A 57,671-nucleotide genomic window follows, 5' to 3' on the forward strand; every position below is an offset into this window, starting at 1 on the left:
CCGTGAGCACCCGGTTGAGCAACAGGACGCCGTGCTGCGTCCACGGCGACAGGTCGCCCGTGGACGGCTGCGGCAGATCGAGATCCTCGGTGTACTCGCGGTAGATGTTGGCGAGACTGCGAGGGATCGGACGGACGTCCGGAGCCACCGAGAAGCTCAGTCCCACAGCGTGACCGGGAGTGGGATAGGGATCCTGCCCGACGATCAGGACGCGTACCGCCTCGAAGGGCTGGGCGAAGGCACGCAGCACGTTCGGGCCGGACGGCAGGTAGCTGCGTCCCGCGGCGAGTTCCGCGCGGAGGAACTGCCCCATGGCGGTGATGTCGTCGGCGACGGGTTCGAGTGCTCGGGCCCACCCCGGGTCGACGAGTTCGGAGAGGGGGCGGCCGGATCGGGGTTCACCCTCTCCACCGGACGCGGACTGTGTGTCGACGGTGCCGGCCACCTGTCACTCCTGGTCGATACGGCGGAGGGCGGTCCGGTAGTAGGCCGCGTTCGCTGCGTACATCTCGGCGTTGGCGTCGAAGTTGTTCTCGGGAACCTCGTACCCCTCGCGGACCTTCGCGGGGATACCCATCGCCATGCGGCGGGGCGGGAGTTCGAATCGCGGAGGGATCAGGGCGCCGGCGGCGACCTGGGCACCGGCACCGATGACCGAGCCGTTGAGGACGAGCGAACCCGACCCGATCAGTGCACCGTCACCGATGGTGGAGCCTTCGATGTGCGCGTTGTGACCGACCACGCACCGCGCACCGATGACGGTGGCCTCGATCGCGGTGCAGTGGATGATCGTGCCGTCCTGGATGTTGGTCTTCTCCCCCACGGTGATCGTGCCGTAGTCCCCGCGCAGCACCGCCGAGGGCCACACGGAGGCCCCGGCACCGAGGGTGACGTTGCCGATCACGACCGCGTCGGGGTGAACCCACGCGTCGGGATGGATATCGGGGACACGCTCGCCGAGTGCGTAGACAGCCATGACTGCAGAACCTATCTCGAGTCGGGACCCTGGGATGCAGCGCCCGGCGCGAAGCTCTCCCAGCCTCCGGATCCCTCCCGGCCTTCCCCGTCGACGGTGACACCGGCGCCCTCGAGCGCCACCCCGATCGGCCGCCATCCGTCCGGCAGGGCGACCCCGCGCGGAAAGCATGCCGCGAGGGCGTGGTCCTCGCCGCCGGTGAGGATCCACTCCCACGGATCGGCCGACAGCGCCTCCCCGGCCCTCCGGAGCTGCGTGTCGGGAGTAAGCGCGTCGGAGTCCAGGTCGATCGCGACTTCCGAAGCGGTACAGATGTGCCCGAGATCGGCGACGAGACCGTCGGAGATATCGGTGCAGGCGTGGGCACCCGCCGCCGCTGCGGCAGGACCTGCAGCGTAGGGCGGAGTGGGCACGAGATGCGACGCGACGAGCTCGGGGAAATCCGGGTTGCCGGCAAGCAGCAGAGCGAGGCCGGCTGCCGAGCGGCCGGTGCTGCCGGCGAGTGCGACGACGTCACCGGGGCGGGCGGTCGAGCGGAGCAGCGGGGGTCGGCCCTCGAGGTCGCCGAGCACGGTGACCGACACGATCACCTGGCCGGCCTGCACGAGGTCGCCCCCCACCACTCCGGCACCGATCTCCTCCGCGGCCTCCCCGATTCCCGCGGAGATGCCGTCGAGCACGGCGACGGGAGTGTCGGGCGGGCACCCGAGACCGACGACGAAGGCGGTGGGGCGTGCCCCGACCGCGGCGACGTCCGCCCCGTTCTGGGCGACGGCCTTGCGCCCGACCTGGTGCGGGCCGGACCAGTCGAACCGGAAGTGACGTCCTTCGACGAGCATGTCGGTGGAGATCGCGATACGGCCGTCGGCCGCTGCCACGACCGCCGCGTCGTGGCCCGGACCGACGAGCGTGCTGCGTGGCTGTCGCCGTGCCCTCACCGCCCGTTCGATCACGGGAAACTCCCCGATGTCGGAGACGGTGGGTCCGGTCGGGTTCGTCACGGTGACGGTCGCCTCTTTCTCGGTCGGCGGCGGGAGAGAGCCGGCACGTGTCCTGCTACGTTCGGTTCACGCTACCGCCCCCTGTCCCCGAGCCCGGATTCTGGACACGATGAACGACACCTCTGCTTCCGACCGCGAACCCTCCGACGACGTCCCCGGCGAGACGCCCGAAACGGATGCGACCCGCCGCAGTCCCGCCCTGATCGCCACGGCGATCGCACTGCCCGTCGCTCTGCTGGTCGGCGTGGTCGTGGCGGCCGTGACGGTGTCCCGGTCACCTGTGAACACGCCCGTCGGTCTGGGTCCCGTGCCCGCCCCCGAGGCCGAATCCGAATCGTGCGCGCAGCTGCTCGCGGCCCTGCCCGAGAAGCTCGGCGACTACACGCGCGCCGAACTGGCCGACCCGGCTCCGGTGGGCGCCGCGGCCTGGCAGTCCGACGAGGGCGACGAGGTGGTCCTGCGCTGCGGTCTCGACCGGCCCGACGAGTTCGACCAGGCAGCGGCTCTGCAGGTGATCGACGAGGTGCAGTGGTTCGAGGTGTCGGGGGCCGAGCAGGGCATCCCGGCGAGCACGTGGTTCACGGTCGATCGTCCGGTCTACGTGGCGCTGACCGTGCCCGACGGTTCCGGGCCGACCCCGCTGCAGGACATCACGGCGGCGATCGAAGCGACGCTCCCGCAGCAGCAGATCGATCCGGCGCCGATCCGCTGAGCCGGACCTACCCGGCGGGGGGGTCACCGAGCCGGACATACCCGGCGGCGGGTCACCGAGCCGGACGAAGGTCGGCCCCGGCACCGTGGATATGGTGCCGGGGCCGACCTCGTTCGTCGCCGCGTCGATCAGGACGCGTGCATGGTCCCCGTGCGCTGGTAGCGCTCGTGGAAGGAGAACGCCTCACCGAGCAGGTGCGGGGTGTGTCCTGCTCCGGGAGCCGCTTCGGCGCGCTCGATGTAGTCGAGCAGTTCGGCGCGGTAGTCGGGATGCGCGCAGCGCTCCACGACGACCCGCGACCGACGACGGGGAGACAGGGCGCGAAGATCGGCGAGACCCTGCTCGGTCACGATGACCTGCACGTCGTGCTCGGTGTGGTCGACGTGCGGCACCATCGGAACGATCGAGGAGATCGCGCCGCCACGAGCGGTCGACGGGCTCAGGAACATCGACAGGTAGCCGTTGCGCGCGAAGTCGCCGGAGCCACCGATGCCGTTCATGATGCGGGTGCCCATCACGTGGGTGGAGTTGACGTTGCCGTAGATGTCGGCCTCGAGCATGCCGTTCATGGCGATGATGCCGAGTCGGCGCACGATCTCCGGATGGTTGCTGATCTCCTGCGGTCGCAGCACGATGTGATCGCGGTAGAAGTCGATGTTCTCGACGAAATCCTTCAGACCCGCTTCGGACAGCGCCAACGAGGTCGACGAGGCGAATCGGACGGTGCCGTGCTTGACGAGGTCGAGCATGCCGTCCTGGATGACCTCCGAGTAGCAGGTCAGCCCCCGGTAGGGTCCGCTGTCGAGGCCTGCGAGCACGGCATTGGCGACATTGCCGACGCCCGACTGCAACGGGAGCAGGGTGTCGGCGGGCAGCCGTCCCGCAGCGACCTCGTGTGCGAAGAAGTCGAGGACGTGGTCGGCGATCGCCCGACTGGTGGCGTCCGGCTCCGTGAGCGCCGTGGCACTGTCGGGCCGATCGATCTCGACCACCGCGACGACACGTTCCGGATCGATCCGGAAGTAGGGCTGCCCGATGCGGTCCTCGACGCCGGTGAGGTCGATCGGCCGGCGGTGCGGCGGGAGCGCCGTACCGTAGTAGACGTCGTGCACGCCCTCTATCGCGGAGGGGATCCACGAGTTGACCTCGAGGATGACCTTCTCGGCAACGTCGAGCCAGGTCTTGCTGTTCCCGATCGACGTGGCGGGGATCAACTCGCCCGTTTCGGTGATGCCGGCAATCTCGACGACGGCGACGTCGACGTGTCCGTAGTAGCCCTCCCAGACCTGCTGCGCGACATGCGACAGATGGATGTCGACATAGTCCATCCGGCCCTCGTTGATCCGTCCGCGTGCGGTGGGCTCCGCCTGGTACGGCATACGCAGCGCGATTCCGTCGACGTCGGCGAGCATGCGCTCAACGTCGGAGGCGACCGACGCACCGGTGAGGAGATTGATCCGGAAGTCGCCGCCGGTCGCCCGGGTGCGCCGGATGCGCTCGGTGAGGGCCGGGGGCACGGCCTTCGGGGTGCCTGCGCCGGAGAAACCGCTGATAGCGACGGTGTCGCCGGGACGGATGCACTGCACCGCATCCTGCGCCGACATGATCTTGTTGCGGTAGGTCTCATGACGTACCCGAGCCTCGGCCGGGCTCACGACGACCGACTCCACAGACGGCGCTGCGGGGGATGAAAGGGCTGCGTACATGACGACGACCATAGCGGCGCGGATGATCCGCTCGTCACACTCGGGCCGGACCGGCGAGCGCCGTCACCAATGTGGACACAGAGTGTCACGAGTCGCACTCCAAGATCGATACCATCGGAAATTGTTGTTCCGCAATATTTTACATCATAATTTCCCGCCACCCGGAGTGACACTCGGTGCCACCCTACTTGCGGAAGCACGTGTGGTCATCGCCTCCACGGTATCCCCGTTCGCCGCCGCATCGGTACCGTTCACCGCCCGCGACGAACCGCTCACCGCTGCCGTGACGGAACGACGTCGGGCACGATTGCAGCATGACGAACTCCACCGAGCTGTTGCGCGACGACGCCGAGCATCTCCTCCGCGAACTGGCGGGTCCCGACGCCCGGCTCCGCGGCGACCAGTGGGTCGCGATCGAAGCGCTCGTGGTGCACCGTCGCCGCGCCCTCGTCGTGCAGCGCACGGGCTGGGGGAAGTCGGCCGTCTACTTCATCTCCGCCAAGTTGTTGCGTCGGCAGGGCCGGGGTCCGACCGTGATCGTCTCGCCGCTGCTCGCGCTGATGCGGAACCAGGTCGCGGCCGCCGAGCGGGCCGGCGTCCACGCGGCGACCATCAACTCCGGCAATGTCACGGAGTGGGACTCGATCCACGAGCAGATCGCGGCGGGCGAGGTCGACGTACTCCTCGTGAGCCCCGAGCGCCTCAACAATCCCGACTTCCGCGACCAGGTGCTACCGTCTCTCGCCCGCGATGCCGGACTGGTGGTCGTCGACGAGGCGCACTGCGTGTCGGACTGGGGTCACGACTTCCGGCCCGACTACCGCCGAATCCGCACCCTCGTCTCCGAACTCGGCGACGACATCCCGGTGCTGGCGACGACCGCGACCGCCAACGACCGGGTGGTGGCGGACATCGCCGCACAACTCGGTGTGGGCGGGAACGGCGATGTCGGCGGGAGCAGCGATCCCGGCCCCGGCGAGACACTCGTGCTGCGCGGCGGGCTCGACCGTCCGTCGCTGCACCTGTCGGTGGTGCGGATCGACGAGCCGGCACGGCGTGCGGCGTGGCTCGCGCAGCATCTGAAGGACCTGCCGGGCTCGGGCATCGTCTACGCGTTGACGGTCTCCGCCGCCCGCGACCTCGCAGCGCTCCTGGCCGACCACGGTTACGCGGTGGCCGCGTACACCGGGCAGACCGAACCGACCGAACGCGAACAACTCGAGGCCGACCTGCTCGACAACAAGGTCAAGGCACTCATCGCCACCTCGGCACTCGGCATGGGTTTCGACAAGCCCGACCTCGGCTTCGTGGTCCATCTCGGTGCCCCGTCGTCGCCGATCTCCTACTACCAGCAGGTGGGGCGCGCGGGTCGCTCCACCGACCGTGCCGAGGTGGTCCTGCTCCCCGGCCCGGAAGACCGCCGGATCTGGCAGTGGTTCGCGTCCGTCGCCTTCCCGGACGAGACTCTCGTCCGTCGTGTGATCGCGGCGCTCGATATCGAACGGCCGGTGTCGACCCCCGCCCTCGAACCTCGGGTCGACCTCACCCGCTCACGCCTGGAGATGGTCCTCAAGGTTCTCGATGTCGACGGAGCTGTGAAGAGGGTCAAGGGTGGCTGGATCGCCACCGGGCAGCCGTGGGTGTACGACGACGAGCGGTACGGGCGCCTCGAGGAGGCACGCGCGGCGGAGCAGGAGGCAATGCTCGAATACGAGCACACCACCGAATGCCGCATGGTCTTCCTGCGTCGCCAGCTCGACGACCCCGGACTCGATGCGCAGGGCACCGGCTGCGGTCGCTGCGACAACTGCACCGGCTCCCGATGGGCGACGTCCGTCGGCGACGACGAGGTCGCCCGGACCCGGGCCCGACTCGAACGCCCCGGCGTCGATCTGCCGCCGCGCCGCCAGTGGCCCACCGGGATGTCGACGCTCGGGATTCCCCTGTCGGGACGGATCGCGGACGGACCTCGTCCCGGCCGCGTCCTGGGTCGGCTGTCGGATCTGGGCTGGGGGCCTCGACTCCGGGAACTGCTCGACGGGCCGGATCGCGAGGTACCGAAGGCGGTGGTCGACGCGTCGATCGCGGTGCTCGCCGCGTGGGACTGGGAGGAACGACCGACCGCGGTCATGGCGCTGGAATCCCCCGACCACCCCCTCCTCGTGGAGTCCCTCGCGTCACGATTGGCACAAATCGGACGATTACGAGATCTAGGTGTACTACGACGCCGTAGCGGGAATACGGAGCCCACGGCAGCGAACTCGGCATACCGGGTCGCCGCGTTGATCGATGCGTGGGAACAACCCGACACGGTCGGGTCGAGTGGTCCGATCCTCCTCGTCGACGCGGTGACCGACACCGGCTGGACGTTCACCATGGCGGCGAGAACCCTCGTCGCCGCGGGAGCCGACGCGGTGTTGCCGTACGCACTCGCGAGCCCGAAGTAATCGCCACGAGGAGGACCGACGTAACATGTTTGTGACCGGTATCACAACATGCGCTCCACCTGCACGGACCACAGGGTTCCGATCCCGATTCCGGGCATCGAGGTGATCTCGATACCGGAAGTTGTTAGGTTGAAAGGACATATGAGGCCCGTCAAGGAAAGAAGTACCCCGACCCCCGACTCGGCTGAATCGAATATCGCGACCACCCCTCGGGGCGTGGCCGCATCCGAGTCCGGTAGTGAGCCGGCTGCAATCGAATTCCGGCGTCCGCGTATCGCCGACGGTAGACGACTCTGGCAGATCGCGCGTGATTCGCAGGTTCTCGACGTCAATTCCGGTTACGCATATGTGTTGTGGTGTCGCGATTTCGCCGACACATCGGTTGTCGCAACCGACGATACCGATCGCCCTGTGGGGTTCGTGACCGGCTACCGCCGTCCCGATTCCCCGCACACACTGTTCGTCTGGCAGGTCGCGGTCGACGCCGATCAGCGTGGACGCGGAGTGGCGGGCCGCATGCTCGATGCCCTCCTCGACCGACTCGAGCCGCTCGGCGTGACCCGTCTGGAAACGACGGTGAGCCCCGACAACGAGGCATCGATCGCAATGTTCACCGCTCTCGCACGTCGCCGTGGAACGCATATCACTCGCACAGAGTTGTTTGCACCCGACGATTTCCCCGATTCCCACCTGGCCGAGGATCTGTACACCGTCGGCGAATGATCGCAGCGCATCTGCGCGCGGAAATCCCATAATCTTCGAATAATCACAGGAGGACCACGACATGACCATCCTGGAAAACAAGCCCGAGACCACGCCCAATTCCGACACCGCAATTTTCTCGCACCTCGAATCCGAGGTCCGCAGTTACAGCCGCGGTTGGCCCGTCGTTTTCGACAAGGCATCGGGATCCTGGCTGCGCAGCGAGGACGGGAAGGACTACCTCGACTTCTTCGCCGGCGCCGGAGCCCTGAACTACGGCCACAACAACCCTGTTCTCAAGTCGGCGCTCGTCGACTACATCATGGGCGACGGCATCACCCACGGCCTCGACATGCACACCGTCGCCAAGCGCACGCTCCTAGAGACTTTCGAGTCCCACGTGCTCGCACCCCGCGGCCTGGACTACAAGGTCCAGTTCCCCGGCCCGACCGGCACCAACGCGGTCGAGGCGGCGCTCAAACTCGCCCGCAAGGTCACCGGCCGTGAGTCGATCATCAACTTCACCAACGCTTTCCACGGTATGACCCTGGGCGCCCTGTCGGTGACCGGTAACTCCATGAAGCGCGCCGGCGCAGGCATCCCCCTCGTGCACGCCACGCCGATGCCGTTCGACAACTACTTCAACGGCGTCACCGAGGATTTCCAGTGGTTCTCGCGCGTCCTCGACGACGCGGGCAGCGGACTCAACCGTCCCGCCGCGGTCATCGTCGAGACCGTGCAGGGTGAGGGTGGCGTGAATGTCGCTCGCCCCGAATGGCTTCGCGCTCTCGCCGACCTGTGCCGGGAACGCGACATCCTGCTCATCGTCGACGACGTGCAGATGGGCTGCGGCCGCACCGGTCCGTTCTTCTCGTTCGAGATCGCCGGCATCACGCCCGACATCGTGACCCTGTCCAAGTCGATCGGCGGTTACGGAATGCCGTTGGCGCTCACCCTGTTCAAGCGTGAGCTCGACGTGTGGGGGCCGGGCGAGCACAACGGCACCTTCCGCGGCAACAACCCGGCCTTCGTGACGGCCGCTGCCGCCCTCGAGCACTACTGGTCCGACGACAAGCTCGAGCGCGACACCCTGCGCAAGGGCGAGCGCATCCGTCAGACCTTCATGAACCTGTCCGACATGTTCGACGGCGTCTCGACCCGCGGCCGCGGCCTGGTCCAGGGTCTGGTCTTCGAGAACCCGGACGACGCCGGGAAGGTCTGTGCCCTGGCCTTCGAGGAGGGTCTGCTCGCCGAGACGTCCGGCCCGTCGGACGAGGTGGTCAAGCTGCTGCCGCCGCTGACCATCACCGACGACGAACTCGAGTTCGGGCTCAACATCCTCGCGGAAGCGACCGCCAAGGTCCGCTCCTGAGCGGTCCGCTTCTCCGCCCGTCCCGAACCGATTTGCAGAAGAAGGACTTTCGACACCCATGATCGTTCGCACGACAGAAGAGATCACCGGCACCGAGCGCGATGTCGTCTCCGAGGACGGCCAGTGGCGCAGCAAGCGCATCATCCTCGCCGGCGACAAGGTGGGCTTCTCGTTCCACGAGACGACCATCGAGCCCGGCACCGTCAACGAGTTCCACTACGCCAACCACGTCGAAGCCGTGTGGCTGGTCGAGGGCACCGGCAAGCTGCAGGATCTCGACAACGACGTGGAGTACGAGCTCGCTCCGGGCTCGATGTACCTGCTCGACGGGCACGAACGTCACCGTGTGCTGCCGGAGACGCGGATGCGCATGCTCTGCGTCTTCAACCCCCCGGTGACCGGCCGCGAGGTGCACGACGAGAACGGTGTGTACCCGTTGATCGAGGAACCCGCCTGAGCGCGGTAACCACGTGACCGATGCGGGGCGGACGCTTAGAGTCGAGAACATGACTCCCGAGCGTGCGCCCCGCATCGCTGTCGGTCCCGAGCGCGACCCCCGCTTCGAACGGGCGGTCGCGGCTGGGGGCGGTGTGTGCTGCAGGCTCGAGGACGCCCCCGACGGACTCGTCTGGACTGCCGGGCCACAGAACTTCCCCGAGGCCCTACCCGCCTCCGTCCGCTGGGTGCAGCTCCCCTCCGCCGGAGTCGAGTACTGGTTGTCGCAGGGTGTCGTCAAGGCCCACCCGCGGGTCACCTGGACGTCCGCCGCGGGCGCGTACTCGGCGGCCGTCGCCGAACATGCCCTTCTCCTTCTCCTCGCCGGGGTCCGGGCGTTACCGGCGCACCTGGCCGCCACATCGTGGGCACCCGAGAGCCTCGCTCCGGCCGTCGGCACCCTCCGGGGCGCGACCGTCGGGATCGTCGGCGCAGGTGGTGTCGGCCGGGCGCTGATCCCGATGCTGGCCGCACTGGGCGCCCACACCCTCGCCGTCACCCGGAGCGGCCGTCCCGTACCCGGGGCCGTCGAGACATTCCCCGTCGAACGGATCGACGAGTTATGGCCTCTCGCAGATCATGTCGTCATCTCCGCAACGGCCACCCGAGACGTCGAGACCCTCGTCGGCGCCACTGAACTCACCGCGATGAAATCCACGGCGTGGGTCGTCAACGTGTCCCACGGCGAACTCGTCGACACCGATGCCCTCGTCGCCGCACTCCGGTCCGGCGCGATCGGCGGCGCAGGTCTCGACGTCACCGACCCCGAACCGCTCCCGGACGATCATCCGTTGTGGACCCTGCCCAACGCCGTGATCACACCCCACGATTCCAATCCGCCGCCGCTACGTATCCCGGCCTATCTCGAGCACGTCACCGAGAACGTCACGCGCTTCGCATCCGGACTCGTACCGATCGGGGTCGTCGACCCCAGCGCCGGATATTAGGCTGCGGCTGTCAGGCCACGCCCACGAGGCCACCGGGCTCACTCCGACCCCTTCTCCTGCTTCTCGTCGCGCTCCGCCCATTCGAGCAGCGGATCGAGGGAGAAGACCGCGTCGTCGATACCCGCGTGCAGGTCGCCGAGCTCCTCGACGCGCTGCGGTACGGTCCGGATCGTGAAGTCCCTCGGGTCGAGATCGTCGATCTCGTCCCACCGCACGGGGGTGGAGACCGTCGCCCCGGGCACACCGCGGACCGAATAGGCACTGGCGATCGTGTGGTCGCGCGAGTTCTGGTTGTAGTCGACGAAGACCGCCGCCGGGTCGCGTTCCTTGCGCCACCATGCCGTCGTCACGTCGCCGGATGCGCGCCGTTCCACTTCACGTGCGAAAGCCCATGCGGCCCTTCGGACGTCGTCGAAACCCCATTCGGGTGCTATGCGAACGTAGATGTGCAGACCGTCTCCTCCCGAGGTTTTCGGCCAGCCCACGGCACCGAGCTCGTCGAGCACTTCGTGCGCCACCGCCGCGACGCGCCGGACCCGGCCGAAATCGCAGTCGGGCATCGGGTCGAGGTCGATCCGCCACTCGTCGGGCCGCTCCACGTCGCTGCGCCGCGAGTTCCAGGGATGGAACTCCACGGTCGACATCTGTACGGCCCACACGACGTCGGCGAGATGGGTGACGCACAGCTCGTCGGCATCACGGTCGTAGCGCGGGAAGTGCACCCGGACGGTCTCCACCCAGTCCGGCGCCCCGCGGGGCAGCCGCTTCTGGTGCACCTTCTGCCCTTCGAGCCCGTCGGGGAACCGGTGCAGCATGCAGGGCCGTTCGCGGAGCGCCCGGACGATCCCCTCCCCCACGCTCAGGTAGTAGTTCGCGAGGTCGAGCTTGGTCGCCCCGATCTCGGGGAAGTACACGCGCTCGGGGTGCGAGATACGCACCGTGCGACCGTCCACGTCGAGCTCGACTGCATCGGCGTCCTTGCTCATCGGCGCCTCCCGCCTTTCCCTCTCGTGCACCATCCTCGCCTCTCGATTCCCGCCTCGGTGAGGAAATACACCACCGGCGCACGATTTCCTCCGCCCGGCACAGCGGGACGCTAACGTCGAAGCGATGCTGCTGCACTCGGTTGTCGACACCTCCGTCGCCGTCGCCGCCACACGGTCACGACGCACCAAGATCGACCTGCTACGCGAACTGCTCGACCGTGCCGAACCCCACGAGGTCGAATCGGTGGTCTCATGGCTGTCCGGGGAGACGACACAGGGTCGCCTCGGAGTCGGCTTCCGCACCCTCGCAGCTCTGTCCGCACCGGTCGCCGCAGAGCCGACACTCTCCGTGGACCAGGTCTCGGGCCTGCTCGACCGGCTCGCCGGCATCTCCGGACCCGGATCCGCCGCCGCGCGGCAGCACCTGCTCATGGAACTGTTCGAGCAGGCCACCGAGGCCGAGCAGCGGTTCCTCGTCGCACTCCTGGGAGGTGAGCTGAGACAGGGGGCTCTCGAAGGGGTCATGACCGATGCGGTCGCGGCCGCGGCCGGTCTCGCGGTGGAGCCCGTCCGCCGGGCGGTGATGTTGTCCGGCCGGCTGGCCCAGGCCGCAGCAGCGGCCTTCGAGGGCGGTGTGGACGCCCTCGCCGGGTTCGGCCTCGAACTCGGCCGGCCGGTCCGGCCGATGCTCGCCTCCCCCGCCGAATCCCTCGACGCCGCGCTCACCGAGTTCGACGGTGCCGTGAGCGTGGAGTACAAACTCGACGGTGCCCGCATCCAGGTGCACCGCCGGGACGACGCCGTATGGATCTTCACCCGCACCCTGCGCGACATCACCACTTCGGTCCCCGAACTGGTCGATCTCGTACGGGCACTTCCCTGTCGCAGTGTCGTGCTCGACGGCGAGACGCTCGCGCTCACCGATTCCGGGCGTCCCCGGCCGTTCCAGGAGACCATGAGCCGGTTCGGTGCCCGTTCCGAACGCGAACTGCTGTTGCACCCGTATTTCTTCGACTGCCTGCACCTCGACGGCGACGACCTGCTCGACGAGCCGTTGTCGGTACGACTCGACCATCTCGCCCGCGTCGCGGGTGAACATCGCATCCCGACGCTGGTCGCTCCGGACTCCGACAGCGCCGAGGCCCATCTCGGCGACTCGCTCGGCAACGGCCACGAGGGCGTCATGGTGAAGTCGCTCACGTCGACCTATACCGCCGGCCGCCGGGGCCGGGCGTGGCAGAAGGTCAAGCCGGAGCACACCCTCGATCTCGTGGTGCTCGCCGCGGAATGGGGATACGGGCGCCGCACCGGTTTCCTGTCGAATCTGCACCTGGGCGCCCGCGACCCGGACGGCGGCCCACCGATCATGGTCGGAAAGACCTTCAAGGGCCTCACCGATGCGTTGCTGCAGTGGCAGACAGAGGAATTCCCGCGGTACGAGTCGCATCGCGACGAGCACACCGTCCACCTCCGACCCGCGATCGTCGTCGAGATCGAACTCGACGGGGTGCAGACCAGCAGCCGATATCCGGGTGGGGTCGCGTTGCGGTTCGCGCGGGTGCTGCGCTACCGACCCGACAAGTCGGCCGGCGACGCCGACACGATCGACGCGGTCCGTGCGCTCCTGCCCACAGCGCCGGTTTCCGGAACCGGCCTACCGTAGATGGGGTGATCGACCTTTCACTCCGCTCCGACGACCTGCACACGCTCCTGCACGGACGTCGGATCGCCGTTCTCACCGGCGCCGGCCTGTCGACGGATTCCGGTATCCCCGACTATCGCGGACCGGACTCGCCCCCGCGCAATCCGATGACCTTCCAGCAGTTCGTCGGCGATGCGGAGTTCCGGCAGCGTTACTGGGCCCGCAACCATGTCGGCTGGAGACACATGGACGCCGCCCGGCCCAACGCCGGGCACCGTGCCCTCGCATCCCTCGAACGCGCCGGATCCGTCGTCGGTGTGATCACCCAGAACGTCGACCTGCTGCACACGAAGGCCGGCAGCCGCCGGGTCGTCGACCTGCACGGCACCTATGCGCAGGTCCGGTGCCTGTCGTGTGAATACCGCATCTCCCGGTTCACGCTGCACGAACGCCTGTGCGCGGCCAATCCGGGATTCGACGACCGGGTCCGCGCGACGACCGGCCTCGAGGTCGCTCCCGACGCCGACGCGGTGGTCACCGACACCGAGGACTTCGTCGTGGTCGATTGTGAGCGCTGCGGCGGGATGCTCAAGCCCGACATCGTGTACTTCGGGGAGACGGTGCCGCGCCCGCGCGTCGATCTCGCCTTCTCGGTGGTGGACGGCGCCGACGCCCTGCTGGTCGCCGGGAGTTCGCTGTCGGTGCAGTCGGGATTGCGTTTCGTGCGCCGCGCCGCGCAGCAGGACATCCCAGTGGTGGTGATCAATCGTGGCGCTACGCGCGGTGATGCGCTGGCGACTCTCAAGCTCGACGCCGGCACGTCGGAGACGCTCGCGTTCCTGGCCGATGCGGTGACCGCGCCCGGTCTGTGACGGCGGTCAGACCACCCGCACGAGATCGTCCGCGTGCACGACGGGTCGCTGGAGATCCGGCGGCAGCTGACCCGTGGAGAAGCCGATCATGAAATCGAGTTCGGACGCGTCGTAGGCCACCACACCGCGAGCGACCGTGCGGCCGTCGGGCGCGACGATGCCCACGACGTCGCCGGCGTGGAAACCGCCACTGGTGCCGGTGATCCCGGCAGCGAGCAGCGAGCGGCGCCGTTCCATCACGGCCCGCACGGCACCCTCGTCGAGATACAGCGAACCGTGCACGTCGGCGGCGTGACGCACCCAGAAGCGCCGCGCGGACAGGCGCTGGGGACGAGCGGCGAAGGCCGTGCCGACGTCGGCGGCGGCAAGAGCGCGGTCGGCCTGGGAGGCCGCGGCGAGCAGCACCGGCACCCCGGAATCCGCCGCGAGGCGGGCCGCGGACAGTTTCGACGCCATGCCACCGGTGCCGAGAGCCCCACCCGATCCGGCGACCACGCCGTCCAGATCCTCGGGGGTGCGCACCTCGGGGATGAGGTTCGCGGCGCCCTTACGCGGATCACCGTCGTACAGGCCGTCGACGTCGGAGAGCAGGATCAGCGCGTCGGCGCCGATGAGATGCGCGACCAGCGCGGCGAGGCGGTCGTTGTCGCCGAAGCGCAGTTCGACGGTGGCGACGGTGTCGTTCTCGTTGACCACCGGAACCGCCCCGAGCGAGCGCAGGCGGTCGAGCGTGCGTTGCGCGTTGCGGTGCTGGGTGCGCCGGCCGATGTCGTCGGCGGTGAGCAGCACCTGGCCCACGGCGCGGTCGTAGCGGGCGAAGGAGGTACCCCACGCGTGGGCGAGGGCGAGTTGCCCGACGCTCGCCGCGGCCTGTTTCGTCGCGAGATCCCGCGGCCTGCTGGTCAGGCCGAGGGGTGCGAGACCGGCACCGACGGCGCCGGACGAGACCACGACGACGCTCGCGCCCGTGCCGATCCGGCCTTCGATGGCGTCGACGAGACGGTCGAGCCTGCTGCGATCGAGCCCACCCACCAGGCTCGTGATCGCCGACGACCCGATCTTGACCACTACGCTGCGGGCCTGGGAGATGACCTCCCGAGTGTCGCTCATGTTCTCCTCGGTACGCTTCGGACTTCCTGATCGATGGGAAGGCGGGGCCGGCTACTCGAACTCGTCGTCGGTGGCCAGGCCGCGGCGCACCTTCTTGGCGTGGCGGCGTTCGGCGGCGCCGACGCGGTCGACCTGATCGAGACGGGCATCGGTGCCGCGACCGGTCGGCACGACATCCACGCCGGCCTGCGTCTGCGGTTCCCACTCGAAGCCGACCTCGCCGATGGTGACCCAGCATCCGGGTTCCGCGCCGAGCTTGACGAGCTTGTCCTCGACCCCGAGACGTGCGAGGCGGTCGGCGAGATAACCCACCGCTTCGTCGTTGTCGAAGGCCGTCTGGCGCACCCACCGCTCGGGACGTGTGCCCTGCACGACGAATCCGCCGGGCACCTCGGGATCGCGGACCACGGTGAAGGCCTCCTCGTCGCGGGCGACGGGACGGATCACCGGGCGGGTGGGCGCGGCCGGAGGATGCGCCGCCCGGTACTCGTCGACCATCTTCGCGAGGGCGAACGTCAAGGGGCGCAGCCCGTCGCGGCTCACGGCCGAGATCGTGAAGACCGGCCATCCGCGCGCCTCGAGTTCGGGGGTGACGAACTCGGCGAGTTCCTTCGCGTCGGGCACGTCGGCCTTGTTCAGGATCACGATGCGGGGACGCTCGGCCAGGTCGCCGAGTCCGCTGTCGCCCGACAGGGCAGGCTGGTAGGCAGCGAGTTCGGCCTCGAGCGCGTCGATGTCGGAGATCGGGTCGCGGCCGGGTTCGAGGGTCGCGCAGTCGACGACGTGTGCGAGTACGGCACAGCGCTCGAGATGCCGCAGGAAGTCGAGGCCGAGACCGCGACCCTCGCTCGCACCGGGGATCAGACCCGGCACGTCGGCAACGGTGAAGGTCGTGTCGCCCGACTGCACCACACCGAGATTCGGCACGAGAGTGGTGAACGGATAATCGGCGATCTTCGGCTTGGCCGCCGAGAGCACCGACACGAGAGACGACTTGCCGGCCGACGGGAAGCCCACGAGGCCGACGTCGGCGACGGACTTCAGCTCGAGGACGAGATCCAGTTCCTCGCCTTCTTCACCGAGCAACGCGAAACCGGGTGCCTTGCGCGCCTTCGACGCGAGCGCAGCATTTCCGAGACCACCGCGACCACCGTGCGCGGCCACGAAACGCGTACCGGTTCCCACGAGGTCGGCGAGGATCCGACCTTGGGCGTCGAGCACGACGGTGCCGTCGGGAACCTTCAGGACGAGGTCGCCGCCGTTGGCACCGTTGCGGTGCCCGCCGGCGCCCTGGGCCCCGTTGGTCGCCTTCGCGTGCTGGTGGAAGTGGAAGTCGAGCAGGGTGTGGACATTGCGGTCGACCTCGAGGACGACGTCGCCGCCGTTGCCTCCGTTACCCCCGTCGGGGCCGCCGAGCGGCTTGAACTTCTCGCGGTGGACGGAGGCGCAGCCGTTGCCGCCCTTGCCGGCGCTGACGTGCAGCACCACCCGGTCGATGAAGCGGGACATGGGTGGACCTTCTCTCGTCCTAAGAACAAACGTGGTGATCAACGCAACAAGGGCGGGTCAGGGTGTGCGACCCTGGCCCGCCCCTATTGGGAGTATGTCGCGGGAGATGTCCCCGCGGTGTCCGTACCGGACGGCAGATCAGGCGTCTGCCGTAGCCGGAACGATGTTGACGGTCTTGCGACCGCGCTTGGTACCGAACTCGACGGCACCGGCCGCGAGAGCGAACAGCGTGTCGTCGCCGCCGCGTCCCACGTTCACGCCGGGGTGGAAGTGGGTGCCGCGCTGGCGCACGATGATCTCGCCGGCGTTGACGGCCTGGCCACCGAAGCGCTTGACGCCGAGTCGCTGTGCGTTCGAATCGCGACCGTTACGGGAGCTGGATGCACCCTTCTTGTGTGCCATGACGAACCCTCCTGGGGTTGAAGCTCGAAGCTCGGTTTACTTGATGCCGGTGACCTTGACGACCGTCAGCTTCTGACGGTGGCCCTGGCGCTTGTGGTACCCGGTCTTGTTCTTGAACTTGTGGATGCGGATCTTCGGGCCCTTGGTGTGCTCGACGATCTCGCCGGTGACCGAGACCTTGGCCAGCTTGTCGGCGTCGGTGGTCAGTTCGGATCCGTCGACGACGAGGACCGGGGCAAGCGAGACAGCAGCGCCGGGCTCACCCTCGATCTTCTCGACCTTGACGAGGTCGCCTTCAGCGACCTTGTACTGCTTACCGCCGGTCTTGACGATCGCGTACGTTGCCATCGGACGGCTACCCCTTGCTTCTTCGAACGTGCTCGCGCCACAGTGCTGCGGACGCGACTGGTCTGGTGTGGTTGCTGCCTCGGGTCCCGCCGGCATCCTGAATCCGGACGCGGCTGGGCACTATCGCCGAGTAGCGACTGAACAAGATTACGGGAAGGTGACTCCCAGGGTCAAACCGGGCGGCGTGGTCGTGCCGCTTCCGGGCCGGTCGTGGACCGGCCCGGAAGCGGAAGGTCACGCCTCGGCGTCGACGGGCGGACCCGCGGGACGCCCTGCGGCGCGCCGCGAACGCGGCCGCCGCACGATCTCCACCGGCGTCTCCACCGGTGTGCTCGGCGGGGACTCCGGCTCGGCTCCGGTAGAAGCGTCGGCCGTGACGGGGACGACGAACACCGTGGCTTCCGGCCCGGTCTCCCCGGCAGGCGCGGCGGCTGCCCGGGCGACCCTGCGTGCACGGCGGCGACGCGGGGCCGGTTCTGCGGCGCCGGCGGAAGCCGCTCCGTCGGTGCTCTGTGCAGATTCGGAGCCGGCAGCCGCCGTTGCGGCAGCCTCGGACACGGCGGTCTCCGCGACCGCGAACTCGGCCGCTGCGACCTCTGCTTCGATCTCGGCGGGCTCGTCGGAGGCGGTCGTCACCGTGGTGGCGTCCTCCCCGGCGACGGAGCCCTTCGTCGGTGCGGAGACCTTCTCCGGCTCGACGGCATTCAACGGCTCGGTGACCTTGACCGGATCGACCTCGGCGGCCGGTGCCGGCACGGCAGCAGCCTCCGGCGCCGTCCCGGTCGCCGGCGCTTCCTCGGCCGGTGCCGAATTGTGCGCGGCCATCGCGAGCGCCACAGGATGCGGTGCACGCTTGACCACCTCGTCGGGCGAATGCGTGGGCGTCTCGGCGGCGGGCTCCTGCGAGCTCTTGTCGCGTCCGCGTTTGCGGCGCGAACCGCCACCGGACGAACGACCCGAATCGTCCGAGGACTTCGACTCGATCGGCTCCGAATGCACGATGAGGCCACGGCCACCGCAGTGTTCGCAGGTAGTGGAGAACGCCTCGACGAGACCGGTCCCGAGCCGCTTACGCGTCATCTGGACCAGGCCGAGCGAGGTGACCTCCGAGACCTGGTGGCGGGTGCGGTCCCGGCCGAGTGCCTCGGTCAGGCGCCGCAGCACGAGATCGCGGTTGGACTCGAGCACCATGTCGATGAAGTCGACGACGATCATGCCGCCGATGTCGCGCAGGCGCATCTGCCGGACGATCTCCTCGGCCGCCTCGAGGTTGTTACGGGTGACCGTCTCCTCGAGATTGCCACCGGAACCGGTGAATTTGCCGGTGTTGACATCGATGACGGTCATCGCCTCGGTGCGGTCGATGACGAGCGTGCCGCCGGAGGGCAGCCACACCTTGCGGTCGAGTGCCTTCGCGAGCTGCTCGTCGATGCGGTGCGCGCCGAAGACGTCCACCGAGTTCTCCGAGCGGTAGCGCTCGACGCGAGGCAGCAGGTCGGGCGCGACCGTGCGGATGTAGCTCTCGACGGTGTTCCACGCAGAGTCGCCCTCGATGACGAGCTTGGAGAAGTCCTCGTTGAACAGGTCGCGCACGACCTTGACGAGCAGATCCGGCTCCTCGTAGAGGGTTTTCGGCTGTCCCGAGGCGTCGGCCTGCAGCTTCTCGGACTGCTCACGGATCGCCTCCCACTGCGTCTGCAGCCGGGTGACGTCGCGCGAGAGTTCCTCCTCGCTCACGCCCTCGGCAGCGGTGCGGATGATCACGCCCGCCTCGGCCGGGACGATCTCGCGGAGGACGTCCTTGAGACGTTTGCGCTCGGTGTCGGGCAGTTTGCGGCTGATGCCCGTGGACGATCCACCCGGCACGTACACCAGGAAGCGTCCGGCCAGGCTGATCTGGGTGGTCAGACGCGCACCCTTGTGGCCGACCGGGTCCTTGCTGACCTGCACGACCACCTGGTCGCCGGGCTTGAGGGCCTGTTCGATCTTGCGCGAGTTGCCGCCGAGGCCCGCGGCCTCCCAGTTCACCTCGCCGGCGTAGAGCACGCCGTTGCGTCCGCGGCCGATGTCGATGAACGCGGCCTCCATGGACGGCAGCACGTTCTGCACGCGGCCCAGGTAGATGTTGCCGACCATCGATGCCGACCCGGAGGTCGTGACGAAGTGCTCGACGAGGATGCCGTCCTCGAGCACGGCGACCTGCGTCATTCCCGCATGGGCTCCACCTGTGCGCTCACGCACGACCATCACCCGGTCGACGGCCTCACGACGCGCGAGGAACTCGGACTCGGTGAGGATCGGGGGCCGACGGCGACCCGCCTCGCGGCCGTCGCGACGACGCTGACGCTTCGCCTCGAGACGCGTCGAACCGCTGATGCCCTGGACCTCGTCCTTGACGCGGCTCTTCGGACGCGGCTCCCGCTCGTGGACGACCGTGGGAACCGAGTCGTCCTCGGTGCTCGCGGTGTCGGTGTCGGCGGAACCGCGACGACGACGGCGGCGGCGACGACGACGCGACGTCCCGCCCTGCTCGTCGTCCTCGTCGTGCTCGTCGGTGCTCTGCTCGTCGCCCGAGGTCGATTCCTCGGTGGTGTCCTTCTCGGTGGAGGACGTGTCCTCGGCGGGGGACTCCTCCGCCTCCGCGGCGGACGACTCGGTGTCCTCCCCGGTCGCCGTGGTCTCGTCCTGCTCGATGTCGGTGCCGTCCCCACGGCCCCGCCCACGACCGCGACGTCCGCGACGACGGCGACGCGGCTGGTCGTCCTGGTCTTCCTCGGCCTGCGACGAGGTCGCCTCCTCGGTGGACTCGGCGGCGGCCGTTTCGGCGGACTCGGCGGGCTGCTGCTCTTCCTCTGCCACCGGCTGCTCGGCGTCCTTGCCGCGACGCGCACGTCGCCGCCGCGGACGGGTCTCCTCCTCGGCGGGCGAGGGTACCTCGGGCTGCAGGAACAGCGGCGCGGCGACGATCGACTCGGCCGTGGTGGACGGCTCGGGCATCTCGAACAGCGGCGTGCTCTGCTCCACGGACGTGAACAGCCCGGTGGGTCCTCCGACGGACGGGGTCTCCACTGCCTGCGGCGCGGCCTCGTCCGAGGCCTTCTCGGCGGGCCGGAGCTCTCCGCTCTCGACCGGCACAGCCTCGGCGCTCTCGACCGGCACAGCGTCAGCGCTCTCGACCGGCACAACCTCGGCAGTCTCCTCTGCCTCTGCCTTCGCGGGCTCGGGCGCCGTCTCGGCTGCGCGCTCGGGGGTGTGCTCTGCTGCGGGCTCGGCGGCTGGGGCTTCGGGAGCCGCTTCGGCTTCCTGCACTGCAGGCTCGGGCGTACCTGTATCGCTCAGCGCGGCGTGCAGGTCCTCCGCGACGTCGCGAGGGAGCGTCGAGTGCGCACTGCGCAGCTCGGTGCCACGCTCGGCGGCTTTCGCGATCACCTGCTTACTGGTCAGCCCCAGCAACTTGGCGAGGGCATGGACGCGGATCTTGGCAGGCAGACCGAGGAGGTTTCGTCCCTCTGCGTCCGACGCTTCGATCGAGTTGTCTTCCGGCGGCTCTTGATCGGCCACGTAGGTCTCCTAAGGCCCCCGGGCGCGTCCACCACCGACTACAGCGATGTGAGCGGCCACGCGGGGGCGCAGCTTGTGTACTCGCGCCGGGTGGGCGCGAGTCCTTCCGGTCTCGCATCGCGCGGTCGTCCGGTGCCCGTTTTCACTGCACGGCCGAGCAATGCCTGGCTTGATCGCGGGTCGAGCGCCGGAACATCCAGCGTGCCGCCGAGCGAGGGTGTCTCCTTCGTCCTCGGCCACAGCGATGTCGGGCATCGATCCGTGATGTCGTTCGGCCGCTCCGCACGCGGTGTGTGCGGGGCAACCTCTGCCAGTATCCCACACGGAGATGTCCGGATACGCCAACGGCGCCCCGGAGGGCGCCGTCGGGGGTGTCGGGAAGCGCGAAGCGCGACGCCCGAACAGTTTCGTGGGCGACACGCCAGGCGCGCCGGCCGGTGAGGGTTGCTATTTCGCCAGGGCGGGGAACCAGAGAGCGATCTCGCGCTCGGCGGACTCCACCGAGTCGGAGCCGTGGACCAGGTTCTCGCCCGGATCCAGGCCGAGATCGCCGCGGATCGAGCCGGGAACGGCCTTCTCGACCGGATCGGTGCCACCGGCGAGCTGCCGGAAGGCCGCGATCGCGCGGGGGCCTTCGAGGACCGCTGCCACGAGCGGACCACCGGTGATGAACTCGATCAGCGAGGGGTAGAAGGGCTTGCCCTCGTGTTCCGCGTAGTGCGCTCCGGCGACCTCCTCGGTCGCCGTACGCAGCTCGAGAGCCACGATGTCCAGACCCTTCCGCTCGATGCGCGCGAGGATCTCTCCGACATGACGGCGTGCGACGCCGTCGGGCTTGATCAGTACCAGGGTCCGCTCAGTCACGCGACAAGCCTAGAGGTTCAGTCCCGCTGGCCCGGGAGCAGACCCCTGGATTCGCGATCCCTGATGTCTTTACGCAGGTAGAAGATGTACGCCCATACCACGGCGAAGAGCACGCCCACCGCGCCGAACGCGAGGTCGACGAAGAAACCCAGCACGGCGAGCACCTGCAGGGTGATGTTGAACGGGATCGCCCACGACTTCTTCTGCACCCCGGCGCCGAGGAACATCAGGACGGCGAGGCCCACGACGTAGGTCGTCGACCACGCGCTCAGTCCCCCACCGACGGTCGCGATGACCGGCAGCACCAGCAGGACCACGATCGCCTCGAGCACGAGTGTTCCCGCCATCACGCCCCGGAAACCCTTCCAGGGGTCCGTCGTCGGCGGCCGGAACTTCTGTTCCTCCGGCTTGTCGTTGCTCACGCGGGATCCTTTCCGAACAGACTGCGGGCCGCACCTGCGGTCACCACCGAACCGGTGACCACGACCCCGGCGCCCGACACCGCTTCGCCGGGCTCGCCGACCTCCTCCGCGATCGCGATCGCGGTCTCGATCGCATCCGGGAGCGTCGCCGCGGTGACGACCCGTTCGTCGCCGAATCGGGCGACGGCGATGTTCGCGAGATCGTCGACGTCCATCGCCCGCGGCGACCCGTTGTGCGTGACGACGATCTCGTCGAAGACCGGTTCGAGCGCCTCGATCAGACCCGCGACGTCCTTGTCGGCCATCACGCTCACGACGCCCACGAGCTTGCGGAAGTCGAACTCCTGGGCGAGCGCGGCCGCCAGGGCCTTCGCGCCGTGCGGGTTGTGCGCGGCGTCGAGGAAGACGGTGGGTGCATTGCGCACCCGTTCGAGCCGGCCCGGTGTGGTCACCGACGCGAACGCGTCGCGCACCGCCTCCACGTCGAGCTGCTTGCCGGGGCCCGCCCCGAAGAACGCCTCGACCGCGGCCAGCGCGACCGACGCGTTGTGGGCCTGGTGCTCGCCGTGGAGCGGCAGGAAGATGTCGGTGTAGAGACCGCCGAGACCCTGCAGGTCGATCTGCTGTCCGCCGACGGCGACCGCGCGCCGGACCACCGCGAACTCGGAGCCCTGACGGGCCACGGCCGCGTCGGCTTCGACGGCCTGCCGCAGCAGCACGTCCATCGCCTCGGGTTCCTGCTGCGCGATGATCGTCACGGTGTCGCGGGGCACGAGACCGTCGTCCGGTGCCTTCTTGATGATCCCGGCCTTCTCCCCCGCGATCTCTGTGAGGGTGTCACCGAGATAGCCGGTGTGGTCGATACCGATGGGAGTGATCACCGCGACCTGCCCGGTGACGACGTTGGTGGCGTCCCAGCGTCCGCCGAGACCCACCTCGACGACGGCGACGTCGACCGGGGCATCGGCGAAGGCCGCGAACGCCATTGCGGTGGTCACCTCGAACTTGCTCATCTTCGGCCCACCGGCCGCCTCGGACTGCTCGTCGATCATCCGGACGTACGGTTCGATGTCGCGGTAGGTGTCGACATAGGTGCGCGGCGAGACCGGGGCACCGTCGATGCTGATCCGCTCGGTCGCGAGCTGCAGGTGCGGGCTCGTCGTGCGACCGACCCGGTGATGCATGCGCGTGAGCAACGCATCGATCATCCGGGTGGTCGACGTCTTGCCGTTGGTGCCTGCCACATGGATCGACGGGTAGCTGTTCTGCGGCGACCCGAGAATGTCCATGAGCGCGGCGATCCGCGCCAGGGACGGTTCGATCTTCGTCTCCGGCCACCGCTTGTCGAGTTCGGCCTCGACGAGCGTCAGTTCGGCGAGGTCCACCGGGGACGGCGACCCCGGGGTATCGGTGCTCACGCCGCGCCCAGCTCCTTCAGCCGCGCGGTGATCCGCGCGATCTCCTCTTCGGCGATCTGCTTGCGACCGCGGATCTTCTCGACCACCTGATCGGGTGCCTTGGCGAGGAACGCTTCGTTCGACAGTTTCCCCGAGGTGCCCGCCAGTTCCTTCTCCGCGACGGCGAGATCCTTTCGCAGGCGCGCGATCTCGGCGCCGACGTCGATGCTGCCGGAGGTGTCGAGCTCGACGGTGACCGTCGCGCGGCTCAACCGGACCTCGATCGACGCCGTGGCCGAGAACGAGTCCTCCGGCTCGGTCAGGCGCGCGAGCGACTGCACGGCCGGCACCTGGGCGACGAGATCCGCGTCCTCGACGTCGACGAGCCGGGCCGCCACCTTCTGCGACGGCTTGAGGCCCTGGTCGCTCCGGAATCGGCGGATCTCGGTGACGAGCTTCTGCAGGTCGGCGACACGCTGCGCCGCGGTGTCGTCGGTGGGCACTCCGGACGTCTCGGGCCAGGACGCGATCACCACGGACTCGCCGCCGGTGAGCACCTTCCACAAGGTCTCGGTGACGAACGGGATGACCGGGTGCAGTAGGCGCAGCAGCTGGTCGAGGACGGTGCCGAGCACGACCTTGGTGCCGTCGGCGTGAACGCTGCCCTCGGCGAGCTGGACCTTGGCGAGCTCGAGATACCAGTCGCAGACCTCGTCCCACGCGAAGTGGTAGAGCGCCTCGCACGCCTTGGAGAACTCGTAGTGGTCGAAGGCGGCGTCGACCTCGGTGCGCACCTGCTCGAGGCGGTCGAGGATCCATCGGTCGGCGTCGGTCAGCTGCTCGCGGGCGGGGAGCTCGCCGATCACCGCACCGTTCATGAGCGCGAACTTGGTCGCGTTGAACAGCTTGTTCGCGAAGTTGCGCGACGACTGGGCGTGGTCCTCACCGACGGCGAGGTCGCCGCCGGGGTTCGCACCACGCGCCAGCGTGAAGCGCAGGGCGTCGGCGCCGAAGCGCTCGACCCAGTCGAGCGGGTCGATGCCGTTGCCGCGCGATTTGGACATCTTCTTGCCGAACTGGTCGCGGACCAGGCCGTGCAGGAACAGATCCCGGAACGGCACCTGCGCCTGGTGCACGGCGTCGTCGCCCGACACGTAGGTGCCGAACATCATCATGCGCGCGACCCAGAAGAACAGGATGTCGTAGCCGGTGACGAGAACGCTGGTGGGATAGAACTTGTCGAGTTCGGGGGTCTTCTCCGGCCAGCCCATCGTCGAGAACGGCCACAGGCCGGACGAGAACCACGTGTCGAGCACGTCCGGGTCCTGCTCCCAGCCGTCGGGTGCGGTCTCGTCGGGGCCGAAGCACTGGACCTCTCCGTTCGGGCCGTACCAGATCGGGATGCGGTGACCCCACCACAGCTGACGCGAGATGCACCAGTCGTGCATGTTGTCGACCCAATCGAACCAGCGCGGTTCCTGGCTCGCGGGGTGGATGACGGTGTGGCCGTTGCGCACTGCGTCACCGGCGGCCTTCGCGAGCTTGTCGACCTTGACCCACCACTGCATCGACAGGCGCGGTTCGATGGTCTCGCCGGACCGCTCGGAGTGGCCGACGCTGTGCAGATAGGGGCGCTTCTCGGCGACGACGCGTCCCTGCGCGGCGAGTTCCTCGCGGATCGCGACGCGTGCCTCGAAGCGGTCCATGCCGTCGAAGCGCGTACCCGAATCGGCGATGCGACCGGCCTTGTCCATGATCGTGGGCATCGGCAGATCGTGCCGCAGACCCATCTCGAAGTCGTTGGGGTCGTGCGCAGGCGTGATCTTCACTGCGCCCGTACCGAATTCGGGGTCGACGTAGTCGTCGGCGATGATCGGGATCTGCCGACCCGTGATGGGATGCTCGAGCGTGGTGCCGATGATGTCCTTGTAGCGCTCGTCCTCGGGGTGGACCGCGACCGCGGTGTCGCCGAGCATCGTCTCGACGCGGGTGGTGGCGACGATCACGTGCGGCTCGTCGTCGTTCAGGGAGCCGTAGCGCAGGGAGACGAGTTCGCCCTCGACCTCCTCGAACTTCACCTCGATGTCGGAGATCGCGGTCTGCAGCACGGGCGACCAGTTGACCAGTCGCTCGGCGCGGTAGATCAGGCCCTCGTCGTAGAGGCGCTTGAACATCACCTGGACAGCGCGGGAAAGCCCCTCGTCCATGGTGAAGCGGTCGCGCGACCAGTCGACGCCGTCGCCGATACGACGCATCTGGCCCTGGATCGTGCCGCCGGACTCGGCCTTCCACTGCCAGACCTTGTCGATGAAGGCCTCGCGGCCGAGGTCCTCCTTCTTCTTACCGTCGGCGGCGAGCTGCTTCTCGACGACGGTCTGGGTGGCGATACCGGCATGATCCATGCCGGGCAGCCACAGCACCTCGTAGCCCTGCATGCGCTTCCGGCGGGAGAGTGCGTCCATGAGGGTGTGGTCGAGGGCGTGACCCATGTGCAGGCTGCCGGTGACGTTCGGCGGCGGCAGGACGATCGAGTACCCGGGCTTGTCGCTCGTGGGGTCGGCCTCGAAGTAGCCGGCGTCCACCCACTGCTGGTAGAGCTCCGCTTCGACGGCGCTGGGGTCCCAGCTCTTGGGAAGGGCGTCGGCGGGGTTCTGCGAGTTCTCTGGCGCACTGGTCACCCGTCAATCGTAAGCGTCGGACGCGAACCTCCTGGACAGGGGCCGCGACAGAACCGGACAGGGGCCAGGACCGGAGGGTGTGGCCCGGTCCCCGACCGGGTATCGCATTGCCGGGCCGCCGAATGCGCGGACGCCGAACTGACAGGACGGAGGACCCCGTCATGATGCGGGCATTGATCTTCGCTGCAGGTGCAGCTGCGGGATTCGTCGCGGGGACCCGGGCGGGCCGCGAGACGTACGACAAGATGCGGGGACGTTCGAACGAGCTGTGGCACAACCCGGCGGTACAGGACAAGGTCATACCTGCCGTACAGGACAAGGTGACCGAAGCGGCCTCCGTCGTGAAGGAGAAGGCACCACAGCTCCAGGAGACGGTGGGCGGTCTCGCCGAGAAGGTCACCCATCGCGGTCAGAGCGGGTCCGGCCAACACGCGGCGACGCACACCGGCTCGTCTACGAGTGAGTCGACCCCGGCCACCGACGAGCCCACTCGTCCGCCCGCGTCGCCGGGCGACCAGCCGCGACCGCCCGCGTAACAGGCGGTCGACACCCTCGGACGTTCTCGGTCAGCCCAGCTCGGCCGGCAGGTCGAGCGGGTGGCCGAGCACGTGCTCCGACAGGAATGCTTCGACCGTGCGGTACCAGATCTTCGAATGCTGCGGCTGCAGCACCCAGTGGTTCTCGGACGGAAAGCACAGGAAGCGGTGGACGGTGGTGCCGTCGTCCTCGGCGGGCAGCCCCGATTCGTCGAGCAGCTCGTACCACAGGCGCAGTGCTTCGCCGATGGGGACGCGATAGTCCTTGTCGCCGTGGATGACGAGCATGGGCGTGACGATGTCGGCGACGAACAGGTGCGGTGAGTTCTCGACGGCCATCTCCGGGGTCATCTCCCGTTGCCAGTACCAGGCCACGTCGGTGGTCGGGGTGAACTGGTCCAGCGCCCACAGACCGGCGTGGGTGACGACCGCCCGGAACCGGTCGGTGTGACCGGCGATCCAGTTGGCCAGATATCCGCCGAACGAGCCACCCATCACCGCGGTCCGGTCCTCGTCGATGTCGTTCCGCGCGACCGCGGCGTCGGTGATCGCCATGAGGTCGGTGTACGGTTCGCGTCCCCAGCGTCCCCAGCCGCGCCGGATGAAGGCGTCGCCGTATCCCGTGGACAGTGCGGGGTCCGGCAACAGCACCGCGTAGCCCCGGGCGACGAGAAGCCACGGGTTCCAGCGCCACGACCATGTGTTCCAGCTGCTCAGCGGTCCGCCGTGCACCCACAGCAGCAGCGGTGCGGGGTCGGCGGCGGACGCGGTGTGCGGGAGCGCAAGCCATGCCCGCACCGGCGTGCCGTCGGCGGCGTCGGTGGTCATTTCCACGAGGCGGCCCGGCAGTTCCGGGAGCGCAGCGGGAGCGGGCAGGGGCGTGACGGTGCCGGCGCCGGGTCCGGTCAGGTGGATGCGCACGGGATGTGGCGGTGCGTCGTACGAGGCCCTCAGTGCGTACGCACGGTTGCCGTCGGGCGCGAGGTGGACATGGGTGTAGGCGGCGTCGTCCGTGGTGACGCGGACGGGCTGCGCGTCTCCGAGCCGCTGGACGAAGACCGGTGCGCGTCCGTGATCGTCGGCGGTGAGCACGAGACCGGACCCGTCGGGCAGCCAGGCCACCGAAGTGGGACGCCGGTCCCACTCGGGAGCTTCGATACCGGTGGCTCCGGAGTCGATGTCGAGGACCCGGACGGTCACCTGCGGCGGGTTCTCGGCGTCGCCGATCGACTCGTGCAGATAGGCGAGTTTGCGTCCGTCCCGGGAGAGCGACGGATGTGTCGCGTCGCCGGTCTCGTCGTCGACGAGCGGGGTGCGCAGACCGGTGCCGAGATCGATCCGCACGACGGTGACGCGGCGCGAGGCGAGCGGACCGGGGACCACCCAGGTGGCCGCGGCGAACGAACCGTCCGCAGCGACATCGAGGTGGGCGTCGCGCAGCGACCCACGGATCCCCGGGGTGAGATCGGTGAACCCGTCGCCGCTGTTGTCCGGGAGGAGCAGATGCGGCTGGTCGGGTCCGAGATCGTGATCCCAGTAGCGCACCGGATAGCCGGCATGCAGCACGGCGGTGACCGCACCGTCCTTGCGGGCGTCCCGGATCCGTTCGTCGTCGGACTCGCTGTGGCCGAGAACGGACGCGAGCAGGACCGTCCTGTCGGCATGCGACGCCGCACACACCGACGCGAACCCACCCTTCCGGGATCCGATCTGCTCGGCCTCCCCGCCGGCCACGGGCAGTCGCCACAGCGACACCGGCGGGTCGTCCGTACCGCGGGCGGCGGTGAAGAGCAGGTCGCCGGTCGCGGTGAAGGTCGGGTTCGACTCCCCCGTGGCGCCGTGGGTCAGGCGCCGCGCCGGGGCATCGCCGGCGGGATCCACCTCCCACAACGCGCCCGTGTACGAGGTGGCCTTGTCGTCGAGCGTCGACTGCGTGATCACCAGGCGGTTCCCGTCCGGAGACATCGTGAGGGAGGTGACGCGGGGTAGCGCCAGGTAGTCGTCGAGCTCGTCGAAGGCCGTCATGCCTGGACGATATCGGGAGCGGCGGTGGGCGGTCCGCAGGTGGCACCGGGTTCGTCTGTAACCTGGTCGTCCGGCGGGTACATCCCGCGGAAACGCCGTCTCCCCGTCCGAACGGAGCACTCACATGGTCGACCTCGCATACGTCATCGCCGGCTCGGAAGCGACCGGTGGCGCCGGTCTGCAGGTCGACCTCAAGACGTTCCAGCAGCTGGGTGTGTACGGCGTGGGCACCACGACGTGCATCGTCTCGTTCGATCCGAAGAACGACTGGGGCCACCGCTTCTTCCCCGTCCCGGCCGAGGTGATCGCCGACCAGATCGAGGCAGCAACCGCCGCTCACGACCTCGACGTGGTGAAGATCGGCATGCTGGGCACACCCGCGACGATCGATGTGGTCGCCGAGGGCCTGGAGAAGCAGTCCTGGCGGCACGTCGTGCTCGACCCGGTCCTGATCTGCAAGGGCCAGGAAGCCGGGGCGGCGCTCGACACCGACAACGCGTTGCGCGCGCAGGTGCTGCCCCATGCCACGGTCGTCACCCCGAACCTGTTCGAGGCTCGCATGCTGTCCGGTATGGACGACATCACCTCCGTCGACCAGCTCGTCGAGGCGGCACGTCGCATCCACGATCTCGGCCCGCAGTACGTCGTGGCGAAGGGCGGCGTCGAACTCGACGGCGAGGACGCCGTCGACGTCCTGTTCGACGGTTCCGAGGTCACCCTGCTGACGGCACCGAAGGTCGGCAACGAGCGGGTGTCCGGCGCCGGCTGCACCCTCGCGGCCGCGATCACGGCCGAACTCGCGAAGGGCGGGTCGGTCGCCGACGCCGCGGCCCGCGCCAAGGATTTCGTCACCGCGGGGATCAAGGCGCGGGTGTCCGCCAACACCCCGTTCGACACCGTCTGGCAAGGCGCCTGATTCCTCGGTTCGCCGAAACCGATTCCAAGACAAAAGCATTCGCGATCCGATTCGTCATCCGCTGCGGCAATTGCTGTAGCGGATGACGAATTCGATCGCGGATCGACACCTCAGCGCGGCTGCCGCCACATTCCCCACAGCGTCGGCCCGCCGTCGGGGACGACGATGGCGCGGGTGACCTCGAACCCGAACCGCTCGTAGTAGGGAATGTTCGCCTCCTTGCTCGATTCGAGGTAGGCCGGAGCGTGTTCGGCGTCGGCACGGTCGAGGCCGGCCTTCATGAGGGCTGTGCCGAGGCCGGTCCCCCGCGCGGCAGGTGAGGTGCCGATCGTCGACAGATACCAGTGCGGTTCGCCCGGATGCGCCGCATCGAGGGTTTCGTCGACCTGCCGTCCCCGTTTCATGTACCTGCCGAGTGCTGCGCAGAAACCGGGCAGCAGACGGAGCGAGGTCCACATATCGCTACGCCATCGTCCGGGTGGCGCCCACATCGCCGCGCCTCCGACGACCCCGTCGGACTCGGCGATGTCGGTGGCTCCCAACGGCACCATGTGGTGCCGGGCGTCGGCCGCGAAGAAACGGGTCATGCGCCGGATGCGGTGGTGTTCGTCCGGGAACATCCACGTGAAGACCGGATCGTCGACGAAGGCTTCCGCGACCACCGGAGCGAAGGCCGGAATGTCGCGGCGCGTGGCGGTTCTCGGTTCGATGGCCATGAGCGCAGCCTACGACGAGGACCTGCCCGACGGCGCGCCGTCCGTCGCCGCCGCGAGTTCCTTCGCGAGAGGTGTCGGGAATCTGGCCGTCACCTTCACTCCCCCGAGCCACTCGTCGAGGCGCGCGGCCTCCTGTTCGAGCACCGCCCGGCCGTCGACCCCGATGTCCTCGAGCAGATGCAGTTCGACGGATCCGGAATCGCTCTGCCACCACGTGCCGACGATCCGTCCGTCCCACCACGCCGTGGGCCCGGCATTGCCGTTCGAATCGAACAGGTCGCCCTTGTACGACCCCAGATACCAGTCTCGTTCGGCCCACCCCATCACCGTGGGGTCCAGGGAAGGCAGCAGTACCCCCCACGGGTCGGCGGGAGCGGGTTCCTCCACGTCGTCGGCCAGGAGGTATCCGGAACGGCCGTCGAGATCCACCTCCACCACGTCGAGGTCGGCGAGAGCCGCGCGTACGGCGGTGAGGGTGGAGCCGAGCCACCACTTGATGTCGGCCTCGGTACCCGGCCCGAAGACCCGCAGCCATGATTCCACGAGGGCGCGTACACCGTCGGCTTCGTCGCACGGCGCGATCCCGGCGCCGAGCCACGACTCCGTCGACGTCCAGGCGGGCCGCGACACGCGCCACGACCCGTTGTTGGACGCCCGCACCACTTTTCCTTCGGCGGAAAGCACGGTGAGCACGCGCGGAGCGAACGGGACCCTGCCGCCCCACGACTTCCCGATCCCGTAGTCGATACTCGCGTCGAGAAGCGGGATCTCGGCACGCAATTCGCTGGACGTCGCTTCGCGTCCGCCGGACAACGCCTGCAGCACGTGGCCGCTCACCTCGTCGAGCCACTGCTCGCCGTCGCCGTGCAGACCGGCCTTCTCGACGTCCTTGACCACCTGACGGCGTTGCGCCGCTGCGACTCGCGCGCTCGCGCCCGCCTGCACGACCGGCAGGATCTCGCGCGGGAAGACGAAGACGGTGCGCCGCATGGCCATGTGTTTCACCAGCGACCGATCCGTGTAGAGGGCCCGATCGAGGTCGGTCGTGACGAAGTCGTCGACCCGGGCCCATGCCGACAGGTAGACGCTGGCGGGATCGGTGCCGTGCAGGCACACCATGCCGGTCGCGGCGTCGACCGCATCGGCGGCGCGGTGCCCGGGATGCAGGCGGTGCCGGGTGGCGAGTCGTGCTCGGCGTTCGGTTGCGTCGATCCTGCGCACAGCCATGGCCGACATCGTAGATGCGATGTCCGACTCGGCAGAGCGACCACACGAGTCCACCCTGTTCGACCCTGGTATCCGCGATCCGAAGCCGACCGGTGGCCCGCATTCATCACCGTCCCCCGAGAGGAGACCGAGTCTGTAGTGTCCCTACGAGGAGCGAGTGGGTTTCGTGTGACGCCACCCGCGGTCCACACCGCCTCGGGGCGGAGCCGAGCGCAGTCGTGAACGGGCGGGCAGTGGGGGACAGTACGGAGGATGACGTGCCGCACGACCGGGTACCCCTGCCCTGTCGAGTTGCGTAGTGACAAGGGCTCGACCCGCTGCACGTATCTGGGAGGTAGAGGATGGGACGGGTCACGACACGTCGATCGGTACTGCGCATCACGGCGGACAGGGTGACGCGACGTCCCGACACCCTCGCCGTCGAGGAACCGCTCGAGATCAGGATCGGCGGCGAATCGCTGACGATCACGATGCGCACCCCCGGGCACGACGTCGACCTCGTCCACGGATTCCTCCTGGCCGAGGGGATGATCGGCAGTCGTGAGGACATCGCCGCGGTGCGGTACTGCGACGGGGTCGACGAGAGCGGCGCCAACACCTACAACGTTCTCGACATCACCCTCGCTCCCGGTGTCACGATCCCGGAGGGGACGGGGCGACGCGCGTTCACGACCACCTCCGCGTGCGGGGTGTGCGGGAAGACCTCGCTCGACGAGGTGCGCACCCGCACGCGATATCCGCTGCGGGAGGCCGGCGGCACCTCGATCGGCACACACACGCTCGCGGAACTGCCCGACACCCTGCGGCGGCACCAGCAGGTCTTCGAGTCGACCGGGGGCCTGCACGCAGCGGCACTGTTCACGCTCGACGGTGCGCTGTGGGCCCTGCGCGAGGATGTCGGCAGGCACAACGCCGTCGACAAGGTGCTCGGCCGGGCCCTGACCGACAACCGGGTCCCGCTGTCGCACAGCGTGCTCATGGTGAGCGGACGCGCCTCGTTCGAGCTCGTGCAGAAGGCCGTGATGGCCGGCGTTCCCCTACTCGCCGCGGTATCGGCGCCGTCGTCCCTCGCCGTCGACCTCGCCGCGGAGTCGGGCCTGACCCTGGTGGGTTTTCTCCGCGGCGAGACGATGAACGTCTACACCGCACCGGAACGCGTCAAGACCGACTGAACGACCGCATCAACCGCACGTCCCGTCCTGCGTCTCGCCCGCGCGCACTCCGTCGACGAAGGTCCGCACATCGTCGAAGGACGCGTCGAGCACGCCGCGATGGTCGGCTCCGTCGTACACCCGGTAGGTCAGGTCGGCGCCGTTGCCGCACAGCGCCTCGGTGACCCGGTCGGTGACCGGACGCGACACCAGCACATCGTCGGTGCCCTGGACGACGAGTGTCGGCACCGTCAGGGTGAGCGCTTCGAGTTCCTGGCCGGCGTAGTACTCGCGGAGCGCGTCGAGATCCGCATCGGGAGCGAACACCTGATCCACCGGAACGGTGCTCGCGGCTTCGCGGATGTCGTCCATGCACCCGGTGCGCGCTGCATCGAGCAGAGGTCGCGACGCGTCCGTGAGCATCGCGTCGGCGTCGATGGACGGGTCCGCCGCCTGCGCCCCGAGCAGCAGGACCGGCAGGAATCCGAGCGCCGGACCGATCGCGGGGCCGGCCGTCGCGTAGTACTGGGCGGTCTCACTCGTCCGGCTGCCCGGTGCGAAGGCGATCGCTCCCTGCAGGTCGAGCTCAGGGGCGTGTTCCTGCCCGCGCGCCGCCGCGTACAGCGCGGCGTGGCCACCCTGACTGTGGCCCATCGCGACCCACCGGGTGCCGATGCCCGGATCGAGTTCCCGGGCCGCGCGCACGATGTCGACGACGGCGGCGGCGGCACTGTCACCGTTCATGTAGGGATGTCCACCCGGAGTGCCGAGCCCCTCGTAGTCGGTCTGGACCACGGCGTAGCCGTCGGCGACCCACCGGTCGAGCATGGCGGTCGTCCTTGCGACATAGGAGTGGGCCGGGCCTCCTGTGGTGTCGGCGGAGGGCGCACAGGCATCGCCGACCCCCGTGGTCCCGTGGGCCCAGCTGAGCACGGGCCAGCCTCCCTCCGGTGCCTCTCCTTCGGGGATCGCGACAGTCCCGGAGACGAGGACGGGACGCCCGTCGGCCCCCTCGGACAGATAGGTGATCAGGTCGGTTCGTGACGCGCTGGGAAGCGCCGCCGCGCCGGTGAGGGGGCGGTCGGTGACCAGGGAGCCGGGTCCTCCTGCTGCCTCCTCGGTGTCGTCACCGCCGGTGTCGGAGCAAGAGGTGAGGCCGAGCATCGAGACCGCGGCGAGTACCGATACCGCGCTCCGAGCAGTACGAGAGATCATGAATCCTCCGTCGGGATTTCAGTCGACCGCCGGCGCCCATTGCACGCCGTTGATGTGGCTACCGCCGTCGACGAACAGCGTGTTGCCGGTGAGATAACGCGAGTCGTCGCTCGCGAGGAAAGCCGCGACGGTACCGATGTCGTCGAGAGGGTCACCGATACGGCCCATGGGGTTGGCCGCGGCCTGTGTCGCCGCCATCTGCGGATCGGCCTCCGCGACCCGCCGGTACGCCGCGCTCTGCGCGCCGGGGCAGATCACGTTGCAGCACACCTGTTTCGGGGCCCATTCCCGGGCCGCGGTGCGGGTCATGCTGCGCAACGCCTCTTTCGCGGCGTTGTACGACACCGAGTACATGTGGGCATTGACGCCGTTGAGACTGCACATGTTGATCACTCGGCCGGTTCCGCGGCGGGCGAGTTCCGGGTACGCGCGTTGCATCGCCCAGAAGGTCGCCATCACGGCCATGTCGAAGCCTGCCTGCATACTTTCTTCGGGCGTCTTCTCCATGCGCGCGAATCCCAGTGATCGCCAGGCGTTGTTGACCAGGATGTCGAGACGTCCGAATTCGCGCACGGCCGAGTCCACCATCGCGTGCACCTGCTCGCGGTCGGTGACATCGGTCGGCACGAAGTGCGCACGCACGCCCCACCGGTCGGTGAGCCACCGCGCGGTATCGGTCCCTGCCGCCCGGTCCACTTCGGCGACCACGACGTGCGCGCCCTCGCGGGCCAGGGCACCGGACACCCCTCGGCCGATCCCCATACCGGCTCCGGTGACGATCGCCACCCGCCCGTCCAGCTTTCCCATGTCGGTTCTCTCCGATCCGGTGAGGTGAGTGATGGCGACCGTCAGCGAGGACGGGGAACCGTCTTGTCGATGAACAGTGCCTCGACGGACACGCACACCGTGCCGTCCGCGGTCCTGATCTCCCCGGCCGTGTTGATCTTGCGGCCGTCCTGCTCGACCAGACGACCGGTGACCGTCAGCGGTTCGAACAAGGGCGTCGGACGGTGGTACCGCACGTTCAGCTGGGCGGTGGCACCGCTGCGTCCGGCCCACGCGTTCGCCACACCCAGCGTGTGATCGAGCAGAAGCGCCGAGACTCCGCCGTGCACGTGCCCGGGCGGACCCTGGTACGGGAAGGTCAGTTCGACGACGCCTTCCACCGAGCCGTCCTCGCGCCCGGAGAGAACCAGCGGCGGCGCGAGCGCATTCTCGGGTCCGGTGACGGGGTCGTGCCGGGTGACGCCCTCTCCGTGCCACATGTCGACCAGTCGCTCCTGCACCTCGGGGGCATGTTCCTCGAGGTGCTCGGCGATGCTGTCGAGTTCTTCCGCGACCCGCTCGAGATTCGCGTTGGCGCGGTCGGTGCGCAACAGCGCGTCCACCACGCGCCGTGCGGCAGCGGTGGCGCGGTCGACGGCGGTGTCCTGCGGCGCCGAGGTCAGCACCGTGCCGGCGGGCGCGTGCCCGACGATGGGGTGGGTATCGGGGTCGACTCTCATCGGATCTCCATCGTGGCGTGGGTGAGCACCGGTTGTCCGTCGCGCTCGGGGCAGGTGGCGAGCAGGGTCAGGGTGTCGCCGTCGCGCCACACCGCCGTCTCGATCGTCTCCCCCGGGTACAGCGAACCGGCGAAGCGGACCGAGAACGACCGGACACGGGTGGGATCGCCGTCCAGCACACCGTCGACGACGGCCTTGCACACGACACCGTACGACGCGAGGCCGTGCAGGATCGGCCGGTCGAACCCCGCCGTCTTCGCGAAGTCGGGGTCGGCGTGCAGCGGGTTGAGGTCGCCGCTGAGTCGGTACACCAGCGCCTGCTGTGTGCTCGTGGGCGACACGAGGATCTTGTCGGCCTCCCGTTCCGGAACGGTGGTCGACGTGTCGGGTCCGGGGTTGCCGCCGAACCCGCCCTCACCGCGCGCCCAGATCTGCATCGCACTGGTCCACAACGGGTTTCCGTCGCCGTCCGTGGCGGACTGTTCGAGCACGATCACCGCGGCCTTGCCCTTGTCCCATACATCCGCGATACGCGACGAGATCGTCGCGGAACCGGAGGCCGGGATCGGGGCGTGCACGGTGACGGATTGCCCACCGTGGAGGATCTTGCGCAGATCGATGTCGATTCCCGGCAGGTTCATTCCGGCCGGCGACACCTGTCCGGCGGAGACCCCTTGCCCCGCAACCATTGCGAAGGTCGGCAGGACCTGCAGGTTCTTCTCGTAGACCCACCGCAGTTCGGCGGGGTCGAGCGAGTCGGCGCCCGCCCCCAGCCCGAGGTGGTAGAGGATCACGTCGCGGTCGGTCCAGGCGGCCTCACGGGTGGTGGGGGCGGCGGACAGTGCGACATCCCTGTCGATGGGCATGGGCACTCACTTTCCGGGTTCGGGATCGCGGGGCAGGCCGAGAAGCCGCTCACCGATGATGTTGAGCTGGACATTGGTCGTCCCGCCGGCGATGGACATGCACTGCACGTTGAGGAACATGTGGGTGGCCGAGGTGCGGTCCTGGTCGTCGAGCAGAGAGGCCGGGCCGGCCCAATCCATCGCGGTCTCCCAGACCTGCTGGAGGTGCTCGACACCGAGCAGCTTGGCGACGGAGGACTCGGGGCCGGGCTGCGCACCGGCCAGGGAGCGCAGCGCGGTGCGCAGACCCATGAGGCCACCGGACGCGGCATCGCCGAGCACCTTGCCGAGGACGGTGAGCTGTTCGTCGTCCGGCCCGCCGGGGGTGTTCTCCGCCAGCGTCGCCAGAGCCTCGCAGCCGGCTCCGAAGGAGGAGTCGTGGGAGAGGGAGACACGTTCGTTGGCGAGGGTGGTGCGGGCGAGCTTCCACCCGTCGCCCTGCTCACCGACGAGGCACTCGTCGGGCACGAACACACCGTCGAGGAAGACCTCGTTGAACAATGCCTCGCCGGTGATCTCCCGCAGTGGCCGGATATCGAGACCCTCGGTGTTCTTGATGTCGATCAGGAAGTAGGACAGGCCCTTGTGCTTGGGTGCATTCATGTCGGTGCGGGCGAGGCAGATGCCCCAATCCGCAACGCGCGCCATCGACGTCCACACCTTCTGCCCGTCGAGCTTCCATCCGCCGTCGACCTTGACGGCCTTCGTGGACAGACCCGCGAGGTCCGATCCGGCGCCGGGTTCGGAGAACAGCTGGCACCACACGAGATCCCCGCGCAGCGACTGCGGGACGAAGCGCTCGATCTGGTCGGTGCTGCCGTGTGCGATCAGGGTCGGCACCACCCAGTTGCCGATGATCATGTCGTGCGGTTCGAGGCCGGCGGTCCGCAGTTCCTCGGCGACGACGAGCTGCGTGACGGCGTCGGCGGCCTTGCCCCACGGTGCGGGCAGATGCGGAGCGGTGTATCCCTTCTCGGCCAGATATGCCTTGCGTGCCGCCCCCTCGAGCGAGGTGGCCGGCTCGAGCTCTGCGCGGATGTCGGTACGGATCTCTTCGGCCTCGGCCGGCAGGTCGACACTCAGCACACGGCGGGCACCGCCGAGCGTGAGACGGGCGACCCGGCGGCGCCAGGATGCCGTGGAGCCGAGCAGCAGGCGAAGCGACTGAGCGCGTCGCATGTACAGATGGGCGTCGTGCTCCCAGGTGTAGCCGATGCCGCCGAGCACCTGGATGCAGTTCTTGGTGACCTGGAAGGCCGCTTCCGGGGCGATGGACGCCGCCACGGCGACGGCGAGCGACGCCTCGTCCTCGGATGCCTTCTCGTCGAGTGCTCGCGCGGCATCCCATGCCACGACGCGCGCCTGCTCGGTGAGGCAGAGCATTCGGGCGACAGTGTGCTTGACGCCCTGGAACTGGCCGATGACCCGTCCGAACTGCTTGCGGACGCGTGCGTAGTCCGCGGCGGTGGTGGTGGCCCGGTCCGCGAGGCCGGCCGACTCGGCGGCGAACAGCGTGGCGGCGATATCCACGACCCGCTGCGAGTCCAGTCGCAGCACATCGTCGTCGGACAGGTCCAGGCCGTCCACGGTGATCTCGGCGTTCCGTCGGACCACGTCGTAGCTGGGCAGGTGCGCGACGTCGACCCGATCACGCGTGACGACGACGAACGCCGTCTCGCCGTCGTCGTCGGCCGCGAGCAGGAACACATCGGCGACCTGGCCGCCGAGCACGACACCCGAGGTGCCCGAGAGGGTGACGGAGTCGCCCTCTCGCACGACTCGCATGTCCCCCGGCTGCAGGGACACCGCACCGAACAGCGATCCGTCCGCGAGTCCGTCGAGTTCGGTACGACGCCCCGCCTCGTTCAGGACCGCCGAGACGATCACGGTCGGAAGGAACGGGCCGGGCACCATCGATCGTCCGAGTTCCTCCGCGACGATCGCGGTTCCGAGCAGGCCGAATCCGGCACCTCCCACCTCTTCCGGTAGGTGCAGTCCGAGCATGCCGAGTTCGGCGAGCGAACTCCAGTAAGGCGGGCGCGCTTCGGTTTTCGCTTCGACAGCCGCGCGGATCACGTCGGCTGTCGCGTGCCGAGCCGCCCAGCCGCGTACGGAATCGCGGATTTCGCGGTCCTCGTCACTCAATCCCAGAGTCATGAACGGTCCTTTGGATAGAAGAATGTCCGACGTCAGATGCGCTCGATGATGGTGGCGGTGGCCATGGCGCCACCCGCACACATCGTGACCAGCGCCGTGGAACGGTTCGAACGCTCGAGTTCGTGCAGGGCAGTGGTGATCAGCCGGGATCCCGTGGAACCGACGGGATGTCCGAGCGCGATGGCACCGCCGTTGACGTTGACCTTGCTCATGTCGGCCCCGTGGACCTGGGCCCAGGACAGCACGACGGAGGCGAAAGCTTCGTTGATCTCGACGATGTCGATGTCCGACAACGACATTCCGGTTCGATCGAGCACCGCGCGGGTCGCGTCGACGGGGCCGTCGAGGTGGTAGTACGGGTCGGAACCGATCAGGGTCGACGCGAGGATGCGCGCACGCGGCCGCAGACCGGCTTCGCGTGCCTTGTCCTCGCTCATCAGCAGCACCGCGGCGGCACCGTCGCTGACCTGGGAGGAGTTGCCCGCGGTGTGGATTCCGTTCTCGATCACCGGACGGAGGCCGGCAAGCCCTTCTGCGGTGGTCTCGCGGAGCCCACCGTCGCGGGTCACGGTCGCGATCTCACCGGTGGGCTCGCCTTCCTTCGTCACGACGGGCGCCTGCACCGGGACGATCTCGCGGTCGAAGCGGCCTTCCGCCCAGGCGGCCGCGGCGCGCCGCTGCGACTCGAGCCCGAGGGCGTCGACGTCGTCGCGCTTGATCCCGCGCTTCGCGGCGATCCGCTCGGCTGAGGTGAACTGGTCACCCATGTCGATGGACCAGTCGTCCGGATAAGGGTTGCCGGTGCCCGGTGCGTTGGCCTGACCGAGGAATACCCGGCTCATGACCTCGACGCCGCACCCGATTCCGGCATCGATCTGACCGGACGCGATCAGTCCGGCGACCATATGGACGGCCTGCTGCGACGAACTGCACGCGCAGTCGATGGTCGTCGCGGCGGTCGTGTACGGAAGTCCCGCGTGGAGCCACGCCTGGCGGGTCACGTTGTTGGACTGCTCCCCCGCCTGCGTGACCGCGCCTCCGACGATCTGGCCGACCTGATCGGCGGGCAGTCCGGTGCGGTCGAGAACGGCCTTCTGGGCGGCACCGAGCAACACCGCGGGATGCACCCCGGCCAGCTGTCCGCGGCGACGACCGATCGGTGTCCGCGCGGCCTCCACGATGACGACGTTGCTCATGCCCACTCCCAGCTCTTCGAGGATATTGAAATTTATTCTAGTGACGCAGACCGCAGATTTCCGAGCCGTCCCACCGAGCGGGACAGCCCTTGCGGATTCGATTCCCGGGCCTGCCCGTCAGCGCACGCCGGCGGACAGATCGACGAGCAGAAGGTCGCACGCGACACGCAGGTCGGATTCGACCTCGGGGATCGACATCCGGCCGTTGAGCGCCGATCGGACGAGCCCGAACCACAGCGCCACCAGCAATCGCACGACGGTCACGTCACGAACGGTCGGCTCGTCGATACCCGCGGCGGCCAGGAGCCGTCCGTCGAAGTGCCGATCGATCTTCGCCACATCGGGAATGGTGGCGGCGTTCGACGAGGCGGCGGACTGGATCATCGCGTTGGCCAGCAGCGGTGCTCGCACCAGCGCCCGAGTGGCCTGCAGCAACGCGTCGTAGACCGCGTCCGCGGGCGCAGCGGACGGACGCGAACGTCTGGAAAGATGAATACCCATGCGGTCGATCTGGTCCACCATGACCGCGACGAACAGATGCGTCTTGGACGGGAAGTACCGATAGAGGGTGCCGATGGCGACCCCGGCAAGTTCGGCGACCTCCTGCATCCGAACCCGCTCGAGCTCCTTCTCGGCACCCAGTTGCGCTGCGGCATCGATGATCCTGCCGTACCGCGCGTGCTGCTCGGCCGAGTTCGGCTCGGCCGCATCCCGCACTTCCGCAAGTCTCGGCATGCTCGACTCCTCCCCTTCGTGATCGGTCGGCACCCACCCGTCGTCGGCGACGAACGTTCCAGGTGGAACAGGTCGGGGTCCACCCGATCCCATCCAGCGGGACCGTGTCGACAGTCGAATCGCACACACCCGCAAACTAGAATGAATACTAATTCAGCCGCGGAATGATGACGGACCACGGCAACCGAACAGGAGACGAAGCATGGGTGAATCTGTGAGCCTGACCGGGCGTGCCGCGGTCGTGACCGGTGCCGGAGCGGGCCTGGGGCGGGCCGAGGCCCTCGCCCTCGCCGCAGCGGGTGCCGCCGTCGTCGTCAACGACATGGGCGACGCGGCACACGAGGTCGCAGAGGAGATCGTCGCCACCGGTGGCCGGGCCATCGCGGTGACCGGCGATGTGTCCGACTGGTCTCTCGGAAGCCGTCTCGTCGAGGAGTCCGTCAAGGCCTTCGGATCCTTCGACATCCTCGTCAACAATGCGGGCATCATCCGCGACAAGATGATCTTCAACCTGACCGAGTCCGACTGGGACGACGTGATCCGGGTCCACCTCAAGGGTCACGCCGCCACATCGCACGCCGCCGCGGTGCACTGGCGCCAGGCGAGCAAGGCAGCCGGCGGACCGGTCTACGGTCGTATCGTCAACACCTCGTCGGAGGCCTTCCTGTTCGGTTCGGCCGGGCAGCCGAACTATTCCGCCGCGAAGGCCGGAATCACGGCGCTCACCCTGTCCACGGCTCAAGGGCTGGCCCGCTACGGAGTCACCGCGAACGCGATCTGCCCCCGCGCACGCACCGCGATGACCGCCGAGGCATTCGGTGAAGCCGACGGCACGACCGGACTCGATCCGCTGGCCCCCGAGCGTGTCGGCACTCTGGTGAGTTATCTCGCCTCCCCGGCCTCCGCGGAGATCACCGGGCAGGTGTTCGTCGTCTACGGCAAGATGGTCGCGCTCATGGCCTCGCCGAAGGTCGAGAACCGTTTCGACGCGGCCGGTTCGGCTTTCACGGTCGAGGAACTCGACGAGCAGCTTTCCTCGTATTTCGCCGGTCGTGGCCCGTACGAGACCTACGCTGCATACAGCATCGCGGAACTCGAGAAGGTCGCACTGGCCGTCGACTGACCACCCGGCACCGCACGACGAAGGGAACACGGCATGAGGCTTGCAGGCAAGGTTGCGATCGTCACCGGCGGCGCCGGAGGAATCGGGCGCGGCATCGTCCGGGCGTTCGCGGAAGAGGGCGCACGGGTCCTGTTCGTCGACATCGACCGGTCCGCGGGCGAGGCACTCGAAGCCGAACTCGGCGGAGCCGGGAAGTTCTCGTACGCGGACATCTCCGAGGAGTCGGCCGCCGAGACGATCGTCGCCACCGCCGTCGAACAGTTCGGCAAGGTCGACGTACTCGTCAACAACGCGCACGTCTCGAGGCAGGCGCCCCTGCTGGAAACCACGCAGGACATGCTCGACCTGTCGTTCGGCACGGGCTTCTACCCGACATTCCGGTTGATGAAAGCAGCACACGCCCAGCTCGCCGCGAACAAGGGCTCGGTGATCAACTTCGCATCAGGAGCCGGCATCGAAGGAAGCGTGACGCAGAGTTCGTACGCGGCCGCCAAGGAAGCGATCCGGGCGATCAGCCGGGTCGCGGCAAACGAGTGGGCCGCGGACGGCATCAACGTCAACGTCATCTCTCCTCTGGCGCTGACCGAGGGCATCGAGGCGTACATCGCGGCCCACCCCGGCGTCGAGCAGGCACTCCTGGCGAAGACGCCGATGCACCGTTTCGGCGACCCGCAGGCCGACGTCGGCCGGGTCGCAGTCTTCCTGGCCAGCGACGACGCGTCCTACATGACCGGTCAGACGCTCATGGTCGACGGTGGGACCATCAAGCTGCGTTGACCGGACATCCGCCTGAGGACGACAGCACCTCCGACCGCAGCCTGCTCGGTCGGAGGTGCTCGTCGCCGGCAGCCGCTACGGCGCCATGTCCGTCCAGCCGACGAAACCGGACGGGTCGTGCCGGCCCATGACCGCGTGCTCGAACATCCCCCAACCGACCTGCCCGTCGATCGTCGCTCGTGCGATGTGATCGATCGTCGAATACGGCAACCGGCCGTGGAACTCCGCAGTGGTGGTATCCACCACCGACGCGGACGACCAGTTCTCCCCGCGCCACTCACCGTGCGTCCATTCGGGGTCGCCGCCGTATCCGGCACCGTGGCTCAGAGAGATGAACCCGAGGTTCTCCACCTCGACGACCAGGGGCTTCCCCTCCGGCGTGGTGAGGTGGATGCGCGCGGATTCGGGGTGGCGCGTGCCGCTGCGGTAGTTCACCTCGAGGCGCGGCCACCCGAGCTGCTCGACGCTACCGTCGGGGAAGACGCGCGTGGCGTGATTGAGCGTGCGATGGCCGTCGGACGATTCCTGGACGATCACCATGAGTGCGAAGTCGTCGAATCGCAGAGGGGCGTACGTCCAGTAGTGCCCACCGCGGTTCTCGTATGTCCAGCGCCCCTGCGGATCCGGCTCCCCCACCGGGCGGATGCCCCACGAGCGATCGCGCGTACCCATCCAGGTGTCCGGGTCGACCGTGAAGTCCTTGCCCTGCACGCAGATGCTGCCCGACCAGCTCCCGACCTGAGCGAATCGGGAGGCGTCCAGGATGGGGCGCGGACCCGACATCAGGATGTGTGCCTCTTCGAGTACCGCGGGGAACGACCCGTCCCAGGTGAGATCACAGGACAGCTCGTCATGTTCGCAGACGACGCGAATCCTCTGCAAGGGTTCGATCACCTCGAGCCGGTACCCACCGACCGCGCTCTCCATGGACCGCTCTCCGAGAGCGTCGGAGAACCGGACCGCTACCTGGGAATCCCCGTGCCGAACCGTGACGAAGGCGTCGACCACACCCAGATTCGGGTAGACGCCGAAACCGGTGATGAGGTAGATCGAGCCCGTGCGGTCGTGGGCGTTGAAATAGTTGCGGTCGTAGAAGTTCCGGTCGGTGGACGCCACCCGTCCCATCGACAGCGGTGACTGGTGCACCGGAAATTCGTCGAGCGGAGCTGGTTTCATCGGGTCACTTCTCCCACTCGTAGGATTCGTCGAGCAAGCGCGCGAGCATGTCGCGGTGGAGGACGTACGCGTCCGGGTCGTCGTGTGGTTCCACCTCACCGAAGTGGATACGCCGGCGCTCGATCTGCGACATCACGATGCCGTGGCGCAGCGCGGCGTACACGAGGTAGAAGTCGAGGTCGCGCACCTCGACTCCGGCGGCCTTCTCGTATTCCGCCACCACGTCGGAACGTCGGAGGAAATTCGGGAGGCCGGGGAACGAGAACTGTTCGGCGATGTCCTGGAAGATGCGGTGGAAACAGATGAACCAGCCGAGGTCCAGCTCCCGGGGCGCGAGCGCAGCCGACTCCCAGTCCAGCACCGCTACGGGAGTCGTGCCGTCGTACATGATGTTCCCGATCCGGGCGTCGCCCCAGCACAGCACGTCGGACGACGGTTCGGCAGGCCAGTGGGCGTCGAGCCAGTCGAATGCCCTCTCCAGCACCGGGATGCGCAGACCGTCTTCGCGACGCGTCCATTCGTAGTAGGCGCGTTCGTTCTCGAAGTGCCGTCGCAGTCCCGACAGTCCGTTCGTCCCGGCGAGCGACGGAATCCGCGAGGCCGGATCGTCGACGGCGTGGATCGCCGCCAGCACTCGCACGCTGGCCTTCTCCAGTGCCGCGCGCTCGTCGTCGTTCGTCTCGTAGAGCCAACCGCCGAAGACGTACGGCGGATTGTCCACCGGCACATCGCCTCCGGCACGTTCCATGACGAGAAAGGGACGGCCGAGCGGACCCGAGGAGGACTCCACCCACCGCACCGCGGGCACCGGCACCGCGCCGTGATCGCGCACCGCGGCCATGACGTCGAACTGACGCTGCAGGTCGTAGCCGGGAAACACCGGGAACGCCGTCTCCTCGGGCGCGAGCCGGACGACCAGGTGTTCCGTCTGCTGCTGCCCGTTACGGCTCCAGTCGAGATCGAACAGGACGGAGATGCTGGACATGCCGGAGTGGGTCGGGCGGGTCACGTTGTACACCCGCGGGGCTTCCGTCGCCCCGACACGCTCGCCGAGCCAGTCCTGCAACTGCTCGCGCAGCGCATCGAGATCGGTCTCGGTGGTCTTGATCTCCTGTTCCGCGCCTTCCGGTACCACACCGTCCGTAGCCATCCATGCCTCCGGTTCTCTCTACGAAACGAGCCCGATCGTCCCCGGATTTCGGACATCCGTTCCGGTGAGCGATGTCTCGACCATCTCCCCCCCCGGAGAGCTCGAGAAGGATATGGCGACAACGGAACTCAGCGATGCGCGCACGCAGCGGCCGGACGGCGAACTGCTCCGCATCCTGCAGGCCGGTGTGCCCCGCGACGAGGTACGCACCGACCACCCGCCACAGTTTCTCGCCGCAACGATCGGTGCGATGCACCTCTCGACCGTTCGACGCCGGAGATCCGACCCGAACGACGACGTGACCGAGATGTTCGTCCGCGCAGCGCGTTTCGCCACCGAGTCGATTGGCCCCGACCGTCATCCGGACGAGGGGTGCCGCTAACGGGACGATTCGAGTGTCGTCTTCGCCCAACGGTAGTCGGCCTTGCCGGCAGGAGAACGCACGATGTGATCCACGCCGACGACCACCCGCGGAACCTTGTAACGAGCGATGAGTCCGGCGACGTGCTCGGCCAGCTCGTCGAGCGACGGCACATCGTGCCCTTCGCGCGGCTGGATCACGGCCCCGACCCTCTGGCCGTAACGCTCGTCGTCGACACCGGCGACGAGCACATCCATGACGTCGGGATGACTCTTCACGGCCATCTCCACCTCTTCGGGGAACACCTTCTCCCCTCCCGTGTTGATACACATCGATCCGCGGCCCAGCAGGACGATCGTGCCGTCCTCCTCGACCCGGGCCATGTCACCGAGAACCGACATGCGCACGCCGTCGACGACCGGGAAAGTGGCTGCGGTCTTCGCGGGATCGCCCCAGTAGCCGAGCGGCACGTGCCCCGCGCGGGCGATGTAGCCGATCTCGCCGGAACCCGACTCGAGCGGGCGCATCCGTTCGTCGACGACACGCACGGTGGGTTTCGGGGCGATACGCATCGTCCCGTCGCCCCCGATGGCGAGTTCGCCGTCCGTACCGGACTCCGACGAACCGAAATTGTCGCGCACCATGACGTTCGGGAGCAACGAGGACAACTGTTCGCGAACGCTGCGAGAGAGCAGCGCACCACCGGAGCCCACCACGAACAGCGAGGTGAGGTCGTACTCGGATCCGTGCTCGGAGATCGCGTCGGCGAGGGGGCGGGCCATGGCGTCGCCGACGATGGTCATCGTCATCACCCGCTCACGTTGAATGAGACCGAGCACCTCCACGGGGTCGAAGCCCCGCATCAGCACCTGCGCCGTCCCGAGACAGAAGCCACTGAACATGCTGTACACGGCAGCACCGTGGATGAGGGGCGCGGTGAGCATCCAGGTCATCTCCGGCATCTGTGCGGCCGCGGCCGCCACTGCGGCGGCATCGGCGTGAGGCTCGCCGAACGGATTCCCGCCCGACAGCGCCGCGTGGAAGAAGTCCTCGTGCCGCCACATCACGCCCTTCGGCAGCCCCGTCGTTCCCCCGGTGTAGATGATGAACAGATCGTCGCCGCTACGCGCCGGGAAGTCGCGCTCGGCGGACTCTCCGGCCGTCGCCTTGCCGAAGTCGACGGCGGTGACCTCGCCCCATTCCACGTCGGCGACCGATCCGACGGTGACGACGTGCCGCACCGTGGGTGTTCGCGGCAGCACCGCGGTGGTGGTGCCGGCGAACTCGCCGTCGGCTATCACGGCGACGAGTTCCGCATTGTCGAACAGATAGGCCAGTTCCGCGTCGACGTACCGGAAGTTGATATTGATCGGGACCGCACGGATCTTCAGGCACGCGAGCAGCGACTCGACGAATTCCGTGCTGTTGCGCATGTACAGACCGACGTGGTCACCGGCGCCCACTCCCGCACCGGCCAGATGGTGGGCAAGGCGATTGGCGCCGGCATCGAGTTCGCCGTAGGTGAGTCGCTCGTCGCCGCAGACGATCGCCGTCCGTTCGGGCACGGCGTCGACGATCGCTTCGAACAGGTCCGCGAGGTTCAGCGACATCGAGAGTCCTTCCGACACAGGAGCATGAGATGCGGCCAAGGTGTCATCTCACACGCACAGTGACATTCACCACTCCCGGTGAGCGGGACTGGTGAAGGTCGCACTCGATGCCCCGCGACGGCGAGCGCCCCGGCACTGTCCGTGCCGGGGCGCTCGTGGAGAAGTCGGAGTTCTACGGATCAGGCGCTCTTGTCGCGGCGCTCCCGATCGGCCTTGCGGGGCACGATCGTCGGGAGAACGTTGTCGTTGACGGTCTCGGCCGTCACCACGACCTTGGCGACGTCGTCACGGCTGGGGATGTCGTACATCACGGGCAGCAGAACCTCCTCCATGATGGCACGGAGCCCACGAGCGCCGGTGCCACGGAGGATTGCCTGATCGGCAACCGCTTCGAGACCGTCCTGGGAGAACTCGAGTTCGACGCCGTCCATCTCGAACAAGCGCACGTACTGCTTGACCAGAGCGTTCTTGGGCTCCGACAGGATCTGGACGAGGGATTCCTTGTCGAGGTTCGTCACCGACGCGAGGATCGGCAGACGACCGATGAACTCGGGGATCAGGCCGAACTTGATGAGGTCCTCGGGCATGACGTCGGCGAAGTGATCGGTGGTGTCGATCTCCGCCTTGGACCGCACCTCGGCGCCGAATCCGATGCCTCGCTTGCCGACGCGGTCGGAGACGATCTTCTCGAGACCGGCGAACGCACCTGCCACGATGAACAGGACGTTGGTGGTGTCGATCTGGATGAATTCCTGGTGCGGATGCTTGCGGCCACCCTGCGGCGGGACGGAGGCCTGGGTGCCTTCGAGAATCTTCAGCAGCGCCTGCTGCACACCTTCGCCCGAGACATCGCGGGTGATCGACGGGTTCTCGCTCTTACGGGCGATCTTGTCGACCTCGTCGATGTAGATGATGCCGGTCTCGGCGCGCTTGACGTCGTAGTCGGCGGCCTGGATGAGCTTGAGGAGGATGTTCTCGACGTCCTCACCGACGTAACCGGCCTCGGTCAGTGCGGTGGCGTCGGCAATCGCGAAGGGCACGTTGAGCATCTTCGCGAGTGTCTGCGCAAGATAGGTCTTGCCGCAGCCCGTGGGGCCCAGGAGCAGGATGTTGGACTTCGCGAGTTCGACCGTCTCACCACGGGAGTCGCGAGCCTTGTCGCCGGCCTGGATGCGCTTGTAGTGGTTGTAGACCGCCACGGCCAGCGTGCGCTTGGCGGAGTCCTGGCCGATCACGTAGTTGTCGAGGAAATCGCGGATCTCGGCGGGCTTGGGCAGTTCGTCGAGCTTGACCTCGCTGGTCTCGGCGAGTTCCTCTTCGATGATCTCGTTGCAGAGATCGATGCACTCGTCGCAGATGTAGACACCGGGGCCCGCAATGAGCTTCTTGACCTGCTTCTGGCTCTTTCCGCAGAAGGAGCACTTGAGCAGATCTCCGCCGTCACCGATACGTGCCATCAGTCAGGTCCCTACTTCCTCGTGTGCGTGCAACCGGTCCCGCAACCACCACACGAGGCGGTCCCGGGGAGCGGGCCCTTTGATCGACCGTACCCGGATGTCGGCGCGCAGGTCGACCGGTTCTGCGCGTTTCCGGTGATATTTGTACAGCACCGCATGTGTCGGCGATCACAGTCCCGGCGGTGGCGGTTCCGGAAGGCGGTGGGCCTCCCGGAACCGCCTGCGTCGTTCTACTTCTGGGCCGAGAGCTTCCGGTACTCCAGGACCCGGTCGATCAGACCGTATTCGACGGCCTGCTCCGCGGTGAGGATCTTGTCGCGGTCGGTGTCCTTGCGGATCTGCTCGGGCTCCTTGCCCGTGTGCTTCGCGAGCGTGTTCTCCATGAGGGTGCGCATGCGCTCGATCTCGGCGGCCTGGATCTCGAGATCGGAGACCTGCCCCTGGATTCCACCCGTCGCCGGCTGGTGGATGAGCACACGGGCGTTGGGCAGGGCGAGGCGCTTACCGGGGGTACCGGCGGCGAGCAGGACCGCCGCGGCCGACGCCGCCTGGCCCAGGCACACCGTGGTGATGTCGGCGCGCACGTACTGCATGGTGTCGTAGATCGCCATGAGCGACGTGAACGAACCGCCGGGCGAGTTGATGTACATGGTGATGTCGCGGTCCGGGTCGAGCGACTCGAGCACCAGCAGCTGCGCCATCACGTCGTTGGCAGAGGCGTCGTCGACCTGGACGCCGAGGAAGATGATGCGTTCTTCGAACAGCTTGTTGTACGGGTTGGATTCCTTGACGCCGTAGCTCGAGTGCTCGATGAACGACGGAAGGATGTAGCGGCTCGCGGGCGAGGCAGGAGCGGCGCCGCCGAGCTGGCGCGGATCGAACATGTTGGTCATCGCTTCTCCAAGAATTCGGTGGGGTGAGGGCAGATCGGGCCGGGACCTAGTTGCCGGTGCCGCCGGCCTGCTGAGCCCGGGAGACGACGTGGTCGACGAAGCCGTACTCGAGCGCCTGCTGCGCCGTGAACCAGCGGTCGCGGTCGGAGTCCTTGGTGATCTGCTCCACCGTCTGGCCCGTGTGCTCGGCGATGAGCTCGGCCATCTCGCGCTTGGTGTGGGCGAACTGCTCCGCCATGATCGCGATATCGCTCGCCGTACCACCGATGCCCGCGGACGGCTGATGCATCATGATCCGGGCGTGCGGCAGGGCGTAGCGCTTGCCCTTGGTGCCGGCGGAGAGCAGGAACTGCCCCATCGAGGCCGCCAGGCCCATCGCGAAGGTCGCGACATCGCACTCGACGAACTTCATCGTGTCGTAGATCGCCATGCCCGCGGTGACCGATCCGCCCGGCGAGTTGATGTACAGGGAGATGTCGCGGGTGGGATCCTCGGCCGACAGCAGAAGGATCTGCGCGCACAGCTTGTTCGCGATGTCGTCGTCGACCTGGGTGCCCAGGAAGATGATGCGCTCGCGGAGCAGGCGTTCGTACACCGAGTCGCTGAGGTTCAGCCCAGCGGTGGCCGAGGTCATCGTGGGACCGATGGATGTCGCCGGATTCTGAGGAGTCACGGGTACCTGCCTTCTCGTCGATCGTGGATTGCTGACACTGACACTAACGAAACGGGGCGGCACCGGATGCCCGGTGCCGCCCCTCTTCGCTCAAAGCGGAAATTCGTGTCCGTCGGATCTCGAATCTCCGCGGCTCGTCCGACTACTCGGAGGCCGAGTCCTCGGTGGTCTCCGCCTCGGCGTTCTCGTCCGCGGCGTCGTCGTTCCTCGTGCCGAACAGCTCACCGGTGTCGACGGTCGCACCCGTGGTGTCGGTCACGGTGGCGCGATCGACGACGGTACCGAGCGCCTTGCCGCGGCGGACGTCCGCGAAGACGGCACCGAGCTGGTTGGCCTGGCTGATCTGCTGGATGAACTGCTCCGGCGGGATGCCGTAGCGCTGCGCCTGGAAGAAGATGCGCTCGGTGAGCTCCTGCTGCTCGACCGTGGTGTTCTCCGCCTCGGCGATCGCGTCGAGGAGCAGCTGGGTCTTCACCGAACGCTCGGCGGACTCGCGTGCCTCCTTGTCGAACTCCTCACGGCTCGACCCCTGGCCCTCGAGCAGCTCGTTCAGCTTGGTCTCGTCGTGACCGAGCTCGTGGATCGCGTCGTGCAGCGCACTGTCGACCTCGGCCTGGACGGCGGCCTCGGGGACCGGGATCTCGACGGTCTCGAGGAGGGCCTCGAGGACCTTGTCGCGGATCTGTCCGGCCTGCTCGACCTGCTTGACGCGCTCGACGCGCTCGCGGAGGTCGGCCTCGAGTTCGCCGATGGTGTCGAACTCACTCGCGAGCTGCGCGAACTCGTCGTCGGCCTCGGGCAGCTCGCGCTGCTTGACGGTGTTGACCTTGACGGTGACGACGGCTTCCTTACCGGCGTACTCGCCGGCGACCAGCGTGGAGGTGAACTCCTTCGACTCGCCTGCCGACAGGCCGATGATCGCCTCGTCGAGGCCGTCGATGAGCTGGCCGGAGCCGACCTCGTGCGACAGGCCCTCGGTGGCGGCCTCGGGAACCTCGTTGCCGTCGACCGTCGCGGACAGGTCGATGGAGACGAAGTCGCCGTCCTGCACCGGACGCTCCACACCCGTCAGGGTGCCGAAACGCTGACGCAGCGACAGCAGCTGCTCGGCGATGTCCTCGTCGGTGATCTCGACGGGATCGACGGTGACGGCGATCTCGGAGAAGTCGGGGAGGGTGATCTCGGGTCGGACGTCGACCTCGGCGGTGAACGCCAGCTCGACGTTGTCCTCGAGCTTGGTGACGTCGATCTCGGGCTGGCTGATGACCTTGACGTCGTTCGCGGTCACAGCCTCGCTGTAACGGCTCTGGATGGCCTCGTTGATGACCTGGTCCAGGACGGCGCCGCGGCCGACGCGGGCCTCGAGGATCTTGCGAGGAGCCTTACCGGGACGGAAACCCGGGATGCGAACCTGGCCTGCGAGGGCCTTGAAAGCGCGGTCGAAATCAGGCTGGAGCTCCTCGAAGGGCACCTCAACATTGATACGGACTCGCGTCGGGCTCAGCTGCTCGACGGTGCTCTTCACGGACATGCTCCTTCTGTCGTGCTCTCTTGTCGGTCGTTCGTTCACTACTGAGCGCGCTGACGCTGTTCGATCTGGTCGGGATGACAGGATTCGAACCTGCGACCCTCCGCTCCCAAAGCGGATGCGCTACCAAGCTGCGCCACATCCCGGTCGTGAAGGCACCCGCAATCGACCCGCGGGACCCATCGCAGAATCCTACGGCCCCCCGATTATGAAATCCAAAGCGAGGTCCGGTACAGTCTCATCTCGCAAGCCGCAGCACCGGTCGACCACCGGCGCCGCAGCCCAACGGGGATGTAGCTCAATGGTAGAGCCCCAGTCTTCCAAACTGGCTACGCGGGTTCGATTCCCGTCATCCCCTCCATGAGGGTCGTGGATCCTGTCCGGGACCACGACACCACGAACTCCCGCCGATTGCGCACCGCATCGGCGGGAGTTCGTCGTTTCCGGAGGTTCGGCCGATCGGCGGCCTCCGCACGTATCCCGTCGTTCCTGGACACAGTGCCGGATGAGTGTCATCATGCGGTCGAGGTTGAGAAGCAGCCCACCACGAGTCGTTCGAATGCGATCTCGGCTGCAGTCCGCTTCCGCTTCGACCCACGGCACCGTTGCCGCACCGACACCGTGCGAGTCGCCCCCTCGTGTACCCGCATTCCGACGACCTCGTGGGGCCACCGCGCCGCGATCCTACGTCACCTCCACGAACGGACGTGACCACGAACGGGCGGGACGTCGTCGGGTGACACCGCAGGGGGGTGTCGACAGCCCGGCACCGTCCCGTCTCCGGCCGGCCGGAGTCGGGATCGGCTCCGGTCGGTCCCGACTCCGGAGGTTTCCACCGCGAACGTCCGGCATCTCGGTGATCGCGAAGGGGGAACACCGTTTCCGTGCAACCATGGTGCGAGATCCAGCAATTTCTCGTCTCACCCGTAGGCCGTGGTCGGTCGAGAAGGCGCCGGCGTCACCCCACGGCGCCCGCCCGCATCGAGGGCGCCTCGCGAAGTAAGGGAGGCGGCGATGACTCGGCGCCCGGCATCGACATCCTTCGACCTCGCGGCCGTCGCGAGCCCCGGGGCCGCGAGGACCGGTGCAACGGATCCCGGTCCGACCGTCGGGGTCGAGGAGGAGTTCTTCCTCGTCGACACGACCTCGGAGTGTCTCACCGAGAGCAACGAGGCTGTCGTGGCCGCCGGCCGGAGGCTCGGCGCCCGGATGGACTACGAACTCAAGCGGATCCAGATCGAGGTGAACACGCCGGTCTGCCGCAGCTCGACCGAGTTGCGGGCCCGCGTCCTCGAGGCCAGGGCCACGGCCGCCGCTGCGGCCGTGCAGTGCGGTGTGGGTCTGCTGGCGGCGGGGGCATCGCCGACGGTTCAGCCGCTCGCACCTGTGACGGACGTGCCCAGGTACCGGACGATGGCGGAGCGCTACGGACGGCTGGTCGAGGAGCAGGAGGTCTGCGGTTGCCACGTCCATGTCGGCGTGGCAGACCGGGAGATCGCGGTCCATGTGTGCAATCACGTCCGGTTGTGGTTGCCCGCCCTGCTGGCCTCGACGGCCAACTCACCGTTGTACCGGGGCCGGGACACCGGATACGCGAGCTGGCGCGCGATCGTCGCCGGCCGATGGCCGTGCTCGGGTCCCCCACCTCGTTTCACGTCGGTGGAACACTTCGATTCCGTCGTGGACATCATGATCGAGAGCGGCAACATCCTCGATCCGGGCATGGTCTATTGGGACGTGCGTCCGTCCGCGCATCTTCCCACCGTCGAGGTGCGGGTGAGCGATGTCCCGGCGACCGTCGACGAAACAGTGCTCATGGCGACCGTCGTGCGTGCGCTCGTCGCCACGGCCGAACGGGACGTACGGGCGGGCGTGGCCGCTCCCCCGGTCCCCGACGAAGTCCTCCGCGCCGCATATCTGTGCGCTGCGCGCGAGGGACCGGGAGGGCGCGCGATCGACGTATCGACGGGACGGACGACGACCTCACGACAGTCGTTCGCCACTCTCCTCCGGCACATCCGGCCCCAACTGGAGGAGACGGGGGACTATCGCCGCACGGTGAAGATGTCGGAGAAGATCTTCTCGCGCGGCACCGGCGCGATGCTGCAGCGCCGCGCATTCGGACGCCGCCACGACCCCGCCGATGTCGTCGACGCCCTGACACGGCAGTTCGTGGCCGAGCCGTGGGCGCACACCGTGTCCGGGGGCGCCCACCCGGCACCCGACGTGCCGGCGATGTGAGTCGCCCGGTCGCGGGCTGCCCGGCGCACACCGTCGTTTGACAGCTCCCGTGTCGGGTATCCGCGTCGACACGAACGACGACGAGGGAGCACAAGTGCGCGCGATGGTCTATCGCGGCCCGTACCGGGTTCGCGTCGAAGAGAAGGACATCCCCCGGATCGAACATCCGAACGACGCGATCGTCCGCGTCGAACTGGCGGCGATCTGCGGCTCCGACCTGCATCTCTATCACGGCATGATGCCCGATACCCGGGTCGGTACGACGTTCGGCCACGAGTTCGTCGGCGTCGTCCACGAGGTGGGCCCGTCGGTGCGGAATCTGAAACCCGGGGATCGGGTCATGGTCCCGTTCAACGTCTTCTGCGGGTCGTGCTTCTTCTGCGTGCGCGGGTTGTACTCGAACTGTCACAACGTCAACCCCAACGCGACCGCGGTCGGAGGCATCTACGGCTACTCGCACACCTGCGGGGGTTACGACGGCGGCCAGGCGGAGTTCGTGCGGGTGCCGTTCGCCGACGTCGGCCCCACCCTCGTCCCCGACTGGATGGACCGCGAGGACGCCCTGATGCTCACCGACGCTCTCGCGACCGGCTACTTCGGTGCCCAGCTCGGCGACATCGCCGAGGGCGACACGGTTGTGGTCTTCGGCGCCGGGCCGGTGGGCCTCTACGCCGCGAAGTCCGCCTGGTTCATGGGTGCCGGCCGGGTCATCGTGATCGACCACCTCGAATACCGGCTGGAGAAGGCCCGGACCTTCGCACACGCGGAGACCTACAACTTCGCGGAGTACGACGACATCGTCGTCCATCTGAAGAAGATCACCGGTCATCTCGGGGCGGACGTCGCCATCGACGCGGTCGGCGCGGAGGCCGACGGGAACTTCCTGCAGCACGTCACCGCTGCGAAACTGAAGATGCAGGGCGGATCGCCGGTGGCGCTGAACTGGGTGATCGACGGTGTCCGCAAGGGCGGCACCGTCTCGGTGATGGGCGCTTACGGTCCGATCTTCAGTGCCGTGAAGTTCGGGGACGCGCTGAACAAGGGACTGACGCTGCGAATGAACCAGTGCCCCGTCAAACGTCAGTGGCCCCGCCTGTTCGAACACGTCCGCAACGGCTATCTGAAACCGAACGACATCGTCACGCACCGCGTTCCGCTCGAACACATCGCGGAGGCATATCACATGTTCTCGTCGAAACTCGACGGGTGTATCAAGCCGATCATCGTCACCGACGGGAGCTGAGGAGGATCCGCCATGGCTTACACCGCAGACAAGCCCGAACCCCCCGAGAGTCCCGATCGGTTGCGCGCTCGCATTCCCGGATGGGGAGTCGACCTGGATCCGCGCGACCGCCCGTCCGTCCCGAAGGAACGGTTCGCTCCCGAAGCCACCGGCGCGCACTGGGATTTCCCCGAACGCCAACCGGGCTACGAGAACCGCGAGCGCTCCATCGAGCACGCCTTCGTCACGCCGGTGTTCGGCACCACGGCACCGCTGAAAGGACTGTCCGGTGCCGTTCGCAGGCACGCCTACCGCCGATACAGCGAAGGCCGGGCCGCGCACTGGCTGCTCCTGATCGGCGCCGACCGCATCGACGTCGCCGAGAGCCGCGTCCGTGCCCTGATGCAGGGCCGGCCCGACAATCCGGTGACCGAAAGCGGACTCCGGGCGGAGATCACCGCGCACGGCGGGGCGTCGAGGCGCCGCGGTTCGCGTGCCGACATCAACCATCAGTGGCTCGACCCGCTCATCTCGGGGGGCACCGTGGATCGCCGCAGCCGGACTGGGGGCGGTGGCCGTGGGCCGGTGGAGAGGTCGTGCGCGGACGTGACGGCCTGCATGTGGGACGACTCCGAAGCCGGCAACGACGTGTCACCTTTTCGACTCGATAGTGCAAAGCGAGAGCAAAGCGCAGGTGTCCGACGATCACGATGTGAGACGGTCCCTCATGTGAAGGACACCCCCGACGACCGCGCGCGGGCCCACTCCCCGGGTTCCTCCGTCGTCGCCGCGGTCCTTCTCGATGCCACCCCCGACTGGGATCGGGTCGCCGCGGTGCTCGCGCCCGGCAATCACGAGTCGCCCGGCTTCCGGCACCGGGTGGTGGAACTTCCGTTCGGCCTCGACCCGCCGCGTCGCGCCGGACATCCCGACTCGGATCCGCCGTGGCATCTCGACCGGGTCGCGCTGTCCGCCCCGGCGAGTTTCGAGGAAGTGCTCGCCTACGCCCGCTCGGCGCCCGACCCTTCCGGTCTCCGGCACCCCCGCTGGGAACTGACCCTGCTCGACGGCCTGGACGGCGGCCAATCGGCACTCGTGATCCGCCTCCGGCACCTCGGCTCCACGCCGGCGTCCGGGCAGGCCGACTCGATGTTGTCATGGGCGAGGTCGGTCTCCGAGCAGGGTGCCGAATCGTTCCGCACCGCGGCGCACGTGTTCACCTCGCTGAGCACCGGATTGATCAACGCCCTGCTCGGACGTACCGGTGACCGCGCCGAGGAGCCCGCGCCCCGCCCTCCGCGGTTGCACGTACTCGACGCGGATCTCGCCGCATTGCGACGCGCCTGCGAACGTGCGGGCTGTCGTGTCCCGAGCGGTTTCACCGCGGCGATGCTCCTCGCATACAGCGAATACCGACGGCGGCACGGACGCACGATGGACGGCCTGCGCGTCGTCGTCCCGGGACCGGAGGGTGGAGCGATCTCCATGACCCCCGAGGACGCGGCAGACCTCCACGCACTGGATACGGTCGACCTCATGCGACGGATCGACGTCTCGTTCCCGCCCTCCGCCGGGAGTCCGGCGGCGTCCTCCGCCGGGGCCTCGACGGAATCCGGCATCGCCGTCGGCCCCGGGGACGTAGTGGTGTCCACCCTTCCCGGCTCCCACGCACCGCTCTACGTGGGTGGTGCGAAGATCGAACGGTACTACGGCTTCGGCGCGGCCGACGGCGCGATGCTCACCGTGTCGGCGATGTCCTATCGCGACACCTGCTGCATGGGCCTGGCCGTGGATCCCATCGCCGTCCCCGATCGTGATTCGTTCGACTCGTGCCTGCAGGACGGATTGCGCGCGGTCCTCGGGGAGTGAGTCTTCCCGTCGGTACGCTGGAGGACAGGACCATCCCCCGACCGGAAGGATCGGCCGTGGAACTTCTGCTCATCGTCGCCGCCGTCGGCGCCGTGGTCTACTTCGTCTCCCGCGCCCAGAAGGGCACCACTCGTCACCGGACCGACACCCTCGACGACGCCAGAGCCGACGCGCGGCAGGCCATCGAGCGCCTCGGCGGCCAGATCTACAATCTGACCGGCACCGACGACGCCTCGCGTCAGGCACTTGCGGACGCCTCCGAACGGTTCACCGCCGCCGGCTCCCAGATCGAGCAGGCGAACACACCGATGCAGGCACGCCTCGCGAAGCAGACCGCCCTCGAGGGTCTGTACTACATCCGGGCGGCACGCCTGGCGATGGGCATGGATCCGGGCCCGGAGATCCCGACGCTCGACGGTCAGAAATCCGCGGGTGAGGTCACCGAGAAGCGCACCGTCGACTTCGAGGGCCGCACGATCGCCGCATCGCCGTCGCCGTCCTCGGCGACGCCGAACTACTATCCGGGCGGTCGCGTCGCGGGGCGGCCCGTTCCCGCGGGCTGGTATTCGGAACCGTGGTGGAAGCCGGCCCTCGTCGCGGGTGCGTGGGGCGTCGGCTCCATGCTGCTCTTCTCCTCGATGTTCGCCGGGATGGCCGGTGTCCCCTACGACGCGCAGGCGTTCGAATCCGGTGCGGGCGACCCGTCGGCGGACACCGATTACAGCGGTGGTGACGAGTACGGAGGAGGCGACGACGTCGGCGGCGGTGAGGATCTCGGCGGGGGCGAGTTCGGCGGTGGAGACGGCGGCGGATTCGATTTCGGCGGGTTCGACTTCTGAGTGAGCCGGGCCCTGCCCGGCCACGAATCCCGATCCTGATTCAGCGCGGCTGACAGACCGGGCACCAGAACAGGTTCCGCGCCTGCATCACCGAATGCAGCACGGGCGTCCCGCAGATACGGCAGGGTTCACCGGCGCGCCGATAGACGTACGTCCGGGGCCTGTTCCTGGCGTAGGCCGGTGCCCCGTGGTCGTGTTCGGGTCGAACGACGTGCATGCGCCCGTGCTTCACGCCGACGTTCATCAACTCGACGAGATCCTCCCAGATCGCATCGAACTCGGTGCGGGACAACTTGTCTCCCGGACGTTCGGGATGAAT

General features: G+C 68.2%; 50 protein-coding genes, 2 tRNA genes and 1 pseudogene (2 of these 53 only partly in view). 20 read left to right on the forward strand and 33 right to left on the reverse strand.

The genetic code is table 11. The annotated features are described in order from the left end of the window. The 3 genes in view from PV766_RS03775 to PV766_RS03785 are tightly spaced (at most 11 nt apart) and all read right to left on the reverse strand, a layout consistent with a single transcriptional unit that may run on beyond the window. Nucleotides 1–445: the 5' portion of a uracil-DNA glycosylase gene (locus PV766_RS03775; protein WP_064063347.1), read on the reverse strand. The gene continues 284 nt to the left of window position 1, outside the view; the window shows 445 of its 729 coding nt (coding positions 1–445); it begins with the start codon at nucleotides 443–445; its stop codon lies off the left edge, out of view. Nucleotides 446–448: 3 nt separating this feature from the next. Next, a complete protein-coding gene (locus PV766_RS03780; RefSeq protein WP_016932499.1) occupies nucleotides 449–976 on the reverse strand; it encodes a gamma carbonic anhydrase family protein in 528 nt (175 codons plus the stop codon). Between the two features lie 11 nt (nucleotides 977–987). Further along, nucleotides 988–1,977 carry a thiamine-phosphate kinase gene (locus PV766_RS03785; RefSeq protein WP_084421573.1) on the reverse strand — a complete coding sequence of 330 codons (990 nt, stop codon included), beginning with the start codon at nucleotides 1,975–1,977 and terminating at the stop codon, nucleotides 988–990. A gap of 109 nt (nucleotides 1,978–2,086) precedes the next feature. Between PV766_RS03785 and PV766_RS03790 the strand changes: the two genes are divergently transcribed. Beyond that, entirely contained in the window at nucleotides 2,087–2,689 is a 603-nt protein-coding gene (locus tag PV766_RS03790) for a DUF3515 domain-containing protein (RefSeq protein WP_064063404.1), read from the forward strand. Nucleotides 2,690–2,817: 128 nt separating this feature from the next. On the opposite strand, the gene PV766_RS03795 is transcribed toward PV766_RS03790, so the two are convergent. Further along, complete coding sequence (locus tag PV766_RS03795; RefSeq protein ID WP_129976903.1) at nucleotides 2,818–4,359, reverse strand: acetyl-CoA hydrolase/transferase family protein; 1,542 nt, start codon at nucleotides 4,357–4,359, stop codon at nucleotides 2,818–2,820. A gap of 350 nt (nucleotides 4,360–4,709) precedes the next feature. Here PV766_RS03795 and PV766_RS03800 point away from each other — a divergent pair, with 350 nt between their 5' ends. From PV766_RS03800 to PV766_RS03820, 5 genes are all read left to right on the forward strand, one after another. Beyond that, the gene (locus tag PV766_RS03800) at nucleotides 4,710–6,842 is read left to right on the forward strand and encodes a RecQ family ATP-dependent DNA helicase (protein ID WP_255162660.1); all 2,133 of its coding nucleotides are present in this window, start codon (nucleotides 4,710–4,712) and stop codon (nucleotides 6,840–6,842) included. Nucleotides 6,843–7,058: 216 nt separating this feature from the next. After that, a complete protein-coding gene (ectA, locus tag PV766_RS03805; protein WP_016932493.1) occupies nucleotides 7,059–7,565 on the forward strand; it encodes a diaminobutyrate acetyltransferase in 507 nt (168 codons plus the stop codon). Between the two features lie 61 nt (nucleotides 7,566–7,626). Then, entirely contained in the window at nucleotides 7,627–8,916 is a 1,290-nt protein-coding gene (gene ectB / locus PV766_RS03810; protein ID WP_064063345.1) for a diaminobutyrate--2-oxoglutarate transaminase, read from the forward strand. A gap of 58 nt (nucleotides 8,917–8,974) precedes the next feature. After that, on the forward strand, nucleotides 8,975–9,373 hold the full coding sequence (locus PV766_RS03815) for an ectoine synthase (RefSeq protein WP_064063344.1): 399 nt from the start codon (nucleotides 8,975–8,977) through the stop codon (nucleotides 9,371–9,373). A 49-nt stretch (nucleotides 9,374–9,422) separates the two neighbouring features. Beyond that, entirely contained in the window at nucleotides 9,423–10,358 is a 936-nt protein-coding gene (locus PV766_RS03820; protein ID WP_421096428.1) for a D-isomer specific 2-hydroxyacid dehydrogenase family protein, read from the forward strand. Between the two features lie 38 nt (nucleotides 10,359–10,396). Here PV766_RS03820 and ligD read toward each other — a convergent pair whose 3' ends face one another. After that, complete coding sequence (gene ligD / locus PV766_RS03825; protein ID WP_129976566.1) at nucleotides 10,397–11,344, reverse strand: non-homologous end-joining DNA ligase; 948 nt, start codon at nucleotides 11,342–11,344, stop codon at nucleotides 10,397–10,399. 124 nt (nucleotides 11,345–11,468) lie between these two features. On the opposite strand from ligD, the gene PV766_RS03830 reads away from it, so the two are divergent. Then, nucleotides 11,469–13,007, forward strand: a complete 1,539-nt coding sequence (locus PV766_RS03830; RefSeq protein ID WP_421096429.1) for an ATP-dependent DNA ligase — start codon at nucleotides 11,469–11,471, stop codon at nucleotides 13,005–13,007. 5 nt (nucleotides 13,008–13,012) lie between these two features. Next, nucleotides 13,013–13,858 carry an NAD-dependent protein deacetylase gene (locus PV766_RS03835; protein ID WP_064063340.1) on the forward strand — a complete coding sequence of 282 codons (846 nt, stop codon included), beginning with the start codon at nucleotides 13,013–13,015 and terminating at the stop codon, nucleotides 13,856–13,858. A gap of 6 nt (nucleotides 13,859–13,864) precedes the next feature. Here the strand turns inward: PV766_RS03835 and proB are convergent, their stop codons facing one another. The 9 genes from proB to PV766_RS03880 all read right to left on the reverse strand — a co-directional run bounded on the left by proB (nucleotide 13,865) and on the right by PV766_RS03880 (nucleotide 26,149). Then, on the reverse strand, nucleotides 13,865–14,968 hold the full coding sequence (proB, locus tag PV766_RS03840; protein WP_421096430.1) for a glutamate 5-kinase: 1,104 nt from the start codon (nucleotides 14,966–14,968) through the stop codon (nucleotides 13,865–13,867). 51 nt (nucleotides 14,969–15,019) lie between these two features. Next, nucleotides 15,020–16,477 carry a GTPase ObgE gene (gene obgE / locus PV766_RS03845; protein WP_371053266.1) on the reverse strand — a complete coding sequence of 486 codons (1,458 nt, stop codon included), beginning with the start codon at nucleotides 16,475–16,477 and terminating at the stop codon, nucleotides 15,020–15,022. A 138-nt stretch (nucleotides 16,478–16,615) separates the two neighbouring features. Then, the gene (gene rpmA / locus PV766_RS03850) at nucleotides 16,616–16,879 is read right to left on the reverse strand and encodes a 50S ribosomal protein L27 (protein WP_016934951.1); all 264 of its coding nucleotides are present in this window, start codon (nucleotides 16,877–16,879) and stop codon (nucleotides 16,616–16,618) included. 36 nt (nucleotides 16,880–16,915) lie between these two features. Continuing rightward, on the reverse strand, nucleotides 16,916–17,227 hold the full coding sequence (gene rplU, locus PV766_RS03855; RefSeq protein ID WP_006551183.1) for a 50S ribosomal protein L21: 312 nt from the start codon (nucleotides 17,225–17,227) through the stop codon (nucleotides 16,916–16,918). A 234-nt stretch (nucleotides 17,228–17,461) separates the two neighbouring features. Then, on the reverse strand, nucleotides 17,462–20,788 hold the full coding sequence (locus PV766_RS03860; protein ID WP_421096431.1) for a translation initiation factor IF-2 N-terminal domain-containing protein: 3,327 nt from the start codon (nucleotides 20,786–20,788) through the stop codon (nucleotides 17,462–17,464). Between the two features lie 447 nt (nucleotides 20,789–21,235). Next, nucleotides 21,236–21,652, reverse strand: coding sequence for a nucleoside-diphosphate kinase (gene ndk / locus PV766_RS03865; protein WP_016932616.1), 417 nt, complete (start codon nucleotides 21,650–21,652; stop codon nucleotides 21,236–21,238). Nucleotides 21,653–21,669: 17 nt separating this feature from the next. Further along, nucleotides 21,670–22,074: a DUF4233 domain-containing protein gene (locus tag PV766_RS03870; protein WP_016932615.1), complete on the reverse strand. Its 405-nt coding sequence runs from the start codon at nucleotides 22,072–22,074 to the stop codon at nucleotides 21,670–21,672. After that, complete coding sequence (gene folC / locus PV766_RS03875; protein ID WP_165369227.1) at nucleotides 22,071–23,492, reverse strand: bifunctional tetrahydrofolate synthase/dihydrofolate synthase; 1,422 nt, start codon at nucleotides 23,490–23,492, stop codon at nucleotides 22,071–22,073. The genes PV766_RS03870 and folC overlap by 4 nt, the downstream gene beginning before the upstream one ends. Then, on the reverse strand, nucleotides 23,489–26,149 hold the full coding sequence (locus PV766_RS03880; protein ID WP_421096432.1) for a valine--tRNA ligase: 2,661 nt from the start codon (nucleotides 26,147–26,149) through the stop codon (nucleotides 23,489–23,491). The genes folC and PV766_RS03880 overlap by 4 nt, the downstream gene beginning before the upstream one ends. A 161-nt stretch (nucleotides 26,150–26,310) precedes the next feature. Here PV766_RS03880 and PV766_RS03885 point away from each other — a divergent pair, with 161 nt between their 5' ends. Continuing rightward, on the forward strand, nucleotides 26,311–26,685 hold the full coding sequence (locus tag PV766_RS03885) for a hypothetical protein (protein WP_016932612.1): 375 nt from the start codon (nucleotides 26,311–26,313) through the stop codon (nucleotides 26,683–26,685). A gap of 30 nt (nucleotides 26,686–26,715) precedes the next feature. Here PV766_RS03885 and PV766_RS03890 read toward each other — a convergent pair whose 3' ends face one another. Next, the gene (locus PV766_RS03890; protein ID WP_064063336.1) at nucleotides 26,716–28,710 is read right to left on the reverse strand and encodes an alpha/beta hydrolase family protein; all 1,995 of its coding nucleotides are present in this window, start codon (nucleotides 28,708–28,710) and stop codon (nucleotides 26,716–26,718) included. Between the two features lie 124 nt (nucleotides 28,711–28,834). Here PV766_RS03890 and thiD point away from each other — a divergent pair, with 124 nt between their 5' ends. Continuing rightward, nucleotides 28,835–29,626, forward strand: coding sequence for a bifunctional hydroxymethylpyrimidine kinase/phosphomethylpyrimidine kinase (gene thiD / locus PV766_RS03895; RefSeq protein ID WP_064063335.1), 792 nt, complete (start codon nucleotides 28,835–28,837; stop codon nucleotides 29,624–29,626). Between the two features lie 110 nt (nucleotides 29,627–29,736). On the opposite strand, the gene PV766_RS03900 is transcribed toward thiD, so the two are convergent. Both PV766_RS03900 and PV766_RS03905 read right to left on the reverse strand, forming a co-directional pair. Continuing rightward, entirely contained in the window at nucleotides 29,737–30,342 is a 606-nt protein-coding gene (locus tag PV766_RS03900) for a GNAT family N-acetyltransferase (protein WP_064063334.1), read from the reverse strand. 9 nt (nucleotides 30,343–30,351) lie between these two features. Beyond that, on the reverse strand, nucleotides 30,352–31,569 hold the full coding sequence (locus PV766_RS03905; protein WP_106200066.1) for a winged helix DNA-binding domain-containing protein: 1,218 nt from the start codon (nucleotides 31,567–31,569) through the stop codon (nucleotides 30,352–30,354). A 341-nt stretch (nucleotides 31,570–31,910) separates the two neighbouring features. Between PV766_RS03905 and fdhD the strand changes: the two genes are divergently transcribed. Then, nucleotides 31,911–32,741, forward strand: coding sequence for a formate dehydrogenase accessory sulfurtransferase FdhD (fdhD, locus tag PV766_RS03910; RefSeq protein ID WP_064063332.1), 831 nt, complete (start codon nucleotides 31,911–31,913; stop codon nucleotides 32,739–32,741). 9 nt (nucleotides 32,742–32,750) lie between these two features. Here the strand turns inward: fdhD and PV766_RS03915 are convergent, their stop codons facing one another. From PV766_RS03915 to PV766_RS03945, 7 genes are all read right to left on the reverse strand, one after another. Then, nucleotides 32,751–33,935 carry a lipase family protein gene (locus tag PV766_RS03915; RefSeq protein WP_421096433.1) on the reverse strand — a complete coding sequence of 395 codons (1,185 nt, stop codon included), beginning with the start codon at nucleotides 33,933–33,935 and terminating at the stop codon, nucleotides 32,751–32,753. Nucleotides 33,936–33,953: 18 nt separating this feature from the next. After that, nucleotides 33,954–34,742 (reverse strand): SDR family NAD(P)-dependent oxidoreductase, encoded by a 789-nt coding sequence (locus tag PV766_RS03920; protein ID WP_064063330.1) that lies wholly within the window; start codon nucleotides 34,740–34,742, stop codon nucleotides 33,954–33,956. A 41-nt stretch (nucleotides 34,743–34,783) separates the two neighbouring features. Beyond that, nucleotides 34,784–35,440, reverse strand: a complete 657-nt coding sequence (locus PV766_RS03925; RefSeq protein WP_016935183.1) for a PaaI family thioesterase — start codon at nucleotides 35,438–35,440, stop codon at nucleotides 34,784–34,786. Beyond that, the gene (locus PV766_RS03930; protein WP_421096434.1) at nucleotides 35,437–36,306 is read right to left on the reverse strand and encodes a MaoC/PaaZ C-terminal domain-containing protein; all 870 of its coding nucleotides are present in this window, start codon (nucleotides 36,304–36,306) and stop codon (nucleotides 35,437–35,439) included. Before PV766_RS03930 ends, PV766_RS03925 begins: the two co-directional genes overlap by 4 nt. Before the next feature lie 6 nt (nucleotides 36,307–36,312). Beyond that, nucleotides 36,313–38,502 carry an acyl-CoA dehydrogenase gene (locus PV766_RS03935; RefSeq protein ID WP_421096435.1) on the reverse strand — a complete coding sequence of 730 codons (2,190 nt, stop codon included), beginning with the start codon at nucleotides 38,500–38,502 and terminating at the stop codon, nucleotides 36,313–36,315. A gap of 32 nt (nucleotides 38,503–38,534) precedes the next feature. Then, nucleotides 38,535–39,698, reverse strand: coding sequence for a steroid 3-ketoacyl-CoA thiolase (locus PV766_RS03940; RefSeq protein WP_064063327.1), 1,164 nt, complete (start codon nucleotides 39,696–39,698; stop codon nucleotides 38,535–38,537). Nucleotides 39,699–39,815: 117 nt separating this feature from the next. Then, nucleotides 39,816–40,433 (reverse strand): TetR family transcriptional regulator, encoded by a 618-nt coding sequence (locus PV766_RS03945; RefSeq protein ID WP_026003400.1) that lies wholly within the window; start codon nucleotides 40,431–40,433, stop codon nucleotides 39,816–39,818. A 202-nt stretch (nucleotides 40,434–40,635) separates the two neighbouring features. Here PV766_RS03945 and PV766_RS03950 point away from each other — a divergent pair, with 202 nt between their 5' ends. Then, nucleotides 40,636–41,556 (forward strand): 3-oxoacyl-ACP reductase, encoded by a 921-nt coding sequence (locus PV766_RS03950; RefSeq protein WP_016934638.1) that lies wholly within the window; start codon nucleotides 40,636–40,638, stop codon nucleotides 41,554–41,556. Nucleotides 41,557–41,589: 33 nt separating this feature from the next. After that, entirely contained in the window at nucleotides 41,590–42,333 is a 744-nt protein-coding gene (locus PV766_RS03955) for an SDR family NAD(P)-dependent oxidoreductase (protein WP_064063326.1), read from the forward strand. 75 nt (nucleotides 42,334–42,408) lie between these two features. Here PV766_RS03955 and PV766_RS03960 read toward each other — a convergent pair whose 3' ends face one another. Then, entirely contained in the window at nucleotides 42,409–43,509 is a 1,101-nt protein-coding gene (locus tag PV766_RS03960) for a DUF7064 domain-containing protein (protein ID WP_421096436.1), read from the reverse strand. Between the two features lie 4 nt (nucleotides 43,510–43,513). Then, nucleotides 43,514–44,659, reverse strand: coding sequence for a phosphotransferase family protein (locus PV766_RS03965; protein WP_421096437.1), 1,146 nt, complete (start codon nucleotides 44,657–44,659; stop codon nucleotides 43,514–43,516). 112 nt (nucleotides 44,660–44,771) lie between these two features. On the opposite strand from PV766_RS03965, the gene PV766_RS03970 reads away from it, so the two are divergent. Next, nucleotides 44,772–45,041 (forward strand): hypothetical protein, encoded by a 270-nt coding sequence (locus tag PV766_RS03970; RefSeq protein ID WP_064063323.1) that lies wholly within the window; start codon nucleotides 44,772–44,774, stop codon nucleotides 45,039–45,041. Here the strand turns inward: PV766_RS03970 and PV766_RS03975 are convergent. The 6 genes from PV766_RS03975 to PV766_RS04000 form a co-directional block, all read right to left on the reverse strand. Then, entirely contained in the window at nucleotides 45,038–46,630 is a 1,593-nt protein-coding gene (locus PV766_RS03975; RefSeq protein WP_421096438.1) for an acyl-CoA synthetase, read from the reverse strand. The genes PV766_RS03970 and PV766_RS03975 overlap by 4 nt on opposite strands. A gap of 179 nt (nucleotides 46,631–46,809) precedes the next feature. Next, complete coding sequence (gene clpX, locus PV766_RS03980; RefSeq protein WP_016933877.1) at nucleotides 46,810–48,087, reverse strand: ATP-dependent Clp protease ATP-binding subunit ClpX; 1,278 nt, start codon at nucleotides 48,085–48,087, stop codon at nucleotides 46,810–46,812. A 230-nt stretch (nucleotides 48,088–48,317) separates the two neighbouring features. Next, nucleotides 48,318–48,980 carry an ATP-dependent Clp protease proteolytic subunit gene (locus PV766_RS03985; RefSeq protein WP_064063322.1) on the reverse strand — a complete coding sequence of 221 codons (663 nt, stop codon included), beginning with the start codon at nucleotides 48,978–48,980 and terminating at the stop codon, nucleotides 48,318–48,320. Nucleotides 48,981–49,026: 46 nt separating this feature from the next. Continuing rightward, nucleotides 49,027–49,653 (reverse strand): ATP-dependent Clp protease proteolytic subunit, encoded by a 627-nt coding sequence (locus PV766_RS03990; RefSeq protein ID WP_016933881.1) that lies wholly within the window; start codon nucleotides 49,651–49,653, stop codon nucleotides 49,027–49,029. Nucleotides 49,654–49,795: 142 nt separating this feature from the next. Beyond that, complete coding sequence (gene tig / locus PV766_RS03995; RefSeq protein WP_421096439.1) at nucleotides 49,796–51,178, reverse strand: trigger factor; 1,383 nt, start codon at nucleotides 51,176–51,178, stop codon at nucleotides 49,796–49,798. 72 nt (nucleotides 51,179–51,250) lie between these two features. Next, nucleotides 51,251–51,327, reverse strand: a tRNA-Pro gene (locus PV766_RS04000). 141 nt (nucleotides 51,328–51,468) lie between these two features. Between PV766_RS04000 and PV766_RS04005 the strand changes: the two genes are divergently transcribed. The 6 genes and pseudogenes from PV766_RS04005 (at nucleotide 51,469) to PV766_RS04030 (ending at nucleotide 57,352) form a co-directional block, all read left to right on the forward strand. After that, nucleotides 51,469–51,542: transfer RNA gene (locus tag PV766_RS04005), tRNA-Gly, on the forward strand. A gap of 653 nt (nucleotides 51,543–52,195) precedes the next feature. Next, the gene (locus tag PV766_RS04010; protein ID WP_084421569.1) at nucleotides 52,196–53,422 is read left to right on the forward strand and encodes a carboxylate-amine ligase; all 1,227 of its coding nucleotides are present in this window, start codon (nucleotides 52,196–52,198) and stop codon (nucleotides 53,420–53,422) included. Between the two features lie 94 nt (nucleotides 53,423–53,516). After that, nucleotides 53,517–54,665, forward strand: a complete 1,149-nt coding sequence (locus PV766_RS04015) for a zinc-dependent alcohol dehydrogenase (protein ID WP_421096440.1) — start codon at nucleotides 53,517–53,519, stop codon at nucleotides 54,663–54,665. A gap of 12 nt (nucleotides 54,666–54,677) precedes the next feature. Continuing rightward, nucleotides 54,678–55,254, forward strand: a pseudogene (locus PV766_RS04020) (hypothetical protein). Between the two features lie 8 nt (nucleotides 55,255–55,262). Then, nucleotides 55,263–56,513 carry a wax ester/triacylglycerol synthase domain-containing protein gene (locus PV766_RS04025; protein WP_421096441.1) on the forward strand — a complete coding sequence of 417 codons (1,251 nt, stop codon included), beginning with the start codon at nucleotides 55,263–55,265 and terminating at the stop codon, nucleotides 56,511–56,513. Nucleotides 56,514–56,569: 56 nt separating this feature from the next. After that, nucleotides 56,570–57,352, forward strand: a complete 783-nt coding sequence (locus PV766_RS04030; RefSeq protein ID WP_064063318.1) for a hypothetical protein — start codon at nucleotides 56,570–56,572, stop codon at nucleotides 57,350–57,352. Between the two features lie 40 nt (nucleotides 57,353–57,392). Here the strand turns inward: PV766_RS04030 and PV766_RS04035 are convergent, their stop codons facing one another. Continuing rightward, on the reverse strand, nucleotides 57,393–57,671 hold the final stretch of the coding sequence (locus PV766_RS04035) for an Fpg/Nei family DNA glycosylase (RefSeq protein WP_421096442.1). 519 nt of this gene lie beyond the right edge of the window; only the last 279 of its 798 coding nucleotides appear in the window; its start codon lies beyond the right edge, outside the window; its stop codon occupies nucleotides 57,393–57,395.

The organism is Rhodococcus sp. As11 (assembly GCF_048957735.1).
Taxonomy (GTDB): Bacteria; Actinomycetota; Actinomycetes; order Mycobacteriales; family Mycobacteriaceae; genus Rhodococcus; species Rhodococcus gordoniae.

Coding starts and splice junctions, on each gene's coding strand:
- PV766_RS03780 (WP_016932499.1), bottom strand. CDS start 976: ATGGCTGTCTACGCACTCGGCGAGCGTGTCCCCGATATCCATCCCGAC.
- PV766_RS03945 (WP_026003400.1), bottom strand. CDS start 40,433: ATGCCGAGACTTGCGGAAGTGCGGGATGCGGCCGAGCCGAACTCGGCC.
- PV766_RS04025 (WP_421096441.1), top strand. CDS start 55,263: ATGTGGGACGACTCCGAAGCCGGCAACGACGTGTCACCTTTTCGACTC.
- proB (WP_421096430.1), bottom strand. CDS start 14,968: ATGAGCGACACTCGGGAGGTCATCTCCCAGGCCCGCAGCGTAGTGGTC.
- rpmA (WP_016934951.1), bottom strand. CDS start 16,879: ATGGCACACAAGAAGGGTGCATCCAGCTCCCGTAACGGTCGCGATTCG.
- thiD (WP_064063335.1), top strand. CDS start 28,835: ATGGTCGACCTCGCATACGTCATCGCCGGCTCGGAAGCGACCGGTGGC.
- PV766_RS03975 (WP_421096438.1), bottom strand. CDS start 46,630: ATGTCGCTGAACCTCGCGGACCTGTTCGAAGCGATCGTCGACGCCGTG.
- clpX (WP_016933877.1), bottom strand. CDS start 48,087: ATGGCACGTATCGGTGACGGCGGAGATCTGCTCAAGTGCTCCTTCTGC.
- ectB (WP_064063345.1), top strand. CDS start 7,627: ATGACCATCCTGGAAAACAAGCCCGAGACCACGCCCAATTCCGACACC.
- PV766_RS04010 (WP_084421569.1), top strand. CDS start 52,196: ATGACTCGGCGCCCGGCATCGACATCCTTCGACCTCGCGGCCGTCGCG.
- PV766_RS03955 (WP_064063326.1), top strand. CDS start 41,590: ATGAGGCTTGCAGGCAAGGTTGCGATCGTCACCGGCGGCGCCGGAGGA.
- PV766_RS03950 (WP_016934638.1), top strand. CDS start 40,636: ATGGGTGAATCTGTGAGCCTGACCGGGCGTGCCGCGGTCGTGACCGGT.
- rplU (WP_006551183.1), bottom strand. CDS start 17,227: ATGGCAACGTACGCGATCGTCAAGACCGGCGGTAAGCAGTACAAGGTC.
- PV766_RS03815 (WP_064063344.1), top strand. CDS start 8,975: ATGATCGTTCGCACGACAGAAGAGATCACCGGCACCGAGCGCGATGTC.
- PV766_RS03820 (WP_421096428.1), top strand. CDS start 9,423: ATGACTCCCGAGCGTGCGCCCCGCATCGCTGTCGGTCCCGAGCGCGAC.
- PV766_RS03985 (WP_064063322.1), bottom strand. CDS start 48,980: ATGACCAACATGTTCGATCCGCGCCAGCTCGGCGGCGCCGCTCCTGCC.
- PV766_RS03920 (WP_064063330.1), bottom strand. CDS start 34,742: ATGGGAAAGCTGGACGGGCGGGTGGCGATCGTCACCGGAGCCGGTATG.
- PV766_RS03960 (WP_421096436.1), bottom strand. CDS start 43,509: ATGAAACCAGCTCCGCTCGACGAATTTCCGGTGCACCAGTCACCGCTG.
- PV766_RS03790 (WP_064063404.1), top strand. CDS start 2,087: ATGAACGACACCTCTGCTTCCGACCGCGAACCCTCCGACGACGTCCCC.
- PV766_RS03830 (WP_421096429.1), top strand. CDS start 11,469: ATGCTGCTGCACTCGGTTGTCGACACCTCCGTCGCCGTCGCCGCCACA.
- PV766_RS03940 (WP_064063327.1), bottom strand. CDS start 39,698: ATGAGCAACGTCGTCATCGTGGAGGCCGCGCGGACACCGATCGGTCGT.
- PV766_RS03965 (WP_421096437.1), bottom strand. CDS start 44,659: ATGGCTACGGACGGTGTGGTACCGGAAGGCGCGGAACAGGAGATCAAG.
- PV766_RS03925 (WP_016935183.1), bottom strand. CDS start 35,440: ATGAGAGTCGACCCCGATACCCACCCCATCGTCGGGCACGCGCCCGCC.
- PV766_RS03885 (WP_016932612.1), top strand. CDS start 26,311: ATGATGCGGGCATTGATCTTCGCTGCAGGTGCAGCTGCGGGATTCGTC.
- PV766_RS03930 (WP_421096434.1), bottom strand. CDS start 36,306: ATGCCCATCGACAGGGATGTCGCACTGTCCGCCGCCCCCACCACCCGT.
- PV766_RS03935 (WP_421096435.1), bottom strand. CDS start 38,502: ATGACTCTGGGATTGAGTGACGAGGACCGCGAAATCCGCGATTCCGTA.
- PV766_RS03800 (WP_255162660.1), top strand. CDS start 4,710: ATGACGAACTCCACCGAGCTGTTGCGCGACGACGCCGAGCATCTCCTC.
- PV766_RS03970 (WP_064063323.1), top strand. CDS start 44,772: ATGGCGACAACGGAACTCAGCGATGCGCGCACGCAGCGGCCGGACGGC.
- PV766_RS03905 (WP_106200066.1), bottom strand. CDS start 31,569: ATGGCTGTGCGCAGGATCGACGCAACCGAACGCCGAGCACGACTCGCC.
- PV766_RS03915 (WP_421096433.1), bottom strand. CDS start 33,935: ATGATCTCTCGTACTGCTCGGAGCGCGGTATCGGTACTCGCCGCGGTC.
- PV766_RS03900 (WP_064063334.1), bottom strand. CDS start 30,342: ATGGCCATCGAACCGAGAACCGCCACGCGCCGCGACATTCCGGCCTTC.
- ligD (WP_129976566.1), bottom strand. CDS start 11,344: ATGAGCAAGGACGCCGATGCAGTCGAGCTCGACGTGGACGGTCGCACG.
- obgE (WP_371053266.1), bottom strand. CDS start 16,477: ATGTCCCGCTTCATCGACCGGGTGGTGCTGCACGTCAGCGCCGGCAAG.
- fdhD (WP_064063332.1), top strand. CDS start 31,911: ATGGGACGGGTCACGACACGTCGATCGGTACTGCGCATCACGGCGGAC.
- PV766_RS03890 (WP_064063336.1), bottom strand. CDS start 28,710: ATGACGGCCTTCGACGAGCTCGACGACTACCTGGCGCTACCCCGCGTC.